We start from the raw sequence: 49,095 nt of genomic DNA, 5'->3' as shown, positions 1-49,095 counted from the left end.
TCCAGATTTAAATCCAATAGAAAATATGTGGTCACGAGTCAAGGCGATTCGAACTAAGTTTAGAGTTAAAGATATTGATAAATTATTTAAAGATTACTGTAATGATTTATTTGGTATTTAGCTATACCATGTAGGTCGACCCAAGGCTGAATAAAAGCTTGGTCGAGCGAACCACCGACGGGGAAAACATAAAGTAGGCCAATCATACTGAGCGTGAGCAACAGGGCTTGTCGTAATAAAAAGGAACGGTTCGAGAGCATAAGTCGTGTGATGTGCTGAAATTATTTTGTTTGAATGCAGCTATTTGAAACCACGAAACTTAAATCAGACTTAACTGGGTATTTGAACTGTATCGATATCGATAGTGAAGAAGGTGCATAAAGCAGAACAGGCTTTGTGTTAAAGTTTTTGAAAACTCAGTAATAAAGATTTATGAGCATACGTGCAGTCCTTTTTGATTTAGATAATACTTTGACTCACCGAGATCACAGCGTTCAGGCGTATACGCAGTACTTAGCCGAGTCTTATCAGTCGACGCTGGCGGAGGTAGACCTTGTACAGATTAAACGTATTATTAATCGTATAGATAATGGGGGATATCCGAAAAAAGAACTCCTTACTCATCCGAGTATTGGGGCATCTGTCGCTTATGCTCTACAAACGGAGCTGGATTGGATACATCAACCCGATTTTGATGAGCTCACACAATTTTGGTTTCAGCACTTTGGTCAGTTCGCCGTGGCGATGCCGGGAGCATTGACCTTGCTGCAGCAACTAAAACAGCAGCAGTATAAACTGGCGGTGGTGTCGAATGGTGGACATGCCACACGCCTGAATATTTTGAATGGACTAGGTTTTGCATCGTATTTTGATCAGATCATCAGCTCGGAAAGTGCAGGCATCAGTAAGCCCAAAGTTGAAATATTTCAGTACAGTTGTCGTGAGTTGGGCGTGACGGAAACCGAGTGTTTATTTATTGGTGATCATCCTGTCAATGATATTTACGGTGCGAGCCAAGCAGGGATGTCTGCTGTATTGCTTGAAGGCTTTCATACTTTAAGTGCTGAACAACAGCACAGCATTCCGAATAAAATTCAGCATTTGGATCAGGTCTTAGATTTTCTAAAATAAGGTGATTTAAACTCAAGCTTTAAGCGAAGTTTAGGGTAAAAAAAGCGGCATAAATGCCGCTTTAGATTGTGTTGTTTAGAACATGTTTTCTTCAGAGTTTGCCGAAATACGGTGAATACTTAAGTCTGCACCACGGAATTCTTCTTCTTGATCTAGGCGAATGCCCATCGTTACTTTGAGTAGACCATAAATGATGAATCCACCAGCCAATGCAATCACGATCGCGAGCAGCGTACCGATACATTGAGAGATCATTGAAATACCGCCTAAACCGCCCAACCATTTTTGTCCAAATACACCCACTGCAATACCACCGAAAGCACCACAAACACCGTGTAGTGGCCATACGCCAAGTACATCATCGACTTTGAGTTTGTTTTGAGTGTATGTAAATAGTTTGACAAAGATCAGACCTGCGATAGCGCCGATAATTAACGCACCGACAGGATGAACTACATCTGAGCCTGCACAGATTGCAACCAAACCGGCTAAGGGACCGTTATGTAAGAAACCGGGGTCATTTTTACCCATAAAGTTTGCTGCAAGCGTGCCGCCCACCATTGCCATGAGAGAGTTAATTGCAACCAGTCCTGAAATGGCATCCAAACGTTGCGCACTCATCACGTTAAAGCCAAACCAGCCGACGATTAAAATCCAAGAACCTAAGGCAAGGAATGGAATACTTGAAGGGGGGTGAGCGCTGATACGACCGTCTTTTTTATAGCGTCCATGACGTGCGCCAAGTAAAAGTACTGCAGCTAAAGCGATCCAACCGCCCATCGCATGTACCACGACCGAACCTGCAAAATCATGAAATGCTGCGCCAAATGTGCGTTCTAACCATGCTTGTAGCCCAAAATTACCATTCCATGCCATGCCTTCAAAGAATGGATAGACCAAAGCGACCAATAATAATGTGGCAATCGCTTGAGTCCGCATTTTTGCACGTTCAGCAATACCACCTGAAATAATCGCTGGAATGGCTGCGGCAAAAGTTAGCAGGAAGAAACAACGCATTAAGTTGTAGCCATGATCGGCTGCTAAAGTGTCCCCAATATGAAAAAAGTGCTGACCATAAGAGATGTAATAACCCACAAAAAAGTATGCAATTGCGGAAATAGAAAAGTCAGTCAAAATTTTACTCAGCGCATTGACCTGATTTTTATGTCGTACTGTACCCAATTCTAAAAATGCAAAGCCAGCATGCATGGCAAGAACCAAGACTGCACCAAGAAGGAGAAAGAGGAGATCTATATTTTGCATAAGGTGTTCCAGTTTAGTGCGCTAGTTCACGAAAAGAACTTCAGTATATCGAGCGAAAAAAAATGGAAAAGAGATTGGCGCTAGGGAAATTTTGATTAAAAAAACTTAAAAATACATAAGACTCGATATAAAGCAAAGACTTGCATTTAAAGCTTAAAAGTGCACCAAAAAGATGCGCATCAATATTTACAAGAGAAAATTAACTAAATGATTCTTAAATGGAAAAGGCTGAAAAGTGAATATGTTTGAAACTTATTTAATTTTATAGCGCCAAAAAGGGATTAATTCAGGGCATTGAATATTTTTTGAATTTTCATCGGAATGCGAGAAATTTGGGCATGTATTTGAGTTTACTCGCAGATATTACGGTGAGCGGTTATTATTGTGCAAATGAAATGAAAGTTGAGAAGAACACAGCTTTAAAATTTGCCTATCATTGGGTCATTTTGTTCATTGAGTTGGTTATTCTGTAGTGCAAATACATGACAAATTATTTCAAAGGGCTTTTATTAGAGTGTTGTAGCGGAAATGCGGTTTTGAGCTCTTTTAGTTCCGGTTGATGAGGAGAATACTAATTTAAGCGAGACGTTGAGTATTGATTGCCTCCGCCCAATCACAGCATCCACATCGTGGGCAAACATCTTGTGCGCCATGGATATACATAGTTTTACCGCAATGCGTACAGGCATAGAGATGATGCATTTTGATATCTCGAACCGCTTTATAGGGTTTCGGAAATAGTGGCAGTCCATAACGCACTTGTTCAGGTGGGTAAAACAAAATACTAAATTTTCCATCACTTTCTAATAAACCAACTCGAACTTGTCCAAGATGCTCCACATTTTGCTGACGCATTTCAGAGAAGAATTCATCATGTGACATTTTACCTTGTTTAATCTTTTCTAAAACCAATTCACCATCTTCAACAATGTAGAGGGCTTTGCCTTCAATTAAATCTTCAAAGGGTTGGTATTTCATCATGAGCCAAGTGATTACTCGGTATAAACCAATTACCACCGTCATCACAATGAGAGCTTGCAGGAGGGGGAGCTCCTCTTCAAACATTGGGTCGCCTGCAATAGAACCCAAAGCAAGGAGGATGGCAACTTCAAAGATGGATAACTGACGTACGCCGCGTTTGCCTGTTAGGCGTAAGAATACGATGATTAAAACGAACATAATGACGCTACGCAAAATCACTTCGGCAGCAAAAGTCCATGTGGTGTCATGGATGAATATTTGGGCTAAATCCATGTCTCATCCTTTTTTATCGTTATATGTTTTAACTTAGCAAAGCGCTAGGCAATAAAGCAGCTCAATTGTGTTAATTTTTAAGCATTATTTGAAAATGGATTTCATGCTAACGGTATTGTATGCATGAGATATTTGATGAAAAAAGTGCTTTAAAATAGCCATAAAAAAAGCACCGACGAATCGATGCTTTTGATGTGGTCTGGCAATTTTTAAAGATGCTCAGTTATTTAATATGTTCTGCAATATCCGTAAAGATTACACCTAAACCATGTGCGCCAGCATCTGGATAGCCAAGACTGCGGTCACCCACAGTGCCTGCACGTCCCATACGCGCCACGATTTCTTTGGTCTTCTCAGCGCCTTGAACCGCCGCTTTTGCACCAAGGACAAAGTTTTCTTTAAACGATTTATCGGTATGGGCAGACCAAGAGTCTGCACATGGCACTAAGGCATCAATCAGGGTTTTATCGCCAACTACTGCACCACGTCCAAATGAACGCTCTCCAGTGGTTTGAATGTCTTTGACCGCAGCTTGCAGCATCTCTGCGAAATCAGCGACAGTTAAAACTGATTTGCCTTGAATTGATTTCGCTGCCGCACGGAATGCTGAACCCCAGATTGGGCCAGACGCGCCACCACAGTGTTCCATAATGATCATTGAGCAGTTCAGCATGAATTCATCCATCTGCTGCGCTTGAATTAGACTTTGCCATTCACGTTTTAATTGCTTGAAGCCTTTCGCCACGCTCATACCGAAGTCGCCGTCACCTGCATGCGCGTCTAGTTCACAGAATGGCACTTCATTTCTAATGATGCAGGCAGACATCACATCCACTATATAGCGCATGTTTTCGATGGTGAATTGTTCATTGCTAATCACCGCATGTTCAGGCTGTGTTTCAACTTGGGTGTTCACCACAGCTTCGGTAGCAGCATTTTTAGTTGCAAAAGTTAAAGGCTGTGCTGCTGAACCATCCATTTTAAATGCAGGGGTGTTGGCTGCTGCATCGAGGTAAGTTTTCAATTCATCATCGACAGCAAGCAAGGACACAGATGCACCATTCATGTCGATACTGGTCATATAGTTGCCGACAAATGTGCGGTAAATTTTGATACCTTTACGTGCAAGGTGTTCGCATACATCATGGTTAAAGACATACAACTCTTGCAGCGGTGTGCTACCAAAGCCATTGACCAAGACTGCAACTTCTTTCATGTCTGGGCGGTCAAGGAACAGGTCATCCACGATGCGCTGTGCCATTTTTTTGGATGGCAAGATTTTTTCACGACGGATGCCGGGTTCACCGTGAATGCCGACGCCATATTCCATTTCGTCATCAGCCAAAGTAAACGTTGGCGTGCCTTTGGCTGGAACAGTACATGAGCTATAAGCAAAACCAAGGCTAATGACGTTGTCCGCAGCTTTTTGAGCAATCGCTTTTACGTCTGCAAGTTCTAAGCCTTTTGATGCTGCTGCGCCTGCAATCTTATGTACAAATACTGTGCCTGCAACACCACGACGACCGACTGTATATAGGCTGTCTTTAACCGCAATGTCATCTGCCACTTTGACATAGTCAACTTTAATGCCGTCTTCAGTTGCAAGGGCTGCGCCATTCTGGAAATTCATCATATCGCCAGAATAGTTTTTGATGATCATCAACACGCCTTTGTCGGTTGCGACGTGTTGTAAGGCTTTATAGACCTGAATTTGCGATGGAGATGCAAACACGTCCCCACATACGGCAGCGTCTAACATGCCTGTACCGACAAAGCCTGCATGGGCAGGTTCGTGACCGCTACCACCACCACTGATAAGTGCCACGTTATTGTGTTTTTCTTTACGTGAAATGATTTTGTGTGACTCGTTAAATGCGAGTTCTGGGTGGGCAAGAACAAAGCCTTTGCACATTTCAATTACGATGTTTTCTGCACCGTTCATGAGTTTTTTCATGGATGTACCAATCTGTATTTATAGGGGAGAGTTCTAAGTTTTAATTATTCAGGAATTTGAAGTTTTTTGCTGATTAAATAATGTAAAAACGGATGGTTTGGAAAGTATAGATTGAGCTTTTGAAACTTTACCTCTCCCTAACCCTTACTTTCATTTTGTTTTAAATCAAAGCTTAAAGGTTATTATAGGGGTAATATCCATTAATAAATTCATAAAGTTTTTAATTCACAATGAAAGCTCCCTCTCACTCTGGGATGAGACGCATTGCTTAGCAAGGGGGAGGAGGAATGGGTAGGTGCTAGGACGGATTGATGAGTGGTCTTTTAGCGTTTTTTGAAATTTCCTATAAAGGAATCCCAATACATCTGATTTAGTGAGATTCTCATTTTTTAAGACATGTCTATTATTTTACTAGGATAGATTATTTTTTAATTAAGTTTTTGTTGAAATGGATATCAGTCAAAAAATAATAACCAAATCTATCTGAATAATTTTCTGCATAGGTTAAACAAACTGATTGTGGTGGATTTTCCAAATATTCAAAATGGCTTCCAGTCATAGAAATTTGATCTGATTCAGGGAAACTAAGATTTTTACCATCTAACATTGTGAAATGGAAAATAATTTGTTGCCATGAGTTGCGATGACTTCCTCGCAGAATTGTTGAATGACCTGTATATGTGCCGCATTTTTTGACTTTATGTTTTGATTGCATGGCATCATTAATTTTTTGCGTACGAAAATGATCAATAATAAGTGATCCCATGTGTGCAAAGCATGACATAAAAATGATAATCCAGATTAGTGAATGTGTGTATTTCCATACAAAAACGGATCCTATTAAACACACAATACCAAAGCTTATTTCCATAATCATTTCGAGCCACCAACTATTCACAAAATTAAAAAAAGTTCATTTTATTTTTAAAGGCTAAAGGTAGGGGGCTATTATTCTAACTGATTTAATTGCTTGATTCTCTGGTCAATACGATCGGCATTGCATGATAGATTGATTAACTTAGATCCTGCACCTTGTACACTGCTAGATAGATAAGATACGAGTTCATCACAATGACTATTTTTATATAACAACCAATTCTTTTGAGAGGTTTCTAAAATTTTCTGACCTTCCTCATCCATAGTGTTATAAAGCTTTTGATAAGTTTGGTTGAGCTTGGTTTTATTAGATTTTAATTCTTTTTCATAACAGGCAATTTCATCATAAACATTACTTATCTTACATTCTGCAAAAGCAAAAGATGAAATAAAAGGTAAAACTAAAAGTAAGAATATTTTTTCATTTTATAAAATTCGTTTATGTGTTTTTAAGATTTTTGATTATAAATAAAAAACCCCCTCACACGAGGGGATTTTTTCAAACTAATTATTGAACTGAATCATCCAAATTCGGTGCTAACCAACGTTTCGCTTCATCCAGTGTCCAACCTTTACGCTGCGCATAATCTTCAAGCTGATCGCCTGCGATTTTACCCACGTTAAAGTATTGGCTTTCAGGGTTTGCATAGTAGAAACCGCTGACAGATGAAGGCGGCCACATTGCAAAACTAGAAGTCAATTGCGTACCAATCTTGTCGGTAGAACCTAACCAGTCAAACAATGGCGCTTTTTCAGAATGCTCAGGACAAGCAGGGTAGCCCGGTGCAGGACGGATGCCCACATACTTCTCTTTAATCAATTCTTCATTGCTTAAGGTTTCAGACGCTTGGTTACCCCAGAACTCTTTACGGATGCGCTCATGCAAATGCTCCGCAAACGCTTCCGCAAAACGGTCACCTAAAGATTGTGCAAGAATTGCAGAGTAGTCATCGCCTTTAGCTTTGTACTCATTGGCCATTTCTTCTGCACCAAAGATCGATACAGTGAAACCGCCCAAGTAGTCTTCTGCGACACCTTTAGGCGCAATAAAGTCCGCTAATGACAAGTTTGGTTTACCTGTCACTTTATCAGACTGTTGACGAATGTGATGGAAGGTATGCGTAACCGATTGACCATCTTCGCTATACACTTCAACCGAATCCGCTGCAGAACGGTTAGCAGGGTAAATACCAAACACAGCACGAGCATCAAAACGTTTGTTGTCGATGATGTCTTTTAGCATGGTCTGCGCTTGTTCATACAAGTCAGTGGCAGCTTCACCCACCACTTCATCAGTCAGAATCGCAGGGAATTTACCCGCCAAGCTCCAAGAAATAAAGAATGGTGTCCAGTCGAAGTATTCAACCAACGTTTCCAATGGATAATTGGTCAGCGTTTGCGTACCAATAAAGTTTGGTTTCACAGGCGCATTGGCTGCAAAATCAATTTTCAAACCATTTTCAATTGATTCAGCATAAGTCAGCTTGGCTGCTTTTGGCTGTTTGTTGGCAATACGCTCACGGACTTTTTCATATTCAGCACGTGTGTCTTCAACAAATTTAGGCTTCATTTCTTTAGAAAGTAAAGTTGTTGCTACACCCACCGCACGCGATGCATCGGCAACATAAATGACTGCATCATTTGAATATTGCGGATCAATTTTCACTGCCGTATGCGCTTTAGAAGTGGTTGCACCGCCAATCATCAATGGAACATTAAAGCCTTTGCGCTGCATTTCTTTCGCAACAAAAACCATTTCATCCAGTGACGGCGTAATCAGGCCAGATAGACCAATAATGTCGACTTTCTCATCAATGGCAGTTTGCAGAATCTTCTCGCAAGGCACCATCACGCCAAGGTCGATGATGTCATAGCCGTTACAGCCCAACACCACGCCCACGATATTTTTACCGATGTCGTGCACGTCGCCCTTCACCGTTGCCATTAGGACTTTACCCTTAGATTGGCCAGCTGTTTTTTCCGCTTCAATGAACGGATTCAGCCAAGCTACAGCCTGTTTCATGACACGTGCAGATTTCACGACTTGCGGCAGGAACATTTTGCCCGAACCGAACAAATCGCCCACCACGTTCATGCCGTCCATCAGCGGGCCTTCAATCACATCTAAAGGACGAGCTGATTTTAAACGCGCTTCTTCAGTATCTTCATCAATGAACGTTGTGATACCTTTCACCAAAGCATGCTCAAGACGTTTTTCAACTGGAAGCTCACGCCATTCCAAGTTTTCCACTTGTTTTTGCGCAGCACCTTGACCACGGTATTTTTCAGCAACTTCAAGCAGCTTTTCTGTAGCTTCTTGATGGCTTTCACCTTGGTTTTGGTTCAAGATCACATCTTCAACCGCAGCTTTCAGTTCAGCATCAATTTCATCATAAATCGCCATTTGACCTGCGTTGACGATACCCATAGTCATGCCTTGCTGAATGGCATGGTATAAGAACACTGAGTGAATCGCTTCACGTACAGGCTCGTTACCGCGGAAAGAGAACGATACGTTAGACACACCGCCAGAAATCATGGCATGCGGCAAGTTTTGCTTAATCCAGCCAGTCGCTTCAATGAAGTCCACAGCATAGTTGTTGTGTTCTTCGATACCTGTTGCCACTGCAAACACGTTCGGGTCAAAAATGATGTCTTCAGCAGGGAAGCCAACTTCATTCACTAACACGTCATAAGAGCGCTTACAGATTTCTTTTTTACGTGCAGCTGTATCGGCCTGACCATTTTCGTCAAAGGCCATCACAATCACGGCAGCCCCATACTGACGGCACAAACGCGCTTTTGCAACGAACTCGTCATAGCCTTCTTTTAAGGAAATCGAGTTAACAACCGCTTTACCTTGTACACATTTTAAGCCCGCTTCAATGATTTCCCATTTAGATGAGTCAATCATGATCGGCACACGTGAAATTTCAGGTTCAGAGGCTACAAGATTTAGGAAGTGCACCATTGCGCCTTCTGAATCCAGCATGCCTTCATCCATGTTGATGTCGATAATCTGAGCACCGGCTTCAACTTGCTGCTGTGCAACTTCTAAAGCTTCGGCAAAGTTTTCTTCACGGATTAAGCGTAAGAATTTTTTAGAACCTGTTACGTTGGTACGTTCACCCACGTTCACAAAAAGTGATTCTTCAGTGATGTTAAATGGCTCTAAACCACTTAAACGACACGCAGGTTTAGTCTCTGGCACTTGGCGCGGGGCAATGTCTTTTACGGCATTGGCAATAGCACGGATGTGATCCGGCGTTGTACCGCAGCAGCCGCCGGTAATGTTAATCAAGCCACTTTCTGCAAATTCTTTAATAAAGGCAGCGGTTTGTTCAGGGGTTTCATCATAACCGCCGAAGGCATTTGGTAAGCCAGCGTTCGGATGCGCCGAAACAAAAGTATCGGCAACGTCAGCAATGGTTTTGACGTGCGGACGCATGGCATCTGCACCTAGGGCACAGTTAAAGCCAATCGACAATAAGTCACCATGACGCACAGAGTTCCAGAACGCTTCAGCAGTTTGGCCAGTTAAAGTTCGGCCAGAGGCATCGGTAATGGTGCCTGAAATCATCAATGGCAATTCGTAGCCAATTTGGTTGAAGACTTCTTTCACTGCAAAAATGGCAGCTTTACAGTTTAAGGTATCGAATACAGTTTCAATGAGCAGAATGTCCGCACCGCCTTCAATCAGGGCATGCGCAGCTTCAATATAGTTTTCTTTTAGCTCATCAAAAGTGATGTTACGGAATGCTGGGTCATTTACATTTGGCGAGATCGAGCAAGTGCGTGAAGTCGGCCCAAGCACACCTGCAACAAAACGCGGTTTTTCAGGCGTAGAGTATTTTTCACAAGCGGCTTTAGCAATACGCGCTGCTTCACGGTTGATCTCTGATACCAAATCTTCCATGTGGTAGTCAGACATTGAAACTTTAGTGCCGTTAAAGCTGTTGGTTTCAATAATGTCTGCGCCAGCATCGAGGTAGGCTTCATGAATGCCTTGGATAATTTGCGGCTGCGTCAACACCAATAGGTCATTATTGCCTTTGAGGTCAGATGCCCAATCTGCAAAACGCTCACCACGGTAGTCAGCTTCTTCGAGTTTATGACGCTGAATCATGGTGCCCATTGCACCGTCGATAATCAGAATCCGTTGAGCGAGCAGCTCTTTTAGGGTGGCAAGCGTGGACATAAATAACCCCAATCCGATGGAATATAAAATCGGCAAATATATTAACAGAATTCATTGCAGTTTTATTGATATTCAACCATCTTTACAGCGCGCAATTATTAGCTTGTTGAATTAATGAGCAATATTGCAACTTGTTAATTTCATATACCAATTTCATATAAATGTATGGAAAGCTTCATGAATTTGTCATATTGCTCAGGCAAGCTTGAAAAACAAACAGTAGGGCTATGCAATATGAAAAAAAAGATGACAGATGAAATATAAGTTGAAACATTGGGTTTCAAAGAAATTAAAGTTTGAATATGAAGCTTAAACAACTGATTTACTTTATGAAAGTAGAGTATAAAAGTCGGTTTTTAACACTTTAAAAAAACAAATAAAGCATGAAAAATTGCTTTATATGACACCGCTTTGTCATATAATTGTCATAATTAAATTGAACAATATGGGGATTTTAAAATCCTCTATTCCTGCCTGCATGAATTCTAAACAAACTCCCGTAGATTCAGCGCACACGTCGACTACTCAAAAGTCTACGAATGTTCATGTGCCTACACCGAAATTCTTTATGCCGGTATTTTTAACGGTGATTATTTCAACGTTGATTTATATTGGTTTTCAGGTGACTGCCGATTTAGCGCATGTTCCGCCTTTAAGTCTTTATTCAATGATTTTATTGGGCACAGCCTTATTCATCGCACTTGGCTTTGAATTTGTAAATGGCTTCCATGACACTGCAAATGCAGTAGCAACAGTGATTTATACCAACGCCTTGTCAGCACCGGTTGCGGTAATGTGGGCGGGTTTCTGTAATTTTCTAGGTGTAATGGTTGCCAGTGGTGCAGTTGCTTACGGCATTATTGCTTTATTACCTGTTGAATTGATTATGAACGTTGGTTCAGGTGCAGGTTTTGCCATGGTTTTCGCTATGCTGATTGCAGCGATTTTGTGGAATTTAGGGACTTGGTTCTTAGGCATCCCGGCGTCTAGTTCGCATACTTTGATTGGTTCTATTCTTGGCGTTGGCATCATGAACTACCTGTTAAATGCAGGCGGTGGTGCGAGCGGTGTAGATATGGAGCAGGTGCTTAAAGTCGGTAAGGCGTTATTGTTCTCGCCACTGATTGGTTTTGCATTTGCGGCTCTCGTTTTCTTATTGGTCAAGCGTATTTTCCGCAAACAGCTAGAATTGTTTCAGCCACCAGAAGGCAATAAGCCGCCACCACCACTGATTCGTGCAATTTTGATCTTTACCTGTACAGGTGTAAGTTTTGCGCACGGTTCAAATGATGGTCAAAAAGGTATGGGGCTGATCATGCTGATTTTGATCGGATGTGTGCCATTGGCTTATTCATTGAATAAGAACTTAGATAATCAACATATTCAATCTTTCCATCAGTTATCTGCTCAAACTGCGACTGCGATCTACGCAGAGCATAATGACATTCCTGATGCACAAGCGCGTGATGTACTCACCAAATACATTCAAACCAAAGAAGTCAGCCCAGAAGTTGTGCCAGCTTTAGCAAGTTTGACCGATCATTTAGGTGAGCGTGTTGCACAGTATGGCGACTTAAAAGATATTCCTGAACAAGAAGTATCTTCGATTCGTAATGACATGTACCTCAGTACCACTGCTTTTAAACGTCTAGATAAAGCTGAACAACTACCAGCAATGGCAGAAGCTGAACAAAAGACAGTGAAAGAATATCGTAGTCACTTAGATTCGTTCTTGCAGTACATTCCAACATGGGTAAAAGTCGCTGTTGCATTGGCACTAGGTCTTGGAACCATGGTGGGTTGGAAACGTATTGTTGTGACTGTCGGTGAACGTATTGGTAAAAACCACATGACTTATGGTCAGGGTATGTCTGCCGAGCTTGTTGCAATGTCAACGATTGCTGCTGCAGATGGTTTTGGTATGCCAGTATCGACGACACACGTACTTAACTCTGCGGTTGCAGGTACTATGGTCGCGAATAAATCGGGTCTAAACTTTGCAACAGTGAAAACCATTCTATCGGCTTGGGTCTTCACTTTACCTGCAACGATCTGTCTATCAGGCTGCTTGTACTGGTTATTCTTGAAAGTCTTCTAAGCAACTCAAATTCTAGGTATAAAAAAACGCTGCTTCGGCAGCGTTTTTTTATGGCTTTATCTCAGACATCACCGATTTGAATGTGATGACTGAGCTGAATTGGAATAGTCAAAGTAGCAAGTTGAAGCTTTGAAAAGTTCGGTAATGATTTAGCCCAATGGCAATTACGCTTTCTTGAACAGACCCAATACTTTTTTCACGGGCAGTTTTTCTTCAGCAAAACCATACAGCGCTGCAAAAGGTAAGGCGGTACGCGCCAAATAAGCCACACGCCACAAGCCACCATGGTTGGCACCATGCATCATGAGTTCTAATGGATGGTCTAGTGCTGTTTCAGGGTTAGCAACTGATTGAGGATTTCTCAAGTCGTGAATCCATAAAGCAGCCATGAGTGCATTAGTGGTTTCAGGTTGGAAGGATTCCACATCAAATAAACTCGCACCATTAAATGCGGCCTTTAATAATGGATTCTTCGTCACTGAGCGAGTTGTGGTGGATGGCGCAATATTGATACTAACCCGCTGACCATTTTGACGTGCCACAGTTGCACGCCATTGTTGAATACGTTTTGCAAGTGCGTAGTTAGGACCTTGTTCCACCACCAAACAGTCAGCGATACCATAGGATTTTCCATTGTCTGCTGTGGTGGTTTGCTCATTATTTTGCTTAAAGAAATGCTGACCTGTGACTTTCGCAATGCTTTGCGTCAAAAGCTTTTGTGCAGACGCACGGTTTTGGAATTTGGCTTGCGCTGCCGTAACAATCTCTTCTGGCACCGCATAGACATCGGTCGGAGTACACATAAACATCAAGCTGGTGTCGGCTTTTTGCTGGCTGACATAGGCCATGATGCTGTCCATGGCCATTGCAACACGAACATGCTTTTCACCATCTAAATAGGCAATTGCAGCTAGATCTAGTTGATGTTCACTTTGTGCAAGCCATTGTGCAATTTCAGGAATGTGTGTCAGTAAATTGGCACCCAATTTGTGTTTTAGTTCTTGAATGGGTGTGTCTTCATGCACAGCGTCGAGACTTGGCGCATATAAAGTGGCATTACCGGCCTGAACCGTGCTTAAGATTCGATCCCAAACACGTTCATTATTCAGGTCGATTGCCACAATATTGGCTTTCCATTTTGCTAACCACGTCAGGGGGCCAGCTTCGGAGGCAGCACCAAAAAGCACCATAGTCCGATCTGACAAATCGAACCATTCTGGGTGTGCAATGGCTTCACGTAATGCGTCTGCATGACTGGCTTCAATGATGCCAGCATCTTGCCATTTTTGAATCTGAGCCAGTAAAGCCTCACCTTGCAGTTTTTGGCCATGATAGGGCACATACCACTCAGGCGCTGCGTCACTTTCACCTTTTAACTTCACGGTATGCAGCGGATGTGCAGTTAAAGCCACTGCATCTTTGAGCGTATGCTTTTCTTGATCACGATAAAATTCAAAGACGTGATGCGCTTTATTTAAACCTTGCTCAGCAATGTTGATCGCTGCTTCAGATGATTGAATCCCTTGTTCAACCAAGGCTTTAAAATATTCAGGATATTTTTTACGCCAGTTTTTTTCTTGTTTTGCACGTACAGAAGACTGATGGTCAACTGCAGCTAAGGCTTCAGCGATAATTTCACGACCGGTTTTAGATGTACTCGGCTTTTGGTTTGAAGCCGAAATGGGAAATTGAAGACCTTCAGTTGAACTCGACATGCAAAATATCTCAGCTAATTTTGTCATTAATATACAGATGTATACATTATCTATGCCAAATTAAAAAACAGGGTGGCATAAAATGCCAGATTTATATGATTTGTCATGTGCTTTTGTGAACTTTCGTAGAATATACAGCTTCAAATTTTACTGACGGAATTGAAAAAGCCTTCGGTTTGAAGGCTTAAAAGAAGAGGGCATTAAATCAATAACGGCAAATCAACAACGGCCTTTTTTAGCCTGTCCGGGCGGGCAAAAGTCGCCATGGCGATCTGGGTAATTATAAGCATAGTGATTACGATCTGGGTCGACCACGATACTGCCTTCACGAGTGTGAACGGCACAAGCACTCAACACGCAGGTCAACAGCAAACTTGAGAACATCAGGACTATTTTCATTGGAATTTTCCTTTTTTATTCTGTGTCATTTCAGTTTAAATCAGGGCAAGGGTAGATAGCGTTTCAATCTGCTGTGAAATTGTATAGCTCGATATTCAAAGTGCGGTGCTGTAAATGTGGGAAATTGGCTAAAGAAAAAAATTAAAGGACATTTCGATTTAACGCAGCACAATAAAAAAGCCTAAACTGAAACGGTTTAGGCTGTCATTTTACTGGTTAAATCAGACTGATTTTTTAGACTTAACGTTAGAAAGGAACGTTTAATAACTGACTTAAGAAATGTGGAATGAGCTTCGGTTCAAGAATAATCGTCATGATTACACCATACGCTGCGCCCCAAAGGTGTGCGCTGTGGTTAATGTTGCTGTTGCCACGTTTACCTGACCAGATACTATAAGCCACATAAAGCACGGCAAAAATAATTGCAGGAACAGGAATAAAGAATACAAAAATCAGTTTCCACGGTTCAAACAAGATATACGCAAAAAGTACCGCAGATACCGCCCCAGAAGCCCCTAAACTTGCCCAATGGGTATCATGCTTATGTTTTAAATAACTCGGAATAATCGCAGCGATCAAACCGCCTAAATAAAACAATACAAAGCCCATGTCGAAGAAATATTGGCGATAAAAACTTTCAATCACGCTACCAAAGAAAAATAAGGTAATCATGTTGAACAATAGGTGCGCGCCATCTGCATGAATAAAACCATGGCTAATAAATCGGTCATATTCGCCACGACTGAGGGCTGGCGGCCAAAATAACAAACGATTCATCACTTTCTGATTTGAAAATGCAATCAGTGAAATCACCACCGTAATCAGGATAATGGTCACGGTGTGGTTAAAGGGTAGGCCCAACATATATGACTATTCTACTTGTTAAAATTTATGCTCAATAATGCCATTAAATCTGCCTAAAGCGTGAACTTTCAGAATAATTCCGACAATTTTAGTTGATTTTTTTCTAATGCCCCGCATCTTAAGTTAAAATAGCGACTTCAGCTTGAGGAAATATTGTAATGTCGACTGAGAACAACAGCACAGCAGTTGCTGAAGAAATTCCAAACCTATTGATCACTCCAAATGCCCAAGAGTATTTGAAAGATCTTTTGGATAAACAAAATACACCGGGCATTGGTGTACGTGTTTTTGTGGAAAATCCGGGTACGCCACGTGCTGAATGTTGTATGGCTTACAGTGCACCAGAAGAAGTTGTGCCTACAGACTATAAACAAGACTATCCAGATTTCCCTGCATTTATTGACACACCGTCTATTCCATATCTTTTGGATGCGGTAATTGACTATAACAAAGACCGTTTTGGTGGTCAGTTAACTTTCCGTGCACCAAACTCAAAAGTGCCACGTGTGGGTCCAGATGCCTCTGTAGAAGAGCGAATCACTTATGTTCTACAGTCAGAAATTAATCCTGGCCTTGCCGGTCATGGTGGTAACTGTGCATTGGTAGAAGTGGTTGAAGATGCAGAGCATGGTTTAACTGCAGTGCTTAAATTCGGTGGTGGTTGCCAAGGTTGTTCTTCAATCGATTTAACCTTGAAACAAGGTGTTGAAACAACATTGAAGCAGCATGTACCTGAATTAATGCGCGTTGTTGACCAAACGGATCACAGTAATACTGAAGGTGCTTATTTCAAATAAGTTCAGTATTGTTATAAAAAAGCCGCAATGATGCGGCTTTTTTATTGTCTAAATCAAATAAAACGAAGATTTTTAAATGGTTTCTGAGGTTTTTACAGTGAGATGATAAGCGATATCACAAATATAAATGAGAACGATTATTAAAATTAATTGCAATATCGTTTGTGTTGGTTACAATGTGCAACACATTATTCTAGATTTCTCCATAAATACGTTCATTTGGAAGCACTCAATGACCAAACAACTATTAAAATCAACGCTTACACTTTCAATACTCTGTGCATTGGTAAGTTTGTCGCATGCAGAAGATGTGCAAACTGAAGCAACAGACGAATCCGTAACGAAGATGGAAACCATTGTTGTTACTGCAGCAGAACAAGTTAAACAATCATTAGGTGCTTCAAAAATTACGGCAGAAGATTTAGAAAAAATGCCGGTTGTGAATGATATTTCAGAGTATGTGCGCCGTATGCCGGGTGTGAATTTGACTGGTAACAGTGCCACAGGCCAACGTGGTAATAACCGTCAGATTGATATCCGTGGTATGGGGCCTGAAAACACGTTGATCTTAATTGATGGCAAGCCAGTAAATTCGAGAAACTCAGTACGTTATGGCTGGCGCGGTGAGCGTGATACACGTGGTGATTCGAACTGGGTACCTGCAGATGCTATTGAATCAATTGAAGTGCTGCGTGGTCCAGCTGCAGCGCGTTATGGTTCAGGTGCGATGGGTGGTGTGGTCAATATTAAAACCAAGAAAGTGACCAACGACGTGCATGGCTCTGTGGAGGTTTTTACCAATCAGCCTGAAGATGCTAAAGAGGGCGCAAGTCACCGTGAAAGCTTTAACTTAAGCGGCCCAATTCTCAAAGATGTCCTTTCATATCGTTTCTACGGTAGTTATAACAAAACCGATTCAGATGCTGCGGATATTAATGCTTTAATGAACAATGGCGCGCGTATGGCGGGTCGAGAAGGCGTAGAGAATAAAGATATTGCTGGGCGCTTGGCTTGGCAGTTGAATGATCAACAAGTCTTGATGTTTGATGCAAGTGTTGGCCGCCAAGGCAACCGTTTTGCAGGCGACAGTCAAAACAGTGTATTTGATCCAGCCGATCCAAACAAAGCACCAATTTTATCGGCTTTAATCGGTGAAGAAACCAATACCATTTATCGTGATAGTTTTGCATTAACCCATGAAGGTACGTGGGGTTGGGGTGACAGTAAACTCATAGCGCAATATGACAAAACCAAAAATAAGCGCTTACCTGAAGGTACAGGCGGTAGTACAGAGGGACAGATTAATAATCTTGAAAATAAACAAACGTCACATCTAGAAACCGTTCGTCTTAATGCAGAAACCAATCTGCCGTTCCAATGGTATGTTCCACAGGTATTAACTTTAGGCGCTGAGTGGGTCGAAGATGACTTTACCGATACGGTTAATACACAAGCTGGCGCAGGCGGTTTTGGTGATGTGCTGACTTCAGGTGACCGTTCACACATGGATTCACGGATTGCGTCGGCCTATATTGAAAACAATATGAATTTGGGCGAGAGCACCGATGTCGTTTTGGCACTACGCTATGATAATCATAGTAAATCGGGTGATAGCTGGAGTCCAAGTCTCAATATTACGCAAAAGCTTGGCGACTATTGGACATTAAAAGGTGGTGTGGCTAAGGCGTATAAAGCACCTAATATGTACCAAAATGCGGAAGGTTATCTGTTAAGTACTCGCGGTAATGGCTGTCCGATTGGGCTGAGCCAATGTCTATTACAAGGTAATGGCGATCTCAAACCTGAAACTTCAGTGAATAAAGAATTAGGTGTACAGTTTGAAAAAGACATCGTAAATGCAAGCTTTGCATGGTTCCGTAATGATTATAAAAATAAGATCGTTGCAGGGGATACACGTCTAGAAGAACTAGAAGTAAATGGAACAACATATAATGTACTGCGTTGGATGAATACGCCAGAAGCCTTGGTGGAAGGTGTTGAAGGAAGTATTTCTTTGGACTGGGGTGATATCACGTGGACCAATAACGTCACCTATATGATCAACTCTGAAGATAAACGTACTGGCAATCCACTTTCAGTGATTCCAAATTACACCATAAACTCTATTTTGAACTACAACATCACGGATCGATTAGACAGTAACTTTGTCTATACCCAATATGGTCGTCAAAAACCACGTCAATATGCAGAAACTAGTCTTGAAAGCAAAAATGGCTTGGCGATGGATAGCGTGAAAAGTTATGGCATTGCAGGCATTAACTTTGGTTATAAATTTAATGCGGCTTTAAGTGCTCGTATCGGTGTGAATAACCTATTTGATGAGCAAAAACTGCGTGATAAAACGGTCAACCAAACATATAACGAGCCGGGTCGAGCTTACTATGCAAGTTTGAAATACCAGTTCTAAGTATGTCCAAAAAAAAGCCGCTTCACGCGGCTTTTTTTATGCTTGGATATTTAAAATTTTCAGTGCTTCACTTGAGTAGTAGAATTGTTCTAAATAGAGACGTGAACGCTCACGCAAATAACCCGACTCAATCATTTGTTGAACGATAGGATTGAGTAAGTTTTGAAGTTCATGCTGAATCAGTGCTTCATCAATATTTAAATCACGTAGCAATAAATCAAAAGGGCGTTCTGCATTGCGCACGTACCAAGCGTATACGCCATCATGCACTTGCTGTTTCATATACTCAGACTGTCGCATAAAGTCCCAAATTTCATGACCCATGGCAACTGTTTGCGGCAAGTCCTGAACTTCAACATAGTTCTTTAATACTGAAACTGGCAGCGCTTTAATTTTATGCCACAAATTGGCTTGAAAATGGTACAGCTTATGATCATCAAAGTGCTGATTTAACACGGTTTCACTCATTTGACTGAGCTTTAAAATATTCTTTTGTAAGTATTTGCTGACTGCATTATCTAAATTGGTATCAGTGACATTTTCCAGTACCGATTTCCCCATTTTCATAAATCGTGAAACACCGGGGACAGATTTCGCAATAACTGAGTTGTCTAAATAATCTTGTATCGCATGTTGAATCAACTGACTGATCATGGCTGAAAATGCAGGATTGTTGACCATGGTATGAATTAAACGTTGACGATGTCCCTGTTTACTCGCCACATACTGTGCAATTTTATCAATGGTCAACACAGGAATGATTTCGGCAATCGTGGTGCTGTCATTTGCAGGATGAATCAGTGCAAATTTGATATGTTCAGCAATTTGCTCAATCAGAAATTGACTTGCAGGGGTATTTAAAATTTGTTTCTGCAACAAGGCATTGATTTGATCAAAACTCCAAATCTGCTGCAAAGATTGTTTACGAAACCATTGATAAAAATGGGTGAATTCAGTGGCTACGGTATCATTGTGTGAAAAGCTCTGATCTAAAAAGTTCAGTTGAGCGTCAATCAACTGCTCAATCATCGGGTTTTTCTGCATACTTTCCCTGAAGCCCCAGTGATGGGTATCTAAAAATGGCGAATGCTCAGTTTAACTGAATCAGTTTATCTACCAAAGGATTTTTAAACTTTTGACTTTTCGCAAGGAAAGGTAAGTAATGGTCTGCAACTTGTTGTTCGGCTTCTAAGATTGGCATATGACCGACGTTATTTAAAATCACTGGGGTTTCTGCACGTTTCAGTAAAGACTTGAGTTCCCCAGCCACTTCCACATTAAAGATTTTATCTTGTTTGCCCCAAAGGATCAGGGTCGGGGCTTCCACTGTTCGTGTTAAACGAGCAAAAGTTTCAGGGGTGTAGATTCGATTGAGCGTGACGACTTGATCGATCATTTTACTGGTGAAGGGCGCACGCGCAATTAAGATATTTTCCTGCGCTTCTTTGAGCTGTGTTGGAACATTTGGCGGATTTTGCATCAGTTTATGCATGACATCATCTAAATCACCCGGTTTTGAAACGATTAAATTTTTAAGTTTATACGGGTCACGGGTATAACTGGTATTGGCTTGTTTATAAATGCCCGCGCTGTTGAGTAAAAATAAACTTTGGGTATCAAAAGGATATTGAGAGGCATATACCGTGGCAATGGAACCACCCAATGAGTGACCTGCAACATTCAGTTTATCTTCAATATCTATTTTAAGGACAAACTGGCGTAGTTGTTCCGTGACATTCGGGACAGAGACATCAAAATCGACAGGGACATGGGTATCGCCATTGGCCGGAAGGTCAGGGATGATCACGTGATAGTTCGGTGTTAAATAATGCGCAACACGGTTCCAATTATCACGTGTGCCGCCTAAACCATGAATGAGCAAGATGGTCGGTTTAGAGCGTTGACCACCTTCGCTATAACTCCAATTCACATTCCCGACTTGAACACTGTGTGTGACTAAACCAGCCGCTTTACGTTCTTGGCTCAAATAATTTTGCACGATAGAGGGTACGGCCAGGTTTTTGCTGATGGGAGACGGATTTGCAGCCAAAGCATGGTTGGCAGTAAACGTCATACAGCAAATTGTTGCTAGCTTGAAAAAGCCAAAAACGCGTGAATGATGTCCTTTCATTGACGTTTACCCCAGTTAAATCGAATCGATATATTTTTTAGATCATTTATATGACTATTATCAGAATGGGCTGAAATAGCAAAAGCGTATATTTATGAAATATATTGTAAATTAAAAATGACCTTTGTCATCCATTGCTTTTTTGACGTGGTTAAACTTGCGTTTTAATAATGTGAACCATTACAGAAAAAATATTTTTTTTTGATGAATGTAGACTAGCATTTTCTATCAAGTAGCATCGTCTTAGAAAAAATTCATAGCAATTGTTTTTGCAAGTGACAATCGATTCGACTGGGATTAAAATATTGCAACTTCGGATAAGGGTAATTAGAACATGCTAGCAGCAGCAGAAGCTTTAGATCGTTTAAAGAAAGGGAATCAACGTTTTGTAAACGGTGAAACGAATCACCCGAAGCTTTTGACGCATCAACAACGTGCTGAAATGGCCGAAAGCCAAGAACCTTTTGCGATTATTTTAGGGTGTTCAGACTCACGTGTTCCTGCTGAAATGGTATTTGACCAAGGCTTAGGCGATTTATTCGTGATTCGTGTTGCAGGTAATATTGTGGCACCGTCTCAAGTCGGTAGCGTGGAATTTGCAGCAGAAAGCTTCGGTTGTCCTGTTGTAATTGTATTGGGCCATACACACTGTGGCGCGATTCATTCTACGATTGAAGCTTTAACTAACCCTGCGACACCACCATCAGCTAACTTGATGTCGATTGTGAATCGCGTTCGTCCATCTGTAGAAATACTTATGCAAACTGAATTGAAAGATGATCTTGAAAAACTTTCAATGCATGCAGTACGTTCAAACGTTTTTGCATCAGTGAATCAACTTCGTCATGGTTCAGCAGTCCTCGAAAACTTAATTGCGCAAGGCAAATTAAAAGTGGTAGGCGCTGAGTATTCACTTGAAACAGGTGAAGTGAGCTTCTACGATTTCTAAGCAAACTACAGTAAATACAAGATATTAAAAAAGGCGCTCACATGAAGCGCCTTTTTTAATGAATCGATTTTCACCAACTAAATTTATAAACTTGCTTTGATCAATGGATAAGCATTGTTCAGCAAAATTGTTTGCGCTTTGGCATTCGGGTGAATCTGATCTTGTTGCATTAAGTTTTTATGTCCCGCAACCCCTTGCATAAAGAAAGGCAATAATTTGACTTTGTACTGTTGGCTCAACACTTGATAGTTATTTTCAAAAGCTTGGCTATATGCCTTGCCATAATTCGGTGGAATTTTCATTCCAAATAAAATGACTTTCGATTTGGCCTGTTGGCTTTTTTGAATCAGCTGCGCTAAGTTTTTTTGAATTTGTGCAGGGGGCTGTCCGCGTAAACCATCATTACCACCTAACTCAATCACCACAAGGTCTGGACGATGGGTCTGCAATAGTTTGGGGAGTCGCGCTAAAGCACCACTGGTGGTTTCACCGCTGACACTTGCATTGACCACTTTATGTTGTTTCGGATACTGTTGGTCTAGACGTTTTTGTAATAAGTGGACCCAACCTTGCTGCACTGCAACACCGTAACCTGCACTTAAGCTATCGCCCAAAATCATAATGGTTTTGGCAGAGAGCAGCATCGGGCAGAACATCAGTGCAATAGCCAGCAAGTAACTCAATAGACGATTATTTTGAATGCGATTTTGCATATAGGGAAGATATGACCCAACTCACGACAGATGTTGACATCATGCCACAGGCGATTATTTCTGCACAGCAATTGACACAAAAGATACAACTTCCACAAAAACAGTTATCGATCTTCGAACAACTCGATCTTGAAATCTTTGCAGGGGAACAAGTTGCGATTACTGGTCGTTCTGGTTCAGGTAAATCCACCTTGTTGGGTATTTTGGCGACCTTAGATCAGGCTAGTTCGGGACAATTACGGGTCTGTGGTCAAGACATTCATCTATTAAATGAAGAACAGCGTGCTCAAGTCCGTTTGGCTCATATTGGATTTGTCTTTCAGTCTTTCCAGTTGTTGCCACATTTAACGGCACTGGAAAATGTCATGCTGCCGCTACGGCTAAAAGCAAATTTTCAGGTCAAAGCCGCCGAAGAAAAAGCATTAAAACTGTTAGCAAAGGTCGGACTAGAACGCCAAGCGCATCAAGCTCCCAAAGTTTTATCCGGTGGTGAGCAGCAACGGGTTGCGATTGCCCGTGCTTTGGTGAGTGAACCCGATCTGATCTTTGCAGATGAACCGACAGGTAATTTAGACAGTGCAACGGCACAGGAAATTGAACAATTGTTATTTCAGTTAAATCGTGAAATGGGAACCACATTGGTATTGGTGACACATGATGCCGATTTGGCCCGTCAATGTCAGCGCCATTTTGAATTGGTCAATGGTCAATTGATTGAGCATCGAACAGGAGATGCTGCATGAATCTTTTGGCACTGTTTCGACCACTCTTACAGCTGAGTTTTAAAACCACGGGTGTGTATTTATTATTGATCGCACTAACCTTGGCGATCAGTGCCACCACGGCTTTAAAGTTTAGTAATGTACAAATTCAAAATGCTGTAGCGCTACAAGCTGCTGAAATGTTGGCAGCAGATTTGGTGCTGACAGGCAATGAACCAATTCCACAAGAGTGGCGACAACAAGCCAAAGCACAGCAATTAAAACAATCGAATGTCACGCTATTTAGCAGCATGGCGCACACTGATCAGCAATTTGTCATGGTCAATGTCAAAGCCGTTGATGCTGCATTTCCACTAAGAGGTGAACTCGAAACAGAACCAAAACTAAACCGTTCCATACAAGCAGGTGAGGTCTGGTTAAGTCCTCGTGCCATGGATTTATTGGGTGTAAAGGTTGGAGATCAGATCAATATTGCTGATGCTGCTTTTCAAGTCAGTGCCAAAATCATCCATGACACCAATCAGGAACTCGGTTTCAGTGGTTTTTCACCGACAGTTATGATTGCGCAGTCTGAGGTGGCGAGAACCAATGCCATCCAAGTCGGGAGTCGGATTGAATATCGCCTGTTAATGGCAGGAGATGCACAAAATACCCAGCGCTTTGAAAAACTCTATAAGCAGAAATTTGGTGATCAAAGCGAAGACAGTGCTGCTAAATCAAATAATGCTCAGGTTCAAGATGCAGCTCAAAGCAGTTTAAAACTGAGAAATGCCAGTGAAGGCAATACTCGCTTAATGAAGCCGATTGCCAATCTTGAAACGTTTTTACAACTGGCGAATATTTTAACCATTCTACTTTGTGGTATCGCCATCGCATTAACCAGTCAGCGCTATGTCCAACAAAATCAGGATGCCATTGCACTGATGCGCTGTATTGGATCGACCAAACAGCAAATATTAAGTGCTTATCTGGCTTTACTGTTGGTTGTACTCGGACTATCAATCCTGTTTGGAAGTTTGATTGGTCTGGGATTGGGTTATGGGTTATTGCAACTGATGCTACAGCTGATTCCTAATTTACAATTAGAGTTTTCAGCCCTTTCCATGCTACTTGGTCCGCTTCCAATTGCAATATTCACCAGTGCGATTGTGTTATTAGGATTTGTTCTTCCGAGTCTTTGGCAATTATTAGGGACGCCGCCAGCACGGGTGATACGACAACAAGAGCGTTCTGTACGTTCCATACTTTGGATGCTCAGTTTCGGCACGCTCAGTTTGGTGGTGTTTTGTGTGGTATTAACTGAAAATTTACAACTCACCCTGTGGCTGATTTGCGCCATCATCTTTCTGTGTGTTGGCCTATATATGATGGTCTGGCTCAGTTTAAAGGCTTTGAAAAGTTGGGGGACGAAAATCTCAGCATATATACGTACACCGTATCAAACGGCATTTCAAATTACTGCATTGGCATTAGGGCTAAGTCTGATCACGGTTTTAGCGGTATTGCGCACGGATTTGCTGGAACGTTGGCAACAACAATTGCCACAAGGAACACCTAACCAATTTGTCTATGGATTACCGCCATTTGAGTTACAGGATTTTAATCAACAACTCAAGCTGCATGGTTGGCAAGGGACGCCGATGTACCCGAATATTCGTGGGCGTTTAGTTGCCAAAAATGATCTCCCTTTTTCGGATGCCTTAATTAAAAGCAATAATTCATTACGCCGTGAATTAAATCTTACGCAGGCTGCAACTTTTCCGAAAGATAATCAAATCATCGCGGGCAGTCAGCACTTTCAACAGGTTAACGAAGTATCGGTAGAGGTGAAAACCGCACAAGAACTGGGTATTCAAATTGGAGATCGACTGAGTTTTAGCCTTCCTGAAGGGATTTTGCAAGCCAAGGTAATCAACCTTCGCAGTGTTGAGTGGGAAAGCTTTAGTCCAAACTTCTTCTTTATTTTTTCTCCCCAAACCATGGATGAAAATGCCGGCAGCTATTTGGGGAGTTTCTATGTTCCACCGCAAGATAAAAATCAATTGATTGGTCTAATTCAGCAGTTTTCGAATACCGTGTTTATTGATGTCAGTCTGATTTTGGATGAGATCAAACGCATCGTCAGCGTATTGGTTCAGATTATTACTATCTTGGCGATGTTGGTCAGTATTTCAGGCATTTTGGTCTTGGTTGCATGTTTGAATTTATTTATGGATGAACGCAAAAAAGAAGTGGCATTACTGCGTTCCTTTGGCAGTTCCAAGCAAAAGTTAAAGTCGATGCTCAGTTTGGAAGTTGGTTTGATGGGGCTAATTTCGGGTGTTGTGGCATGTATTTTTGCTGAAGTGATCAGTGCGATTGTCAGTTATAAAATGGAACTGACCATCCAGCTACATGCAGAGATTTGGTTGATCCTCCCACTGGTAATGACCTTAGTCTGTACATTGATCGGACGTTATCGCTTAAGTTATCTTTGCGACATCCCACCCTTAGAAAGCTTACGTGAACTAAATGGTTAAGAGGGGAGATGGTTAACAGCCGAGCAAGTTAAGAGTGGAGCAGGAACCCAGTGCGCAGTCCAGGTTTAGACATGATTTGACGTGTTTGCAACATGTCTGTGTTGATAGCCACAGGGTTCATTCCACTGTTTAACGTGCTGCGAGAGATTGCTTCATCAGTAGGATAAAGTGTTCCCAAAGCGGTAAAATCGGTTGGATTAATTGTTGGCAATGTAGATAAAACAGATAGCATCCGACAGCTGCGGCTATTAGACCGATCATTTGAATGAGCAGGGATTGATGTAATTTTTGTCCCACATACCAAATGAAAGCCAATGCAGCGCCCATCAACATGCCGCCAATATGCGCGGCATTATTAATTCCACTAATCATAAAGCCCATCGCGAGGTTAATGCCCATCACCATCAATAAGGTTTTTTTATCCAGATAAAATTGCTGTTTAGGTAACATAGGGAGCAGTGAAATAATCGTTAACGCTGCACCCAGTCCCATCACTGCACCTGATGCACCTGCACCAATACTCGGGAAAAGCTGCTGATTGGCTGCACCTTCGGCCAATAATGCATAACTGTCCTGAATGGTTAAATACCCACTCAATAAGCTTCCCATCAGTCCGGCTAAAACATACAGACCGAGGAAGTAGAAACGACCTAACATTTGCTCGGCAACACTGCCAAAAATATACAAAGCCCACATATTCAACATCAGGTGAATCAGGCCAAAATGAAAAAACATACTGCTGAATAAGCGGATGGGTTCCTCTAAAAAGGTTAAAGGTGCATAATCAGCACCCCAACGCAAAGCATCCAGTGTGTCGGGTTGGCTAACGTTCATTCCATGCAACACTTGCCAGCCAAAGAGTCCAACATTGATGGTAATTAAGAGTGCCGTGATCCACCACAGTTGGATTTGCAGCTTACGGGTTGATACAGCAGGAGGGCTGAGTTCAGACATGCTATTCTTGTACTGTGTCAAAATATTTAAAAATAAGCTTAACATGAAAAAACAGAATTTCTGGAGTAACACACTGACATGAAAGCCTTTATTGTTCGTACATTGTTAATTCTTGTCAGTCTTGTGCTTTTGGTGCAGCTTTGGATCTTTGGTAGTCTGGTGTGGTGGCGTACGCATCCTGTGGAATCGACGATGATGATGCGTTTAGATTATTGGTCTGAGCCATCCAAACCGATTAAACACGAATGGCGTGATTACGACCAAATCAGTGATTATGTCAAACATGCTGTTGTTGCCGCGGAAGATGGCAAGTTTTTACAACATAAAGGTTTTGATTGGGAAGGCATGCAAAATGCTTTAGAACGCAATAAAGATAAGGGCAAAGTGGTTGCAGGTGGATCGACCATTTCTCAGCAATTGGCAAAAAACTTATTTTTATATAATAAGCGGTCATTTATTCGAAAAGGGCAGGAAGCTGTTGCAACATGGATGATGGAACGCATGTGGACGAAGCAACGTATTTTAGAGGTATATCTCAACTCGGTTGAGTTTGGGGATAACATCTATGGCGTCGAAGCTGCAACACAGCACTATTTTGGTAAAAGTTCACGGAGTTTGAGCCGAGAACAAGCAGCGTTTATTGCGGCTATTTTACCCAATCCAAAATATTATGATGAAAATCGACAGGATCGTAAGCTGAATTATCGAAAACGCATGATCCAAAAATATATGCGTTATAGCCATATCCCAGATTAAGAATGATCTAAACACTCGTCAAATGGCATGGCAGCGATTTGAATTACAACAAAAAGCTCATATTAATGGGCTTTTTTTATGAAATTGTCACAAATTTGAAGCATACTAAACTGAGTACAGCACACATTTTTTAATATGGGTTTGAAATGAATACCGCAGCTGAAGTCGCGCAAGTACCTACTGAATATACTTATAATGATCGTTATATCAATCGAGAGTTATCGATTCTCGACTTTCATCTGCGTGTGCTCGAACAAGCGGTTGACCCCATTCATCCATTATTAGAGCGGATGAATTTCTTACTGATCTTTTCACGTAACTTAGACGAATTTTTTGAAATTCGTGTTGCGGGAATGATGGAACAGCTAGACTTAGGTAATGAAAGCCGCAGTCCAGATGGCTTAACACCAAAACAAGTATTAGATGAAATTTCTGCGACAGCGCATGCTGCAATTGAGCGCCAGTATCGTATTTTAAATCAAGAAATTTTACCCAAACTGCGTGAAGAAGACATTTGCTTCTTACGTCGTGGTGAATTAACCCCTGCACAGTCGGCATGGGTAAAAAAATATTTCCAAGAACAAGTTGCACCAGTTTTAACCCCAATTAGTTTAGATCCGGCACATCCATTCCCTCGCTTGGTCAACAAGTCATTGAATTTTATTGTGACTTTAGAAGGGAAGGATGCTTTTGGCCGTCAGATTGACTTAGCCGTTGTACCTGCACCACGTTCGCTGCCACGTGTCGTTCGACTCCCTGATGAGTTAACCGGTGGAAAAGAACATCACGTGATGCTATCGGCAATTATTCATGAACATGTCTCTGACTTGTTCCCCGGTATGACGGCGACGGGTTGCTACCAATTCCGCGTGACGCGTAATGCCGATTTAGCTTTAAATGAAGATGTTGAAGACTTGGCCAAAGCTCTGAAAGGTGAGTTGAATTCACGTCGTTTTGGTCGCGCCGTTCGCTTGGAAGTGACAGAAAATTGTCCGCAGCATATTTATGAATATTTGCTTGATGAGTTCGATTTAGAAGAAGAGCAACTCTATAAAGTAGATGGACCAGTTAACCTTGCACGTTTACTGTCAAACTTTAAACGTCCACATCTACGTTATGACGCGCATATTCCTGTTATACCGAAAGTACTCAAAAAATCTGAAAACATTTTTAGTGCGATGCAAAAGCAAGATATTTTGCTGCACCATCCCTTTGAATCATTCGCACCGGTAATTAATTTACTGCGTGAAGCTGCACGTGATCCACAAGTTTTGGCCATTAAACAAACGCTTTATCGAAGTGGCGCAGATTCGGAGATTGTGCAAGTTTTAGCGGAAGCAGCACGTAATGGTAAAGAAGTCACCGCTGTAATTGAGCTTCGTGCACGATTTGATGAAGAATCAAATATTGCTGTAGCCAATGTATTACAAGAAGCGGGTGCAGTGGTGGTGTATGGCATCGTGGGCTATAAGACCCATGCCAAAATGATTTTGGTGGTACGCCGTGAAAATAATAAATTGGTGCGTTATGTACATTTAGGTACGGGTAACTATCACGCGGGCAATGCGCGTATCTACACCGATTATGGCCTGTTAACTACCGATAAAGAACTCTGTGAGGATGTACATCGTATTTTCCAAGAACTGACCGGAATGGGCAAAATGGCGAAGTTGAAAAAACTGCTGCATGCGCCATTTACCTTACATACTCAACTGATCAATTATATTGATAATGAAATTGCCAATGCAAAAGCAGGTAAGCCTGCGCAAATCATTGTCAAGGTCAATGCATTAACTGAAGTTCAGTTGATCAATAAACTGTATGAAGCTTCACAAGCGGGTGTGCAGATTGATTTAATTATTCGTTCTATTTGTTGTTTACGTCCAGGTTTACCGGGGCTGTCTGAAAATATTCGCGTGCGCTCTATTGTTGGGCGCTTTTTAGAGCATACTCGAGTGTATTATTTCAGTAATAATGGCGATGCACGGATTTACTGTTCAAGTGCAGACTGGATGGATCGTAATTTATTTAATCGCGTGGAAGCCTGTTTCCCAATTGAAGATCCAGCCTTGAAAAAGCGTATTTATCAATTAGGTTTAGTGAATTATCTAAAAGATAATCAGCAAGCTTGGTTGCTCCAAAGTGATGGGCGTTGGATTCGTACGCATGTTCAAGAGGGTGAGGAAGCACACAATTCACAGCATGTCCTTATAGAAGCATTTAAATAAATGCGTTAGAAAAGTAAAAGGGAGCAATGCTCCCTTTATTTTTTTAATTTATAAGTTTTTTTGAATCATTTATCTGAACTAAATTTAGCTGTAGCTACTAATTTTTCGGTAGATATTTTTAACAAAACCATCAATTTGATACGTTGAAAGTTTTAACTCACGGACCATCTGCTCTTGAGTCGCGCTATGGCTGACCATATCTAAAATTTGGTATTCAGCTGGATTCAGACTGAGCTGCTTCGGCGCTGCATTTTGCGGACTAAAAGTTTCACTCAATAAAAATTTAGCAAAACTAGGATGAAGGGCAGCCCCACCTCTTAAAATGGTTTTCAGTTGGTTATAAGTGTCTTCAATCGGTTGTTGAATCAGCATATAGGCGGTTGCACCGATCTGAATCGCATGTAAGGTTAAATCAGCAGATTGTTCATTGACTAAAATGATGAGATTACTCGAAGGATAGATCTTTTTAATTTTATGGATGAAAGAGATATCAGACTGTTGCGTGACCACTAAAAAGATTAAATTGGGCAATTGATTGAAAATTTGTTGTTCCGCATCTGCTAAATTTTCTGAAAATGTAATGAGGTCTTCAGGATAACCGAGGTCTCCTAAGATGTTAAACAGCACTGTTTTTGAAGTCATCGATTGATGATCAATAATCAAAACGGGTACTGGTAATAAAAATTCACTCATCATACATTTCGCTCATTTATTATTTTAATCAAATTGCATTTCCATAATTTGCACGAATGCGAATCATAAAAATATACCTAGAAGTTGGGATTTATACATCAAAATATAATTAAGTTATTGTGATTTAATAGAATTTAAATAGCGTATATTTTTGGTGTTTTTCATTATTTTGAATGAAAAGATTTATGGTTTTTTGTTTTTAATTTTAGATTTATTGGTTAAATAACAATTAAATTTGTATTCGGATTGAAAAAAATAATCGAAATGTGAATACCGTATTTTGACAACGGATAAATTGGACTGTTTCCGATATGAATTTATTTCTATCTATTGCTTAGTTATTTTAAATATAAAGCGTAGTAAATATTTAAAATAATGTGATTGATTTTTAGTCAACATTTATTCTATAGGACCTTATTTTCAATTCGCCTACTTTATCTAAAATACCTGAAACTAGTGATTTTAACGAAGGTTATATTTTAATAAGATGTATTTATCTTCTTACTTATCTGGCTAGTGTGAAGATATTATCGAGGCGATGAATTGAGATATACATCAAGTCATATATTACCTTATCAGGCTACCTATTTGGGTTAGCCTTTTCTTTTTTCTAGATGCTGTATTTCATTTTTTAACTGATGTTATATAGTAACATCAGAAGCGCGATTTGATTTAAATAAAAACCGATATGCGTAAGGCCATCCGCAAGTGTTTGAGACAGGATGACTTCTAATCAAAAATGTTTTTGCGATACTTTGAATAAGTAGACGCTAGTGAACGAGTTTTGCGGTGAGGAGCATTGCTCTGCAAGATGGTTTTCTTACGAAGCGCACTTCTCATTTTGCCGAATGAAGAAACAACGTTTCGTAAGAGTACCTCCAGCCGAAAACTAATCTCTTTATTCAATCCCTAGATGTAAGATTCCATCGAATAGATTTAAAAATGCGAAATTACTTTTACGTGAGTAACATCAGTTTTTAAATTAATATTAACTTCTGCACAATAAAAAAGAGAGCCATGTGCTCTCTTTGATATTCACGGATTGATTATTGATTAGTGTAGATTATTGGTGATTTTCTGCAAGATTTGAAGCAATACATCAAATTCACTTTGAAGCGGCGTACTCTTACGCGTCACCAATGCCAATGTGCGTGTAGGACTTGCTTCAATTTCTTTTACAGCCAAATCTTCATTGGCTTTGATCATATTGGTATGAACTGCAATTTCAGGCAATAAGGTAAAGCCTAAATCTGCGGAAACCATCTCAACCAAAGTTGGTAAAGAGCTTGCTTTTAAACGATGGTCATTTTTACGTTCACCAATCGGGCAAGCACTCAAAGCATGATCACGTAAGCAATGGCCTTCTTCAAGCAACATTAAACGAGATAAATCTAGGTCGTCTAAAGATTTCGCTTGAGCTGCATTTTGGTCAGCTTTGTTGTACACCAAGAACAATTTTTCTTTGTTTACTTCTGCAACTTTCAAGCTACGTGTATCGAAAGGAAGAGCAAGTAATACGATATCTAGATTACCGTGCTCGAGTTTCTCAACAATTTTTTCACTTTGTGCTTCATGTAAATGCAATTGAATTTTTGGTAGTTGCTTATGCACTTCTTCTAATAATGGTGCAAGTAAAAATGGCGCAATAGTAGGAATGACCCCTAGATGTAAATCACCCGTTAGAGGTTCGCTCATTTCACGACTTAAACGCATTAGGTCTTGCGCATCTGCCAATAGAACTCGAGCTCTTCCGACAACTTGTTCACCAAGAGGAGTTAAACGCACGTTTTGACGGTCGCGTTCTACCAATACGCCACCTAGTAAACGCTCAAGTTCCATGATCCCGCCAGACAAAGTAGACTGGGTGACAAAAGAACGACGCGCAGCTTCAGTAAAGTGTAGCGTTTCTGACAGTGTTACTAGATATGACAGCTGTCTTAAGGATGGTAATGCAGCCATAGTGTCCTAATTTATGATTTAAAGTGATCAGCAAACAAACCGCTAAGATATGGAATAAAATGCGGTGGGATATCATGCCCCATTCCATCAATTAATTCAAATTTAGCACCTGAAATAGCCTTTGCAACGGCCTTACCATGGCTTGGCGGCAGCAAACGGTCACGAGCTCCATGAACCACAATGGTTTTATGCTGAATTTGTTTATCCAACTGCAGCAGGGAACCTGTACATAATATTGCTAAAAACTGTTGAAGTACACCAGCTGGGTAATAACTCCGTTTATAGAGTTTACGTGCAGTTTGTATCGCTTCAAGCTGATTAATATAGCCTGGAGAGCCTATAATATTAAAAACTTTCAGACTATGGTTAATAATGCCATCTTCATCGTTAGATTCAGGTTTTTCAATTAGACTAAATAATTGCTTTGGAAATGGTGGTGGAAGTAAGGGGTGGATGTTACTGGTAAAAAGTAAGCTTAAGTTGTGCACTTTATCTGGATAGCGTGCCGCCACGATTTGAGCAATCATGCCGCCCATCGAAGCGCCTAAAATATGGACTTTATCAAGTCCCATACGATCAATTAACAGTGCAACATCGTCTGCCATATCGTATAGATCATAAGGCGCACCTTGATTCTCTAGACCTAAGGCAAAACGTCCCATCAGTTTAAAGGTGTTAAGACGTGGGCCTGGGTTACGAATTTTACTCGACAGACCAATATCGCGATTATCAAAGCGAATAACTCGGTAACCTTGGTCTATTAGGGACTTACAAAAGAAATCGGGCCAATACAACATTTGTGCGCCGAGTCCCATAATCAATAAGATTGCAGGATCTTCAGGATGACCACCCACCTCGACATGAAGTTCAATGCCATTGCCTAACTCAACGCGAGTTTCATGCATAAAAGAGGCATAAGGTGAAATATTAAACTGAAGGGCACTATTCATTGTTATTTTCCTTTAAAAAGGACGTCTATTATTATCAGGACGTCCTTGTATTTAAACCTTAAACTGAAGCGGGAATCAAGTCCGGAACCTGCTTAGTCAAAGTTAAGCGTTGCTTCCCAGCAGTTGCACCGAGCAGTACAAATCCACGTAATACGCCATCTTGATCGATCGCACGGGCAATCATGCCATCTTCAAGTTCTTCTGTTTCCCATTGAGTTTCAACATCAATAGGTGCAGGAAGAACAGTTAAAGGTGCTGCAGGTGTTTTAACGGCTACAGGCATAGCTGGATAATGCACAGCGGTATGCTCACCATTGAGGGTTTTTGCCAAAGCACGTGCTTGTTGCATGATTGGCATCACGTATGGCAGAAGGGTACCATTAACTTCAGCACAGTCACCGACAGCATAGATATCTGCCAAGTTGGTTTCTAAGCCTTTATTGGTTAATACACCACGACTGGTGTGAATGCCGGCTTGTTTTGCTAAGTTAATCTCAGGCTGTAGACCAATCGCAGACAACACAACATCTGCCACTAAGCTTTGACCATTGGCAAGGCTAACTTGATAGTCACCATTTTCAATACGTGACACTTTGTCGACTGTCGTACCTAAAACGAATTGAATACCCGTTTCTTCTAAATTGCTTTGGAATTTAGCTGCAACATGAGACGGCAGTAGGCGACCTAAAGGTTGCGGAGCTAAATCGACCACCGATACTTTCGCCCCAGTATTTTGGAGGTCGTTGGCAAATTCACAGCCAATCAAGCCTGCCCCTAAAATCACCACACGTTTATCTTCACGTGCTGCAAGCTGTTTACGGAAAGCTTTGTAGTGATCTAAATTGTTGACGACATGAATGTCTTCACTGCCATCACCCGAAATAGCTAAGCGAATTGGATTTGCGCCGACTGCTAAAACGAGTTTTGAATATAGTTGTGTTTGAGTTCCATTTTGGCTTTCAATAGTAAGCTCATGTTTTGCTGCATCAATGGATTTAACCCAACTCTTATTGATGATTTGCATATTGAGTTGAGCCGACATTTTTTCGGCATCCCCTAGAGGGATTTGCTCAGGAGTTTTATTACCAACGAGCGCATTGGATAATGTCGGTTTAGCGTAGTTAATGGCATCATCCGCACAGATCATAATAAGTTCTAGTTCAGTATTTAACTTTCGAAATTCACGTGCAACGGCATATCCCGCCATACCAGAACCAATAATGACAATAGGGCGCATACTCAACTCCAAACACATTTCATATTTTTTAAAGACAAAAAAAAGACCATAACGATGATGGCCTTAGATTCTATTTATTAGATTTCAACCATTTCAAAATCTACTTTTGAGACGCCACAGTCTGGGCAAGTCCAATCATCTGGGATATCTTCCCATTTCGTTCCTGCCACGATACCGTCTTGTGGCCAGCCTTCTGCTTCGTCATAAATCCATCCACAAACGATGCACTGATACTTTTTCATTCCATTCTCCAAAAACTGACACAAAATTAAGTCAGTAAATACTTCATAACTGTATAAGTTTATACCTTAAGGTTAATTAGCCTTATACAGTAGACTCTTATGTTAAATTTTTACGCAGTTCTAACGATAAAGTAAAGTGGCTAAGAGTTTAATGAGTGAAATTAAAAGCAGAATGGCAGTGAGGGACAATAAATATCATCAAAACCCCAGATCTGGGAAAAATTGTCTGACAATATTTATGCCTATTGAAAGCTATATTGGAATTCATTTCCGTGAATTGGGTTCTAAATACCGCTTTTTCTATATTCATAGACTAAAGTCTTGCAGAAAAAAACTCTAAAATCTTTTATTTTATGATTAGGAAAATATATATTTGATATTTTTTAAATAAATACAATATTAATAATCAATAACTTATGTAAATTTGCTGTATCTTAAATATGCATTTTAGTCGGGGGTTAGCTGTTCTTTTCTCTCAAATCGCGTTAAAATTCACACATTCCTTCCTTAATTTATTTTCTCCTATTATGAGTAATTCTACTGCTGCGGCATTGTGGTCTAACATTCGTACTGTCCAAGATTTCCCAAAACCAGGAATTTGCTTCTTTGACCTTACGCCGTTATTTATGAATAACATCGAATCGTTAACTGATGCCCTAATTGCAAGTATTCCAGCTGAGCAATTGGCAGAAGTAGATAGCTTTATTGCGGTTGAAGCGCGTGGTTTTGTTTTGGCAAGTTTACTTGCTCAGCGTACTGGCAAAGGTTTGGTCTTGGTGCGTAAAGCCGGCAAATTACCACCACCAGTGGTCGGTGTTGGTTACAGCCTTGAATACGGTCTAGATCGTCTTGAAATGTCGGCTGAAATCGAATCACAAAAAGTGATTATTGTAGATGACGTATTGGCGACGGGCGGTACGCTTCGTGCAGTGAAACAATTGGCTGAAAAATGTAAACACCAAGTTTTAGGAGCAAGCATTTTCTTAGATTTGCCTGACTTGCATAAAGATTTAGGTTTAAATATCTGGTCTGTTTTAGATGATAAAACACGTCCTGAAGCAGATGCTGCCTAAGCGTCAGCTTTAAAATGTAAAAAGCCTTGTCTATGACAGGGCTTTTTTATGTCTGATAAAAACGACGTTGCTGCTTATGATGAATATTATGATTTATTTTTTTAAGTAGTTTAATTCGAGATGCTGGATTAAATCATTAATATTTTCAGGGCATTGTAGACGATGGTGTCCGCCATCCATGACTTGAACTTGCATATAATCTTCGAGTTGTTGCTCTGCTTCATACATATCTAAGATTTCATCACCACGTTCGATATAGGCAATTTGTGGAATATCGTGATCCAAATCCATTTCATTGATTGCAGGGTAGTCGTCGCGAAAGTCTGGATGCAGGCTCGGGTTGGCAATTACACACGGAATGCGATGAAACAGCGACATTTTCAAAGCCCAGTATGCCCCGAGACTATGACCGACGATGATATCGGGCTTAATAGTTTCAATACTCTCGTGGTAAAAGTCCGCAACAGTTTGAAAATTTAAGTTGCGATAGTCCACTTCAATGCAGAATTTTTGTTTTGCATCGATGGCATGGAATTTGGTGGATTCACGGGAAGAATCTAATCCATGTAAAAACAGAATTTTCGATAAGCAGGAAGTCATTGTTTTTCTACACACTGTTTTCAGGCATTTTGGATGTGTTGAATATTTTATTTTTCAACAATTTTATGATTTCATTGTAGAGAGAATTGTCAAAAAGAGAATTTAGCTTTTGGTCTAATTTGTAGGCATTTAAAAGACTTTAGTCTTAAAGAAAATAGAGTAAAAGGTTGAATTAAGCTATTGAAATATATTTCAATATATTGATGTTTATGGATGTTTTAAAGTATGTGGTTGTCATTTAGATGTCGCTAAATATTGGCTTACTGAGTTTAAATATTTAACTTTTATCTCGTGCATATCTGAAAGGTATGAATTAAGCAAACCTGAAAGTATAGCTGTCAAAACAACTTACTTTGATAAATTTCAACTTATTGAAAAAATGCGCACATTGCTTACTGCTCAATTCAAAGGAAATCTGCTATGCTATGCAACTTCCGTTTTTTAACTATTTGAGACAGAGATGACGCAACATAACGCTCAATCGACTTCTGAACAAGCCATTTCCGAAAACGATTTAATTGCACAGCGTCATGCCAAGTTAGAGCACATCAAAGAGCACGCCAAGGAAACAGGTGTTAGCCCGTGGCCTAACACATTTAAGCGTGAACACTATGCACAAGATTTACAAGACCAATTCGCTGAAAAATCAAAAGAAGAAATTGAAGCAGGCGAAAAGGTTTATGTAAAAGTTGCTGGTCGTGTGATGTTGAACCGCGGTTCATTCATCGTAATCCAAGATATGACTGGTCGTATCCAGCTTTATGTACCACGTAAAGAGTTGGATGCTGATGTTCTTGCAACTATTAAAGCACTCGATTTGGGCGATATTATAGCCATTGAAGGTTATATTGGTCGTTCTGGTAAAGGTGACCTGTATGTTCATATTGAACATTTTGAGCTTTTAACTAAATCACTTCGTCCTCTTCCAGACAAATTCCATGGTTTGACTGATACTGAAGTTAAATACCGTAAGCGTTATTTAGACCTCATCATGAACGAAGAAACACGTAAAACTTTTGAAATTCGTGCAAAAGTGGTGTCAGGTATTCGTTCATATTTGAGCAATGAGCGTTTCATGGAAGTTGAAACACCAATGATGCATGTGATTCCGGGTGGTGCGTCTGCGCGTCCATTCGAAACTCATCACAACGCTTTGGATATGCCTTTATTCTTACGTATTGCACCTGAGCTTTACTTAAAACGTTTGGTCGTTGGTGGTTTTGAGCGTGTGTTCGAAATTAACCGTAACTTCCGTAACGAAGGTGTATCAACACGTCATAACCCAGAATTCACCATGATCGAATTCTACCAAGCGTATGCAGACTACAAAGACCTGATGGCTTTGACTGAAAATATGCTTGAAAAATTGGCGATCGACATCTTGGGTTCGACTGATGTGCCTTATGGTGATGAAGTGTATAGCTTCAAAGGTCCATTCAAGAAGATTTCGATGTTTGATGCGATTCTTGAACACAACCCAACGTTCACTGCTGAAAATGTAGCTGACCGTGAGTTCCTTGCTAACTTCGTTAAAAATGAACTGAAAGAGCAAGTAAAACCTGGTTTTGGTTTAGGTAAACTTCAAACCATCGTATTTGAAGAAACTGTTGAAACTGAACTTCGTCAACCGACATTCATCACAGAATACCCTGCGGAAACTTCACCATTAGCACGTCGTAATGATGATAATCCACATATTACCGATCGTTTTGAATTCTTCATCGGTGGTCGTGAGTTGGCAAATGGTTTCTCAGAGTTAAATGACCCAATTGATCAAGCTGAACGTTTCCAAGCTCAAGTTGCCGAAAAAGATGCAGGTGATGATGAAGCAATGCATTACGATGCAGACTTCATTGAAGCATTGGAATACGGCTTACCTCCTACAGCGGGTGAGGGTATCGGTATTGACCGTTTGGTCATGTTATTTGCCAATGCTGCAAGTATTCGTGAAGTGATCTTGTTCCCACATATGCGTCATAAAAACTAATTTAGTTTTTGAAATAAAAACCCGCTTAATGCGGGTTTTTTTATTGTTTCAATAGAGGATATTTAATTCTTCTTAGCCAATTTTCAGACAAAAAAATACGCAATGATTGGGGTGTTCATTGCGTATAACAACGAATCTGTTTTCACAGGTTCGGTAAAGGAGAAATGTTATGAATTTAGATATTCCTAAAACATAAATAGATAATAGAGTGAACGGTCAGTCATTTCATTGGTGTTCACGTTAAGTGATGTTACCTAACGTTAAAACTAAGGAGATTTTGTGAATACCTTCACAAAAAGTGCCTATAAAAAAGCCTTTCACATTGGAAAGGCTTAATTTTATAGAATTTTTTAAATTTAGAAGTGGAAAACACCCAGTCCAGATTTAATTTCATCTAACGTTTGTTGGGTAATATCACGGCATTTATCGGTACCGGTTTTTAAAATATCCATGATGTAGTCAGGATCTTTTTGCAATTCTAAACGGCGTTCACGGATCGGGCCGATCAGCTCTTTTAGCACGCCTTCAAGACGCTTTTTCACAGTACCATCGCCTAGGCCACCACGACGATAGTGTTCTTTCAGCTCTGCAACAGCTTCTTTATCAGGATCGAATGCATCGAGGTAAGTAAATACGACGTTACCTTCAACTTGACCTGGATCTTCAATACGTAAATGATTTGGATCGGTATACATTGCATTAACAGCTTTCTTGATATCTTTATCAGTCGCGTCAAGCACAATGGTATTGCCCAAAGATTTAGACATTTTTGCTTTACCATCAAAACCTGGCAAGCGGCCGACATTAGAGAGTAAAGCTTTACATTCAGGAAGTACGTCACGACCAATTTGACGGTTTAAACGACGAACAATTTCGTTGGTTTGTTCAATCATTGGAATTTGGTCTTCGCCGACAGGAACGACAGATGCTTTAAACGCTGTAATATCGGCAGCTTGAGCTACTGGATAGCATAAGAAACCTGCAGGAATGTCACGCTCAAATCCACGCATTTGAATTTCAGATTTGATGGTTGGATTACGCTCTAAGCGAGACACCGTCACAAAGTTCAAATACAACATGGTCAATTCATTTAATGCTGGTAAGCATGATTGAACGCAAATCGTGGTTTTGGTTGGGTCAATTCCTACAGCAAGATAATCGGTTGCGACTTCAATAATATTGCGACGAACTTTTTCGAAGTTATCGGCATTATCAGTTAAGGCTTGAGCATCAGCTAAAAGAAGATGTTGATGATGCGAATCTTGTAAACCTACACGTGAACGTAAAGAACCTACAAAATGACCTAAATGTAATTGTCCAGTCGGACGGTCGCCAGTCAAAATCACTGGACGATTATCTTGAGTACTCATTATCTGTTCCAAAGTGGTAGTCAAAGCTACGGCTGATTTTCAAAGAATGTCCCCATTGTACGGCATTCTATTTTTGATTGTTACTGACACAGCACAATTGACTGAAAAATGGGTGAATATTTTGTTAATTATTAAAAAACTAAATACAATTTTAGCGTTAAATAGAATTAGAATATTAAAAAATGCCTAAAGGATAAAAATAATGGCGAATAGCTTATTAATCTTACTTGATGATATTGCAACTGTGCTGGATGACGTTGCTGTTATGAGTAAGATGGCAGCCAAAAAAACAGCGGGTGTCCTTGGGGATGATTTAGCACTGAATGCGCAACAAGTCAGTGGTGTCCGTTCAGATCGTGAACTTCCAGTTGTTTGGTCTGTGGCCAAAGGTTCTTTTATTAATAAATTAATTTTGGTTCCGGCTGCTTTATTGATCAGTGTGGTTGCACCTTGGCTGATTACACCACTATTGATGATTGGTGGTTTGTTCTTATGTTATGAAGGTGTGGAAAAAGTTCTGCATAGTTTGCATCATAAAAAAGCCAAAACAGAAGGAGTTGCTCGTGAAGAGATGACTCATATTGAAACGGATTTGGTGACTTTTGAGAAAGAAAAAGTCAAAGGCGCCATCCGGACCGATTTTATTTTATCTGCTGAAATTGTGGTGATTTCATTGGGTACGGTTGCAACTGCGGCATTTGGGACCAAGGTCATGGTACTTTCGGTGATTGCAATATTAATGACCGTTGGTGTCTATGGTTTTGTCGCGATGATTGTCAAAATTGATGACTTAGGGCTTTATCTCACTCAACAAGCATCACAATTTAAAAAGACCGTTGGACAAGGTTTGTTAGCATTTGCACCTAAGTTGATGAAGACATTGACCATTGTCGGTACCATTGCCATGTTTTTAGTGGGTGGTGGCATCATTACCCATGGTGTGCCTTTACTACACCATTTTATTGAAGGCTCTGTAGATTATGCAGAACATATTCCTACAGTTGGCAGTATTGTGGGTGCATTAACACCGACTTTAATCAATTTAGTGACAGGTTTTATTGCAGGTTTAATCGTGTTGTGCGTCGTATCTTTAATTCAAAAAGTATGGCCAAAGTCGCAAAAGGATTAATCTGTAAACGCACGGATATCAACTATTTTATATAAGGAAGATCACTATGCGCTGGAAAGGTCGAAGAGTTAGTTCAAACGTAGAAGACCGTCGCGGTGGTGGCGGTGCAAAAGCGGGTGGGATCAGTATTCTCGGTTTGGTTGTGGCATTTGTTGCGTGGAAGTTTTTTGGTGTAGACCCGCAGCAAGCATATCAGGCGACCAAACAAGTGACTTCACAGGGTCAAACGGCTGAAGTCAAAGGTCTGGATAATCCAACACCTGAACAACAAGAAGCGATGGATTTTGTTGGAACGGTTTTGGCTGATACGGAAGATACATGGACTAAAGTCTTCCAAGAACAGTTAAATGCCCAGTATAAACCGCCTAAGTTGGTTATGTTTAATGGTGTGGTCAACTCGGGTTGTGGTACAGCACAAGCTGCAATGGGGCCGTTTTATTGCCCAGCAGATCAAAAGGTCTATATTGATACTACATTCTTTAAAGATATGCGTACGCAAATGGGCATTACGGGTGAACAAAATCAAACTGAATTGAGTCGTCAAGATCAGGCGGGTGATTTTGCGCAAGCCTATGTGGTTGCCCATGAAGTTGGACATCATATCCAAACGATTTTAGGCATTTCTGATCAAGTTCAACAAGCCCGTGCGCAAGCCTCAAAAGCTGAAGGTAATCGTTATTCGGTCATGCAAGAACTACAAGCAGACTGCTTTGCGGGTATTTGGGCGCATCATAATCAACAGCGTACCCAATTTTTAGAGCAGGGCGATGTAGAAGAAGCGATGGACGCTGCACATAAGATTGGTGATGACTATTTACAGAAAAGTGCAACTGGGCAAGTGGTCCCAGATAGCTTCACGCATGGCACCAGTGAACAACGTATGAAATGGTTCCAGACAGGGTTGAAATCAGGCAATATCAATAGCTGCGATACCTTTAATCAAGCCATTTAAAACAAAAAAAGAGGATGCAAACATCCTCTTTTTTCATTGATAAATTGATTGAAGCTCATTTGTTGAGAAATGATCTAAAGTTTCGAACAATACGATAGCTCACATACAAGGCGGCAAATGCAAATAAAGCCACGCCAAAAACAGTATATTTAAGGCCTGAAATATCGTTTTGATAGAACTGTTTTAATTGGGCATCGCTATAGCGTAATTGTTGTTTTTGTCCAGTGCGGCTATTGGTAAAACTCACACTTTGGATATATTGAAATTGTCCGATTTTCAGTAAATCGAGGTGTTGAATTTGTCGGGTATGTTGCTGATTAAATTCATCTAGACAAATATCTTGTGCATAGTTTTCACAGCTCAGCTTGGCAAGATAACCATTATTCGCCAGCATGATAAATATTGCATGATCAGGTGATTCATTATTGGAGACCAAAACCAATTGTTCTTTGGGTGTTGAATCCAGTGAAACCTTTTTTGCCTGACTAAAATAGTGCTCAGCACGTAAAATTTCCTGTGTCTTGCTAAAACAAGTCAGGATCAGCGCTGCAGTAATGATAAAGATCACAGCAGCAAAAAAGAGTCGAAAAATAGTTTTAATGGTCTGATGCATAGGAGAAATAAATTAGAGGATAAAAATGCATAAAATCGATGCAGGCTTGCTATGTTAAAGGATCTTGATAAAAGATGTGAAAAAAACTGAATTGATACACGTAATTTAGATAAAATTCGTTAGAATATTTTATTTCCAAATACTAAAAAATTTAGTATTTATTTTCAAAATACCTATATCTCACTCTGTAGGCGACACAGCACCAAAATTGGGAACGAAATGGGAAATTATTTTTTTCTACAGGTTTTTACCGTTATTTTTGCACTTTCAATTGCAACCACGATTTTTAATAAACGTATCTTGGGCTTTCCACAAGCCATAGGTGTTCCCATTGTTTCTGCAATTTTTGTCTTTATTTTGCAATGGGGCGCAAGTCTGCTCAATGGCAATCAATTTGTGACGATTAATTTGCACAATATTGAAGAGGCCGTTCGTCATATCGACTTTTATGACTTTTTAATTAATGGCGTGATTTGTTTTATTTTGACCTCATCTGCCTTGAAATTTAAAGTTTCAGATTTACGTTTGCATTGGAAACCAATCAGTATTTTGGCCAGTATAGCCTTGGTGCTCTGTGCGGTGTTTTTTGGTGTTGCTTTATATGGTTATCAGTTCTTAATTGGTCATCATGTTGATTTATTAGTGTTGTTGTTATTAGGTGCTGCTTTAGGTGCGACTGACCCGATTGGGGTCAAAGGTGTATTAAGTTCTGTACGTGCGCCACATCATTTGATGGTGAAATTAGAAGGCGAATCTCTCTTTAATGATGCCATGTGTATTGCCGTGTTTATGACTTTACTCAATGTCTTGCAAGGTGAGCATTTTACCGTCCTTGGTACGCTTGAAACACTGTTATATGAAATTGTTGTTGCAATCATTATTGGTTGGGCATTTGGTTTAGGGATTTTACGTTTACTCCGCGGTAAACATGAAATGGAGTCCTTGATTTTAACCACAGCATTATTGGCAAGTGGTTCATATCTAGTCGCTTTATTCGCACATGCATCTGCACCAATTGCATGTGTTATTGGTGGTCTGATCGTTGGGAATAAATGGAAAGAAATCCTCCAAGACCGAGAAATCAGGGAAGTGAACCATTTCTGGCATACCGTGGAAGGAATCATCAATTCCTTCTTATTTACCCTGATCGGTCTCGAGTTATTTATCTTAGATTTAAGTCTTAGCTTGATTTTAGGCGGTATGGTGGCGTTTATTATTTTGCATGCATCGCGCTTTGCAGCAAACTATTTATCCTTCGCATTTTTCCCGAGTTTCCGCAAAAAAAGCTATAACGGTAGTCTTGCGATTTTATCGTGGGGTGGGGTTCGTGGCGGTATTTCATTGGCCCTAATCCTTGCGGTTGCCAATATTCCTGAACTTAGTGAATACAGTAGTATTTTGATTGGATATACATTTATCGCAGTATTAATGTCGGGCCTCGTGTGTGGCTTAGGTTTACCTGCTGTGATGAATGCTTTTTATTACAATCCGAATGAAGAAACCAAAGGCTTCAAAGGTTGGTACCAAAGAATGTGCCATAAAATGAATAAAAAGGGCTTCCAATATATTGTGGGCGAAGATATCCATGGTAATGAAACCATTACGGTTTATAACCCTGAAGCGTTAATAGATACCAAAGCGGATGATGGTGTAGCTGCGGTACATAACCCAGAAAAAGTGCAAGAAGTTCGTCGTTTGGAGAACCCCGAAAACTTCTAAAACTGATTTGTTTGACTTAAAAAAGGAAATGCGAGGGCATTTCCTTTTTTATTACTAGTTGTATTCCACCAAGTAACATCAAAATGCGTGAAATTATGACTAGTCATTCATCGGTATTATTGTGACTTGCATCACACAAATAAGTGTTTGTTATTACTTGTATAAAGATGGATCTAAAATCTGAGCCTATTGATAAAAATAATACAATATTCAAGCAATTGTGCAAAATAAATACAAAGCGTGATATAACGCACACAATTAAAAAATTATTTTTAATGAGTTGTAATTAAAGAAATTATTAGTCACCAATAACTCATTACAAAACCAAAAAGCATAAAAACGGCCCTAATACAAATAAATGAGGTTTTACCTATGCCGCAAATTTCTGTCATTTCTAAAGAAAGTCATAAAGTTTTGGATCAAGTTGAATCCAATCAAATTGGGCTTATAGAAAATTCTGTCATCGTAGTCAAAATCCGGAAAGAGGATGTTGCTTCAATTACAAAGAATGGTGCTGACGCAATAATCACCTTAAAAAATGGGGAAGTGATTACTGTACAAAACTATTTTAGTGAGGCGACACCAGATAATAGTTTGGTATTTGAGGATGAAGACGGCACATTGTATTGGGCCAAATTTACAACAGTCAACGGTGATATTGCGGATGTTATTCAGTACCAACCTTTAGATGAAATTGAACCGCTGCTCTATAACGATTCTTTGACAGGTGTAATTTTACCTTGGATTACGGGAGCAGCCGGTGCTGGTTTATTGGGTGCGGCTATTGGTGGTGGATCTGATTCATCTGGTGGTTCTAAGGATACGACTAAACCTGAAGCGCCTAAAGATGTAGTAATTACCGATGATGGTGAACATGTCACAGGTAAAGGTGAGCCGGGTACTACGGTAGAGGTGAAAGATCAAGATGGCAAAGTCATTGGCGCAGGCACAGTGGATTCATCAGGTAATTTTGGTGTTGAACTTAAAGATCCTTTAACCAATGGTGAAACTGTTGAAGTCACTGTGACAGACAAAGCAGGCAATGAGTCAGAACCAACAGAAGCTACTGCAAAAGACACCACCAAACCTGATGCGCCTAATGCAACCTTAAATGAAGACGGTACAGCAGTAACGGGTAAAACTGAGCCGGGTGCAAAAGTTGAAGTGCGCGATGAAAATGGCAAATTAATTGGTTCAGGAACTGCAAACAGTCTAGGTGAATTTGAAATCCCAGTATCGCCAGCAGTGACTGATGGTGAGACTGCCAAAGTTACAGCAAAAGATGTAGCAGGAAATACTTCTGATCCAACTACCGTTACAGGTGGTAAAGACACGACCAAACCTGATGCGCCTAATGCAACATTAAATGAAGACGGCACGGTAGTAACGGGTAAAACTGAGCCGGGTGCAAAAGTTGAAGTACGCGATGAAAATGGCAAATTAATTGGTTCAGGAACAGCAAACAGTCTAGGTGAATTTGAAATCTCGGTATCACCTGCAGTAAGCGATGGTGAAACTGCCAAAGTGACAGCAAAAGATGCAGCAGGCAATACTTCTGATCCAACTACCGTAACAGGTGGTAAAGATACGACCAAACCTTATGCACCTAAAGATGTGGTGATTACCGATGATGGTGAGCATGTCACTGGTAAAGGTGAGCCGGGTACTACGGTAGAAGTGAAAGATCAAGATGGCAAAGTCATTGGCACGGGTACAGTGGATTCATCAGGGAATTTTGATGTTGAACTTAAAGATCCATTAACCAATGGTGAAACAGTTGATGTGACTGTGACAGATAAAGCAGGCAATGAGTCAGAACCGACGGAAGCTACGGCAAAAGACACCACCAAACCTGATGCGCCTAAAGATGTGGTGATTACTGATGATGGTGAACATGTCACAGGTAAAGGTGAGCCGGGTACTATTGTAGAAGTGAAAGATCAAGACGGCAAAATCATTGGCACAGGTACAGTGGATTCATCAGGTAATTTTGATGTTGAACTTAAAGATCCATTAACCAATGGTGAAACTGTTGATGTCACTGTGACAGATAAAGCAGGCAATGAGTCAGAACCAACAGAAGCGACTGCAAAAGACACCACCAAACCTGATGCGCCTAATGCAACTTTAAATGCAGACGGCACAGTAGTAACGGGTAAAACTGAGCCAGGCGCAAAAGTTGAAGTTCGTGATGAAAATGGCAAATTAATTGGCTCAGGAACAGCAAACAGTCTCGGTGAATTTGAAATCCCTGTATCACCAGCAGTGACCGATGGTGAAACTGCCAAAGTGACAGCAAAAGATGCAGCAGGCAATACTTCTGATCCAACAACCGTGATTGGTGCAAAAGATACGATTAATCCTGAAATATCTATTGAAGATACAACTTTAACTCAGGATTCAATGCCTAAATTTAAAGGTAAAACAGAAGTTGGCACTGACGTTAGCGTTGTTATCAGAGATACTAAAGGCGAAATTGTTAATCAAGGAAAGGCAGAGGTCATCGGTGATCAGTGGAGTTATCGTGCTGATAAAACCCTGATTGATGGAGAATACTCAGTTGAGGCCATTGCTACAGATGCTGCTGGTAATATCGGTCGTACCACAGACACATCATTTACAATAGATGCTACAGCACCAATTGTCACGATTGACGATTTTAAAGAACCTAATTTTATAGGTACTGTGAATGAAGATGCGAATATTCAAGTCCAAGTACAAGATTCAAATGGCAAGGATATTGCTGGCACGACAACGGTAAAAGATGGTACTTGGACATTTACTCCAGATTCACCTGTTGCCGAAGCTGATTATACAGTGACTGTGACTGCAACTGATGCTGCGGGTAATCAACAGACAGAAAAGGGAACGGTTAATACCACTTTACCGACGGTTGATATTGACGATTTATTTGGTACATCGAATTTTGCTGCAGCATTTTCTCGTGTCAGCACATTAAGCGTGCCTGCAAACGTTCCGCAGACCAATCAAACGAAGCCAACATTCTCAGGAACTTCGACCAAAAGTGTAGAAGTGACGGTTTACCTGCGCGATGCCAATAATAAAGTTATCGATTCAGGCCTAGCGAAACTCGACACCGCTACAGGTAAATGGACCTACACGCCAGCGAATGAATTGCTCGAAGGCTATTATGTACTTGAAGCTGTATCAAAAGATGCAGCCGGTAATATTAGTAGCCCAGCATCTAAAACCTTCGTGATTGATATCACTGATCCAGTAATTGAAATTCAAAATGCAGTACTCACCAATGATGTAACTCCTGATGTAAAAGGCAAAACTGAAATTGGTTCTACCGTGACGGTTACAGTTAAAAAGCCGAACGGAGATGTTATTGAGACTGGTACCGCGACAGTGGATGCGAAAGGTGATTGGAGCTATAGCGTTAAGGCAAATTTAACGGATGGTGGATATCAAGTTACTGCTAATGCAAAAGACAAAGCTGGCAACATCAGTGATGATGTAAAGACCCAAGTGACTGTTGATAGTTCAGCACCAAAAGCAACAATTACGATTGCCGATAATGGCGATGTGAAAATCAGCTTCAGTGAAAAAGTCGTTGGCTTTGATGCTGACGATGTACAGGTCACTGGTGGCAAACTCAAAGACTTGGCACAACAAGCCGATGGTAGTTGGACTGCTAAAGTCGTGGCGAATGGCACAGATGGTAGTGCAGCGACCGTTAAACTCGATATTGCTTCAGGTAGTTATAGTGATGCGGCAGGCAATGCAGGTCAAGCAGCGACAGCTTCACATAGCGTGGCAAGTGTCGATAGTACAGCACCAAAAGCAACGATTACGATTGCTGACAATGGCGATGTGAAAATCAGCTTCAGTGAAAAAGTGGTCGGTTTTGATGCAGACGATGTACAAGTTTCTGGTGGAAAACTCAAAGAATTGGCACAACAAGCCGATGGTAGTTGGACTGCTAAAGTCGTGGCGAATGGCACAGATGGTAGTGCTGCGACCGTGAAACTGGATATTGCTGCAGGAAGTTATAGCGATGCGGCAGGCAATGCAGGTCAAGCAGCCACAGCTTCACATAGCGTGGCAAGTATCGATAGCACAGCCCCAACAGCAACGATTAGCATTGCGGATAATGGCGATGTGAAAATCAGCTTCAGTGAAAAAGTCGTTGGCTTTGATGCAGACGATGTAGAGGTCACTGGCGGAAAACTGACAGACTTAGCACAGCAAGCCGATGGAAGTTGGATCGGTAAAGTTGTGGCGAATGGCACTGACGGTAGTGCAGCGACCGTGAAACTGGATATTGCTGCAGGCAGCTATAGCGATGCGGCAGGCAATGCTGGTCAAGCCGCAACTGCTTCACATAGCGTGGCAAGTATCGATAGCACAGCCCCAACAGCAACGATTAGCATTTCCGACAATGGTGATGTGAAAATCAGCTTCAGTGAAAAAGTCGTTGGCTTTGATGCTGACGATGTACAGGTCACTGGTGGCAAACTCAACGACTTAGCACAACAAGCCGATGGTAGTTGGACTGCTAAAGTCGTGGCGAATGGCACAGATGGTAGTGCAGCGACCGTTAAACTCGATATTGCTTCAGGTAGTTATAGTGATGCGGCAGGCAATGCAGGTCAAGC

The 49,095-nt window shown here is 40.8% G+C and carries 36 protein-coding genes; 15 read left to right on the top strand and 21 right to left on the bottom strand.

Going from position 1 to position 49,095, the window contains the following annotated elements; translation table 11 throughout:
- Nucleotides 1–432: 432 nt before the first annotated feature.
- Entirely contained in the window at nt 433–1,131 is a 699-nt protein-coding gene (locus tag FTU65_RS05980) for an HAD family hydrolase (protein WP_180065240.1), read from the top strand.
- Nucleotides 1,132–1,206: 75 nt separating this feature from the next.
- Here the strand turns inward: FTU65_RS05980 and FTU65_RS05975 are convergent, their stop codons facing one another.
- From FTU65_RS05975 to metH, 6 genes are all read right to left on the bottom strand, one after another.
- The gene (locus FTU65_RS05975) at nt 1,207–2,394 is read right to left on the bottom strand and encodes an ammonium transporter (RefSeq protein WP_180010092.1); all 1,188 of its coding nucleotides are present in this window, start codon (nt 2,392–2,394) and stop codon (nt 1,207–1,209) included.
- 576 nt (nt 2,395–2,970) lie between these two features.
- Nucleotides 2,971–3,648, bottom strand: coding sequence for a DUF421 domain-containing protein (locus FTU65_RS05970; RefSeq protein WP_180007438.1), 678 nt, complete (start codon nt 3,646–3,648; stop codon nt 2,971–2,973).
- A gap of 223 nt (nt 3,649–3,871) precedes the next feature.
- Nucleotides 3,872–5,602 carry a dihydroxyacetone kinase subunit DhaK gene (gene dhaK, locus FTU65_RS05965; RefSeq protein ID WP_180065239.1) on the bottom strand — a complete coding sequence of 577 codons (1,731 nt, stop codon included), beginning with the start codon at nt 5,600–5,602 and terminating at the stop codon, nt 3,872–3,874.
- Nucleotides 5,603–6,023: 421 nt separating this feature from the next.
- Nucleotides 6,024–6,479 carry a hypothetical protein gene (locus FTU65_RS05960; protein ID WP_180007440.1) on the bottom strand — a complete coding sequence of 152 codons (456 nt, stop codon included), beginning with the start codon at nt 6,477–6,479 and terminating at the stop codon, nt 6,024–6,026.
- A 71-nt stretch (nt 6,480–6,550) separates the two neighbouring features.
- On the bottom strand, nt 6,551–6,817 hold the full coding sequence (locus tag FTU65_RS16530; RefSeq protein ID WP_373683456.1) for a lysozyme inhibitor LprI family protein: 267 nt from the start codon (nt 6,815–6,817) through the stop codon (nt 6,551–6,553).
- Nucleotides 6,818–6,986: 169 nt separating this feature from the next.
- The gene (gene metH, locus FTU65_RS05950; RefSeq protein ID WP_180065238.1) at nt 6,987–10,676 is read right to left on the bottom strand and encodes a methionine synthase; all 3,690 of its coding nucleotides are present in this window, start codon (nt 10,674–10,676) and stop codon (nt 6,987–6,989) included.
- A gap of 478 nt (nt 10,677–11,154) precedes the next feature.
- Between metH and FTU65_RS05945 the strand changes: the two genes are divergently transcribed.
- Entirely contained in the window at nt 11,155–12,774 is a 1,620-nt protein-coding gene (locus FTU65_RS05945) for an inorganic phosphate transporter (protein WP_078189951.1), read from the top strand.
- Between the two features lie 164 nt (nt 12,775–12,938).
- Here the strand turns inward: FTU65_RS05945 and FTU65_RS05940 are convergent, their stop codons facing one another.
- The 3 genes from FTU65_RS05940 to FTU65_RS05930 all read right to left on the bottom strand — a co-directional run bounded on the left by FTU65_RS05940 (nt 12,939) and on the right by FTU65_RS05930 (nt 15,752).
- Nucleotides 12,939–14,489: a hypothetical protein gene (locus tag FTU65_RS05940; protein WP_180010099.1), complete on the bottom strand. Its 1,551-nt coding sequence runs from the start codon at nt 14,487–14,489 to the stop codon at nt 12,939–12,941.
- Between the two features lie 219 nt (nt 14,490–14,708).
- Nucleotides 14,709–14,888, bottom strand: a complete 180-nt coding sequence (locus FTU65_RS05935; protein ID WP_180066514.1) for a hypothetical protein — start codon at nt 14,886–14,888, stop codon at nt 14,709–14,711.
- Nucleotides 14,889–15,134: 246 nt separating this feature from the next.
- Nucleotides 15,135–15,752, bottom strand: a complete 618-nt coding sequence (locus FTU65_RS05930) for a rhomboid family intramembrane serine protease (RefSeq protein ID WP_111884441.1) — start codon at nt 15,750–15,752, stop codon at nt 15,135–15,137.
- 158 nt (nt 15,753–15,910) lie between these two features.
- Between FTU65_RS05930 and nfuA the strand changes: the two genes are divergently transcribed.
- Together nfuA and FTU65_RS05920 are read left to right on the top strand one after the other, a co-directional pair.
- Nucleotides 15,911–16,549, top strand: a complete 639-nt coding sequence (gene nfuA, locus FTU65_RS05925; protein WP_078189947.1) for a Fe-S biogenesis protein NfuA — start codon at nt 15,911–15,913, stop codon at nt 16,547–16,549.
- 232 nt (nt 16,550–16,781) lie between these two features.
- Nucleotides 16,782–18,977, top strand: a complete 2,196-nt coding sequence (locus FTU65_RS05920; protein ID WP_180010101.1) for a TonB-dependent siderophore receptor — start codon at nt 16,782–16,784, stop codon at nt 18,975–18,977.
- A gap of 36 nt (nt 18,978–19,013) precedes the next feature.
- On the opposite strand, the gene FTU65_RS05915 is transcribed toward FTU65_RS05920, so the two are convergent.
- Nucleotides 19,014–20,021 carry a hypothetical protein gene (locus FTU65_RS05915; protein WP_180010102.1) on the bottom strand — a complete coding sequence of 336 codons (1,008 nt, stop codon included), beginning with the start codon at nt 20,019–20,021 and terminating at the stop codon, nt 19,014–19,016.
- Nucleotides 20,022–20,067: 46 nt separating this feature from the next.
- Entirely contained in the window at nt 20,068–21,108 is a 1,041-nt protein-coding gene (locus tag FTU65_RS05910; RefSeq protein WP_373423849.1) for an alpha/beta fold hydrolase, read from the bottom strand.
- 334 nt (nt 21,109–21,442) lie between these two features.
- Between FTU65_RS05910 and FTU65_RS05905 the strand changes: the two genes are divergently transcribed.
- Entirely contained in the window at nt 21,443–22,057 is a 615-nt protein-coding gene (locus FTU65_RS05905) for a carbonic anhydrase (RefSeq protein ID WP_078189941.1), read from the top strand.
- 83 nt (nt 22,058–22,140) lie between these two features.
- On the opposite strand, the gene FTU65_RS05900 is transcribed toward FTU65_RS05905, so the two are convergent.
- On the bottom strand, nt 22,141–22,770 hold the full coding sequence (locus FTU65_RS05900; RefSeq protein ID WP_180010103.1) for an arylesterase: 630 nt from the start codon (nt 22,768–22,770) through the stop codon (nt 22,141–22,143).
- Between the two features lie 11 nt (nt 22,771–22,781).
- On the opposite strand from FTU65_RS05900, the gene FTU65_RS05895 reads away from it, so the two are divergent.
- Nucleotides 22,782–23,513, top strand: a complete 732-nt coding sequence (locus FTU65_RS05895) for an ABC transporter ATP-binding protein (protein ID WP_180005271.1) — start codon at nt 22,782–22,784, stop codon at nt 23,511–23,513.
- Complete coding sequence (locus tag FTU65_RS05890) at nt 23,510–26,011, top strand: ABC transporter permease (protein WP_180066512.1); 2,502 nt, start codon at nt 23,510–23,512, stop codon at nt 26,009–26,011. The genes FTU65_RS05895 and FTU65_RS05890 overlap by 4 nt, the downstream gene beginning before the upstream one ends.
- A gap of 129 nt (nt 26,012–26,140) precedes the next feature.
- Here FTU65_RS05890 and FTU65_RS05885 read toward each other — a convergent pair whose 3' ends face one another.
- Nucleotides 26,141–26,965, bottom strand: a complete 825-nt coding sequence (locus FTU65_RS05885) for a rhomboid family intramembrane serine protease (protein WP_180007451.1) — start codon at nt 26,963–26,965, stop codon at nt 26,141–26,143.
- 78 nt (nt 26,966–27,043) lie between these two features.
- On the opposite strand from FTU65_RS05885, the gene mtgA reads away from it, so the two are divergent.
- Both mtgA and ppk1 read left to right on the top strand, forming a co-directional pair.
- Entirely contained in the window at nt 27,044–27,721 is a 678-nt protein-coding gene (gene mtgA / locus FTU65_RS05880) for a monofunctional biosynthetic peptidoglycan transglycosylase (RefSeq protein ID WP_078193019.1), read from the top strand.
- A 146-nt stretch (nt 27,722–27,867) separates the two neighbouring features.
- A complete protein-coding gene (gene ppk1 / locus FTU65_RS05875; protein WP_180020640.1) occupies nt 27,868–29,949 on the top strand; it encodes a polyphosphate kinase 1 in 2,082 nt (693 codons plus the stop codon).
- An 84-nt stretch (nt 29,950–30,033) separates the two neighbouring features.
- On the opposite strand, the gene FTU65_RS05870 is transcribed toward ppk1, so the two are convergent.
- From FTU65_RS05870 to rubA, 5 genes are all read right to left on the bottom strand, one after another.
- Complete coding sequence (locus FTU65_RS05870) at nt 30,034–30,645, bottom strand: response regulator transcription factor (RefSeq protein ID WP_180066510.1); 612 nt, start codon at nt 30,643–30,645, stop codon at nt 30,034–30,036.
- 1,050 nt (nt 30,646–31,695) lie between these two features.
- Entirely contained in the window at nt 31,696–32,601 is a 906-nt protein-coding gene (oxyR, locus tag FTU65_RS05865) for a LysR family transcriptional regulator OxyR (protein ID WP_180007453.1), read from the bottom strand.
- A gap of 11 nt (nt 32,602–32,612) precedes the next feature.
- Nucleotides 32,613–33,551, bottom strand: coding sequence for an alpha/beta fold hydrolase (locus FTU65_RS05860; RefSeq protein ID WP_218948613.1), 939 nt, complete (start codon nt 33,549–33,551; stop codon nt 32,613–32,615).
- 58 nt (nt 33,552–33,609) lie between these two features.
- The gene (locus tag FTU65_RS05855) at nt 33,610–34,788 is read right to left on the bottom strand and encodes an NAD(P)/FAD-dependent oxidoreductase (protein WP_180011043.1); all 1,179 of its coding nucleotides are present in this window, start codon (nt 34,786–34,788) and stop codon (nt 33,610–33,612) included.
- Nucleotides 34,789–34,865: 77 nt separating this feature from the next.
- Nucleotides 34,866–35,030: a rubredoxin RubA gene (gene rubA, locus FTU65_RS05850; protein ID WP_005179369.1), complete on the bottom strand. Its 165-nt coding sequence runs from the start codon at nt 35,028–35,030 to the stop codon at nt 34,866–34,868.
- 527 nt (nt 35,031–35,557) lie between these two features.
- On the opposite strand from rubA, the gene FTU65_RS05845 reads away from it, so the two are divergent.
- Nucleotides 35,558–36,103 carry an adenine phosphoribosyltransferase gene (locus tag FTU65_RS05845; protein WP_078189930.1) on the top strand — a complete coding sequence of 182 codons (546 nt, stop codon included), beginning with the start codon at nt 35,558–35,560 and terminating at the stop codon, nt 36,101–36,103.
- A gap of 93 nt (nt 36,104–36,196) precedes the next feature.
- On the opposite strand, the gene FTU65_RS05840 is transcribed toward FTU65_RS05845, so the two are convergent.
- Nucleotides 36,197–36,703 (bottom strand): YqiA/YcfP family alpha/beta fold hydrolase, encoded by a 507-nt coding sequence (locus FTU65_RS05840; RefSeq protein WP_078189929.1) that lies wholly within the window; start codon nt 36,701–36,703, stop codon nt 36,197–36,199.
- 460 nt (nt 36,704–37,163) lie between these two features.
- Between FTU65_RS05840 and lysS the strand changes: the two genes are divergently transcribed.
- Nucleotides 37,164–38,690 (top strand): lysine--tRNA ligase, encoded by a 1,527-nt coding sequence (gene lysS, locus FTU65_RS05835; RefSeq protein WP_180011039.1) that lies wholly within the window; start codon nt 37,164–37,166, stop codon nt 38,688–38,690.
- 356 nt (nt 38,691–39,046) lie between these two features.
- On the opposite strand, the gene trpS is transcribed toward lysS, so the two are convergent.
- A complete protein-coding gene (trpS, locus tag FTU65_RS05830) occupies nt 39,047–40,060 on the bottom strand; it encodes a tryptophan--tRNA ligase (protein WP_168379231.1) in 1,014 nt (337 codons plus the stop codon).
- 202 nt (nt 40,061–40,262) lie between these two features.
- Between trpS and FTU65_RS05825 the strand changes: the two genes are divergently transcribed.
- Entirely contained in the window at nt 40,263–41,189 is a 927-nt protein-coding gene (locus FTU65_RS05825) for a DUF808 domain-containing protein (RefSeq protein WP_180011037.1), read from the top strand.
- A gap of 46 nt (nt 41,190–41,235) precedes the next feature.
- Entirely contained in the window at nt 41,236–42,141 is a 906-nt protein-coding gene (locus FTU65_RS05820; protein ID WP_180065237.1) for a neutral zinc metallopeptidase, read from the top strand.
- Between the two features lie 55 nt (nt 42,142–42,196).
- Here FTU65_RS05820 and FTU65_RS05815 read toward each other — a convergent pair whose 3' ends face one another.
- The gene (locus FTU65_RS05815; RefSeq protein ID WP_180065236.1) at nt 42,197–42,754 is read right to left on the bottom strand and encodes a hypothetical protein; all 558 of its coding nucleotides are present in this window, start codon (nt 42,752–42,754) and stop codon (nt 42,197–42,199) included.
- Between the two features lie 219 nt (nt 42,755–42,973).
- Between FTU65_RS05815 and FTU65_RS05810 the strand changes: the two genes are divergently transcribed.
- Nucleotides 42,974–44,473 (top strand): sodium:proton antiporter, encoded by a 1,500-nt coding sequence (locus tag FTU65_RS05810; RefSeq protein ID WP_180011033.1) that lies wholly within the window; start codon nt 42,974–42,976, stop codon nt 44,471–44,473.
- A 372-nt stretch (nt 44,474–44,845) separates the two neighbouring features.
- Nucleotides 44,846–49,095, top strand: a 4,250-nt coding sequence (locus FTU65_RS05805; RefSeq protein ID WP_180066509.1) for an Ig-like domain-containing protein, incomplete at its 3' end; no start/stop codon positions are given.

Source organism: Acinetobacter sp. YH12129 (genome assembly GCF_013418685.1).
Lineage (GTDB): Bacteria > Pseudomonadota > Gammaproteobacteria > Pseudomonadales > Moraxellaceae > Acinetobacter > Acinetobacter amyesii.
This window is presented reverse-complemented; position numbering and strand designations above follow the sequence as displayed.

What these genes read in the sequence shown, in the direction of transcription:
- FTU65_RS05980 (WP_180065240.1), top strand. Translation starts at nt 433, where the DNA reads ATGAGCATACGTGCAGTCCTTTTTGATTTAGATAATACTTTGACTCAC.
- FTU65_RS05975 (WP_180010092.1), bottom strand. Translation starts at nt 2,394, where the DNA reads ATGCAAAATATAGATCTCCTCTTTCTCCTTCTTGGTGCAGTCTTGGTT.
- FTU65_RS05970 (WP_180007438.1), bottom strand. Translation starts at nt 3,648, where the DNA reads ATGGATTTAGCCCAAATATTCATCCATGACACCACATGGACTTTTGCT.
- dhaK (WP_180065239.1), bottom strand. Translation starts at nt 5,602, where the DNA reads ATGAAAAAACTCATGAACGGTGCAGAAAACATCGTAATTGAAATGTGC.
- FTU65_RS05960 (WP_180007440.1), bottom strand. Translation starts at nt 6,479, where the DNA reads ATGATTATGGAAATAAGCTTTGGTATTGTGTGTTTAATAGGATCCGTT.
- metH (WP_180065238.1), bottom strand. Translation starts at nt 10,676, where the DNA reads ATGTCCACGCTTGCCACCCTAAAAGAGCTGCTCGCTCAACGGATTCTG.
- FTU65_RS05945 (WP_078189951.1), top strand. Translation starts at nt 11,155, where the DNA reads ATGAATTCTAAACAAACTCCCGTAGATTCAGCGCACACGTCGACTACT.
- FTU65_RS05940 (WP_180010099.1), bottom strand. Translation starts at nt 14,489, where the DNA reads ATGTCGAGTTCAACTGAAGGTCTTCAATTTCCCATTTCGGCTTCAAAC.
- FTU65_RS05935 (WP_180066514.1), bottom strand. Translation starts at nt 14,888, where the DNA reads ATGAAAATAGTCCTGATGTTCTCAAGTTTGCTGTTGACCTGCGTGTTG.
- FTU65_RS05930 (WP_111884441.1), bottom strand. Translation starts at nt 15,752, where the DNA reads ATGTTGGGCCTACCCTTTAACCACACCGTGACCATTATCCTGATTACG.
- nfuA (WP_078189947.1), top strand. Translation starts at nt 15,911, where the DNA reads ATGTCGACTGAGAACAACAGCACAGCAGTTGCTGAAGAAATTCCAAAC.
- FTU65_RS05920 (WP_180010101.1), top strand. Translation starts at nt 16,782, where the DNA reads ATGACCAAACAACTATTAAAATCAACGCTTACACTTTCAATACTCTGT.
- FTU65_RS05915 (WP_180010102.1), bottom strand. Translation starts at nt 20,021, where the DNA reads ATGCAGAAAAACCCGATGATTGAGCAGTTGATTGACGCTCAACTGAAC.
- FTU65_RS05910 (WP_373423849.1), bottom strand. Translation starts at nt 21,108, where the DNA reads ATGAAAGGACATCATTCACGCGTTTTTGGCTTTTTCAAGCTAGCAACA.
- FTU65_RS05905 (WP_078189941.1), top strand. Translation starts at nt 21,443, where the DNA reads ATGCTAGCAGCAGCAGAAGCTTTAGATCGTTTAAAGAAAGGGAATCAA.
- FTU65_RS05900 (WP_180010103.1), bottom strand. Translation starts at nt 22,770, where the DNA reads ATGCAAAATCGCATTCAAAATAATCGTCTATTGAGTTACTTGCTGGCT.
- FTU65_RS05895 (WP_180005271.1), top strand. Translation starts at nt 22,782, where the DNA reads ATGACCCAACTCACGACAGATGTTGACATCATGCCACAGGCGATTATT.
- FTU65_RS05890 (WP_180066512.1), top strand. Translation starts at nt 23,510, where the DNA reads ATGAATCTTTTGGCACTGTTTCGACCACTCTTACAGCTGAGTTTTAAA.
- FTU65_RS05885 (WP_180007451.1), bottom strand. Translation starts at nt 26,965, where the DNA reads ATGTCTGAACTCAGCCCTCCTGCTGTATCAACCCGTAAGCTGCAAATC.
- mtgA (WP_078193019.1), top strand. Translation starts at nt 27,044, where the DNA reads ATGAAAGCCTTTATTGTTCGTACATTGTTAATTCTTGTCAGTCTTGTG.
- ppk1 (WP_180020640.1), top strand. Translation starts at nt 27,868, where the DNA reads ATGAATACCGCAGCTGAAGTCGCGCAAGTACCTACTGAATATACTTAT.
- FTU65_RS05870 (WP_180066510.1), bottom strand. Translation starts at nt 30,645, where the DNA reads ATGATGAGTGAATTTTTATTACCAGTACCCGTTTTGATTATTGATCAT.
- oxyR (WP_180007453.1), bottom strand. Translation starts at nt 32,601, where the DNA reads ATGGCTGCATTACCATCCTTAAGACAGCTGTCATATCTAGTAACACTG.
- FTU65_RS05860 (WP_218948613.1), bottom strand. Translation starts at nt 33,551, where the DNA reads ATGAATAGTGCCCTTCAGTTTAATATTTCACCTTATGCCTCTTTTATG.
- FTU65_RS05855 (WP_180011043.1), bottom strand. Translation starts at nt 34,788, where the DNA reads ATGCGCCCTATTGTCATTATTGGTTCTGGTATGGCGGGATATGCCGTT.
- rubA (WP_005179369.1), bottom strand. Translation starts at nt 35,030, where the DNA reads ATGAAAAAGTATCAGTGCATCGTTTGTGGATGGATTTATGACGAAGCA.
- FTU65_RS05845 (WP_078189930.1), top strand. Translation starts at nt 35,558, where the DNA reads ATGAGTAATTCTACTGCTGCGGCATTGTGGTCTAACATTCGTACTGTC.
- FTU65_RS05840 (WP_078189929.1), bottom strand. Translation starts at nt 36,703, where the DNA reads ATGACTTCCTGCTTATCGAAAATTCTGTTTTTACATGGATTAGATTCT.
- lysS (WP_180011039.1), top strand. Translation starts at nt 37,164, where the DNA reads ATGACGCAACATAACGCTCAATCGACTTCTGAACAAGCCATTTCCGAA.
- trpS (WP_168379231.1), bottom strand. Translation starts at nt 40,060, where the DNA reads ATGAGTACTCAAGATAATCGTCCAGTGATTTTGACTGGCGACCGTCCG.
- FTU65_RS05825 (WP_180011037.1), top strand. Translation starts at nt 40,263, where the DNA reads ATGGCGAATAGCTTATTAATCTTACTTGATGATATTGCAACTGTGCTG.
- FTU65_RS05820 (WP_180065237.1), top strand. Translation starts at nt 41,236, where the DNA reads ATGCGCTGGAAAGGTCGAAGAGTTAGTTCAAACGTAGAAGACCGTCGC.
- FTU65_RS05815 (WP_180065236.1), bottom strand. Translation starts at nt 42,754, where the DNA reads ATGCATCAGACCATTAAAACTATTTTTCGACTCTTTTTTGCTGCTGTG.
- FTU65_RS05810 (WP_180011033.1), top strand. Translation starts at nt 42,974, where the DNA reads ATGGGAAATTATTTTTTTCTACAGGTTTTTACCGTTATTTTTGCACTT.